The 53133-nt window shown below is 58.3% G+C and carries 70 protein-coding genes and 2 pseudogenes (1 of these 72 only partly in view); 50 read left to right on the top strand and 22 right to left on the bottom strand.

Annotation, left to right across the window (positions count from 1 at the left end):
- Positions 1-117 carry the 3' end of a Grx4 family monothiol glutaredoxin gene (gene grxD, locus ACZRN6_RS12875; protein ID WP_088422925.1) on the top strand. 222 nt of this gene lie to the left of the window's left edge, so the window shows 117 of its 339 coding nt (coding positions 223-339); its start codon lies beyond the left edge, outside the window; it ends in the stop codon at positions 115-117.
- A 78-nt stretch (positions 118-195) separates the two neighbouring features.
- On the opposite strand, the gene bfr is transcribed toward grxD, so the two are convergent.
- Both bfr and ACZRN6_RS12865 read right to left on the bottom strand, forming a co-directional pair.
- Complete coding sequence (gene bfr, locus ACZRN6_RS12870; protein ID WP_322147196.1) at positions 196-666, bottom strand: bacterioferritin; 471 nt, start codon at positions 664-666, stop codon at positions 196-198.
- A gap of 200 nt (positions 667-866) precedes the next feature.
- Complete coding sequence (locus tag ACZRN6_RS12865) at positions 867-1085, bottom strand: bacterioferritin-associated ferredoxin (RefSeq protein ID WP_003208706.1); 219 nt, start codon at positions 1083-1085, stop codon at positions 867-869.
- Positions 1086-1328: 243 nt separating this feature from the next.
- Here ACZRN6_RS12865 and ACZRN6_RS12860 point away from each other — a divergent pair, with 243 nt between their 5' ends.
- On the top strand, positions 1329-1931 hold the full coding sequence (locus tag ACZRN6_RS12860; RefSeq protein WP_322147194.1) for a peroxiredoxin: 603 nt from the start codon (positions 1329-1331) through the stop codon (positions 1929-1931).
- Between the two features lie 253 nt (positions 1932-2184).
- Here the strand turns inward: ACZRN6_RS12860 and rnt are convergent, their stop codons facing one another.
- Together rnt and pyrC are read right to left on the bottom strand one after the other, a co-directional pair.
- Entirely contained in the window at positions 2185-2862 is a 678-nt protein-coding gene (rnt, locus tag ACZRN6_RS12855; RefSeq protein ID WP_076015417.1) for a ribonuclease T, read from the bottom strand.
- Positions 2859-3905 (bottom strand): dihydroorotase, encoded by a 1047-nt coding sequence (gene pyrC / locus ACZRN6_RS12850; protein ID WP_322147193.1) that lies wholly within the window; start codon positions 3903-3905, stop codon positions 2859-2861. The genes rnt and pyrC overlap by 4 nt, the downstream gene beginning before the upstream one ends.
- A 156-nt stretch (positions 3906-4061) precedes the next feature.
- Here pyrC and ACZRN6_RS12845 point away from each other — a divergent pair, with 156 nt between their 5' ends.
- From ACZRN6_RS12845 to ACZRN6_RS12835, 3 genes are all read left to right on the top strand, one after another.
- Positions 4062-4970 carry a flagellar protein MotY gene (locus ACZRN6_RS12845; RefSeq protein WP_322147192.1) on the top strand — a complete coding sequence of 303 codons (909 nt, stop codon included), beginning with the start codon at positions 4062-4064 and terminating at the stop codon, positions 4968-4970.
- Positions 4971-5099: 129 nt separating this feature from the next.
- Positions 5100-6317: an argininosuccinate synthase gene (locus ACZRN6_RS12840; protein WP_088422930.1), complete on the top strand. Its 1218-nt coding sequence runs from the start codon at positions 5100-5102 to the stop codon at positions 6315-6317.
- Between the two features lie 654 nt (positions 6318-6971).
- Entirely contained in the window at positions 6972-7604 is a 633-nt protein-coding gene (locus ACZRN6_RS12835) for a response regulator transcription factor (protein WP_003208698.1), read from the top strand.
- Between the two features lie 65 nt (positions 7605-7669).
- Here ACZRN6_RS12835 and ACZRN6_RS12830 read toward each other — a convergent pair whose 3' ends face one another.
- From ACZRN6_RS12830 to metG, 5 genes and pseudogenes are all read right to left on the bottom strand, one after another.
- Entirely contained in the window at positions 7670-7855 is a 186-nt protein-coding gene (locus tag ACZRN6_RS12830; protein WP_226475650.1) for a PA3496 family putative envelope integrity protein, read from the bottom strand.
- A 107-nt stretch (positions 7856-7962) separates the two neighbouring features.
- Positions 7963-8601 carry an endonuclease III gene (gene nth, locus ACZRN6_RS12825; RefSeq protein ID WP_010170146.1) on the bottom strand — a complete coding sequence of 213 codons (639 nt, stop codon included), beginning with the start codon at positions 8599-8601 and terminating at the stop codon, positions 7963-7965.
- 564 nt (positions 8602-9165) lie between these two features.
- A pseudogene (gene rsxB / locus ACZRN6_RS12820) lies at positions 9166-9558 on the bottom strand (electron transport complex subunit RsxB); the annotation flags it as partial.
- A complete protein-coding gene (locus ACZRN6_RS12815; protein WP_322147191.1) occupies positions 9555-9683 on the bottom strand; it encodes a hypothetical protein in 129 nt (42 codons plus the stop codon). The gene ACZRN6_RS12815 and the pseudogene rsxB, both read right to left, overlap by 4 nt.
- 102 nt (positions 9684-9785) lie before the next feature.
- A complete protein-coding gene (gene metG, locus ACZRN6_RS12810; protein ID WP_464008119.1) occupies positions 9786-11837 on the bottom strand; it encodes a methionine--tRNA ligase in 2052 nt (683 codons plus the stop codon).
- 171 nt (positions 11838-12008) lie between these two features.
- Here metG and apbC point away from each other — a divergent pair, with 171 nt between their 5' ends.
- Positions 12009-13103, top strand: a complete 1095-nt coding sequence (apbC, locus tag ACZRN6_RS12805; protein WP_322147189.1) for an iron-sulfur cluster carrier protein ApbC — start codon at positions 12009-12011, stop codon at positions 13101-13103.
- Positions 13104-13599: 496 nt separating this feature from the next.
- Here apbC and fdxA read toward each other — a convergent pair whose 3' ends face one another.
- Together fdxA and mutS are read right to left on the bottom strand one after the other, a co-directional pair.
- Positions 13600-13923: a ferredoxin FdxA gene (gene fdxA, locus ACZRN6_RS12800; RefSeq protein WP_200433015.1), complete on the bottom strand. Its 324-nt coding sequence runs from the start codon at positions 13921-13923 to the stop codon at positions 13600-13602.
- A 142-nt stretch (positions 13924-14065) separates the two neighbouring features.
- Positions 14066-16645, bottom strand: coding sequence for a DNA mismatch repair protein MutS (mutS, locus tag ACZRN6_RS12795; RefSeq protein WP_464008118.1), 2580 nt, complete (start codon positions 16643-16645; stop codon positions 14066-14068).
- Positions 16646-16873: 228 nt separating this feature from the next.
- On the opposite strand from mutS, the gene ACZRN6_RS12790 reads away from it, so the two are divergent.
- From ACZRN6_RS12790 to ACZRN6_RS12780, 3 genes are read left to right on the top strand one after another with little or no spacing between them, the layout of a single operon-like run.
- The gene (locus ACZRN6_RS12790; protein WP_464008117.1) at positions 16874-17620 is read left to right on the top strand and encodes a hypothetical protein; all 747 of its coding nucleotides are present in this window, start codon (positions 16874-16876) and stop codon (positions 17618-17620) included.
- Positions 17607-18167, top strand: a complete 561-nt coding sequence (locus ACZRN6_RS12785; protein WP_464008116.1) for a hypothetical protein — start codon at positions 17607-17609, stop codon at positions 18165-18167. The genes ACZRN6_RS12790 and ACZRN6_RS12785 overlap by 14 nt, the downstream gene beginning before the upstream one ends.
- Positions 18168-18197: 30 nt before the next feature.
- On the top strand, positions 18198-18869 hold the full coding sequence (locus ACZRN6_RS12780) for a hypothetical protein (RefSeq protein ID WP_464008115.1): 672 nt from the start codon (positions 18198-18200) through the stop codon (positions 18867-18869).
- 10 nt (positions 18870-18879) lie between these two features.
- Here the strand turns inward: ACZRN6_RS12780 and ACZRN6_RS12775 are convergent, their stop codons facing one another.
- The 11 genes and pseudogenes from ACZRN6_RS12775 to ACZRN6_RS12725 form a co-directional block, all read right to left on the bottom strand.
- The gene (locus ACZRN6_RS12775; protein WP_464008114.1) at positions 18880-19863 is read right to left on the bottom strand and encodes a tyrosine-type recombinase/integrase; all 984 of its coding nucleotides are present in this window, start codon (positions 19861-19863) and stop codon (positions 18880-18882) included.
- Positions 19864-19874: 11 nt separating this feature from the next.
- Positions 19875-20069 (bottom strand): DUF4224 domain-containing protein, encoded by a 195-nt coding sequence (locus ACZRN6_RS12770; RefSeq protein ID WP_010564156.1) that lies wholly within the window; start codon positions 20067-20069, stop codon positions 19875-19877.
- Positions 20070-20071: 2 nt separating this feature from the next.
- Positions 20072-20587 (bottom strand): hypothetical protein, encoded by a 516-nt coding sequence (locus tag ACZRN6_RS12765; RefSeq protein WP_464008113.1) that lies wholly within the window; start codon positions 20585-20587, stop codon positions 20072-20074.
- Positions 20580-20747, bottom strand: coding sequence for a hypothetical protein (locus ACZRN6_RS12760; RefSeq protein ID WP_464008112.1), 168 nt, complete (start codon positions 20745-20747; stop codon positions 20580-20582). The genes ACZRN6_RS12765 and ACZRN6_RS12760 overlap by 8 nt, the downstream gene beginning before the upstream one ends.
- Positions 20744-21019, bottom strand: coding sequence for a hypothetical protein (locus ACZRN6_RS12755; RefSeq protein WP_464008111.1), 276 nt, complete (start codon positions 21017-21019; stop codon positions 20744-20746). The genes ACZRN6_RS12760 and ACZRN6_RS12755 overlap by 4 nt, the downstream gene beginning before the upstream one ends.
- Positions 21016-21749: pseudogene (locus ACZRN6_RS12750) on the bottom strand (metallophosphoesterase). The gene ACZRN6_RS12755 and the pseudogene ACZRN6_RS12750 overlap by 4 nt, the downstream one beginning before the upstream one ends.
- Positions 21746-22162, bottom strand: coding sequence for an Arc family DNA-binding protein (locus tag ACZRN6_RS12745; RefSeq protein WP_464008110.1), 417 nt, complete (start codon positions 22160-22162; stop codon positions 21746-21748). The pseudogene ACZRN6_RS12750 and the gene ACZRN6_RS12745 overlap by 4 nt, the downstream one beginning before the upstream one ends.
- 53 nt (positions 22163-22215) lie before the next feature.
- Positions 22216-23043, bottom strand: a complete 828-nt coding sequence (locus tag ACZRN6_RS12740) for an SPFH domain-containing protein (protein ID WP_464008109.1) — start codon at positions 23041-23043, stop codon at positions 22216-22218.
- A complete protein-coding gene (locus tag ACZRN6_RS12735) occupies positions 23040-23288 on the bottom strand; it encodes a hypothetical protein (protein ID WP_464008108.1) in 249 nt (82 codons plus the stop codon). The genes ACZRN6_RS12740 and ACZRN6_RS12735 overlap by 4 nt, the downstream gene beginning before the upstream one ends.
- Before the next feature lie 65 nt (positions 23289-23353).
- Complete coding sequence (locus ACZRN6_RS12730; RefSeq protein WP_464008107.1) at positions 23354-23731, bottom strand: LuxR C-terminal-related transcriptional regulator; 378 nt, start codon at positions 23729-23731, stop codon at positions 23354-23356.
- Between the two features lie 85 nt (positions 23732-23816).
- A complete protein-coding gene (locus tag ACZRN6_RS12725) occupies positions 23817-24572 on the bottom strand; it encodes a LexA family transcriptional regulator (protein WP_464008106.1) in 756 nt (251 codons plus the stop codon).
- A gap of 108 nt (positions 24573-24680) precedes the next feature.
- Between ACZRN6_RS12725 and ACZRN6_RS12720 the strand changes: the two genes are divergently transcribed.
- The 41 genes from ACZRN6_RS12720 to ACZRN6_RS12520 all read left to right on the top strand — a co-directional run.
- On the top strand, positions 24681-24968 hold the full coding sequence (locus ACZRN6_RS12720; protein WP_464008105.1) for a Cro/CI family transcriptional regulator: 288 nt from the start codon (positions 24681-24683) through the stop codon (positions 24966-24968).
- 138 nt (positions 24969-25106) lie between these two features.
- Positions 25107-25442 (top strand): hypothetical protein, encoded by a 336-nt coding sequence (locus tag ACZRN6_RS12715; protein WP_464008104.1) that lies wholly within the window; start codon positions 25107-25109, stop codon positions 25440-25442.
- Entirely contained in the window at positions 25439-25708 is a 270-nt protein-coding gene (locus ACZRN6_RS12710; protein WP_464008103.1) for a hypothetical protein, read from the top strand. Before ACZRN6_RS12715 ends, ACZRN6_RS12710 begins: the two co-directional genes overlap by 4 nt.
- Positions 25705-26181, top strand: coding sequence for a Cro/CI family transcriptional regulator (locus tag ACZRN6_RS12705; RefSeq protein ID WP_464008102.1), 477 nt, complete (start codon positions 25705-25707; stop codon positions 26179-26181). The genes ACZRN6_RS12710 and ACZRN6_RS12705 overlap by 4 nt, the downstream gene beginning before the upstream one ends.
- Positions 26178-26912, top strand: a complete 735-nt coding sequence (locus ACZRN6_RS12700; protein ID WP_464008101.1) for a Rha family transcriptional regulator — start codon at positions 26178-26180, stop codon at positions 26910-26912. Before ACZRN6_RS12705 ends, ACZRN6_RS12700 begins: the two co-directional genes overlap by 4 nt.
- The gene (locus ACZRN6_RS12695; protein ID WP_464008100.1) at positions 26909-27502 is read left to right on the top strand and encodes a hypothetical protein; all 594 of its coding nucleotides are present in this window, start codon (positions 26909-26911) and stop codon (positions 27500-27502) included. The genes ACZRN6_RS12700 and ACZRN6_RS12695 overlap by 4 nt, the downstream gene beginning before the upstream one ends.
- Positions 27499-27924 carry a hypothetical protein gene (locus tag ACZRN6_RS12690; RefSeq protein WP_464008099.1) on the top strand — a complete coding sequence of 142 codons (426 nt, stop codon included), beginning with the start codon at positions 27499-27501 and terminating at the stop codon, positions 27922-27924. Before ACZRN6_RS12695 ends, ACZRN6_RS12690 begins: the two co-directional genes overlap by 4 nt.
- On the top strand, positions 27921-28157 hold the full coding sequence (locus tag ACZRN6_RS12685) for a hypothetical protein (RefSeq protein WP_464008098.1): 237 nt from the start codon (positions 27921-27923) through the stop codon (positions 28155-28157). Before ACZRN6_RS12690 ends, ACZRN6_RS12685 begins: the two co-directional genes overlap by 4 nt.
- Complete coding sequence (locus ACZRN6_RS12680; protein WP_464008097.1) at positions 28154-28885, top strand: helix-turn-helix domain-containing protein; 732 nt, start codon at positions 28154-28156, stop codon at positions 28883-28885. Before ACZRN6_RS12685 ends, ACZRN6_RS12680 begins: the two co-directional genes overlap by 4 nt.
- On the top strand, positions 28882-29667 hold the full coding sequence (locus ACZRN6_RS12675) for an ATP-binding protein (protein ID WP_464008096.1): 786 nt from the start codon (positions 28882-28884) through the stop codon (positions 29665-29667). Before ACZRN6_RS12680 ends, ACZRN6_RS12675 begins: the two co-directional genes overlap by 4 nt.
- Positions 29664-31046 carry a replicative DNA helicase gene (locus ACZRN6_RS12670; protein ID WP_464008095.1) on the top strand — a complete coding sequence of 461 codons (1383 nt, stop codon included), beginning with the start codon at positions 29664-29666 and terminating at the stop codon, positions 31044-31046. The genes ACZRN6_RS12675 and ACZRN6_RS12670 overlap by 4 nt, the downstream gene beginning before the upstream one ends.
- A 137-nt stretch (positions 31047-31183) precedes the next feature.
- Positions 31184-31771 (top strand): hypothetical protein, encoded by a 588-nt coding sequence (locus ACZRN6_RS12665; protein ID WP_464008094.1) that lies wholly within the window; start codon positions 31184-31186, stop codon positions 31769-31771.
- Positions 31772-31951: 180 nt separating this feature from the next.
- Complete coding sequence (locus ACZRN6_RS12660) at positions 31952-32608, top strand: Clp protease/crotonase-like domain-containing protein (RefSeq protein ID WP_464008093.1); 657 nt, start codon at positions 31952-31954, stop codon at positions 32606-32608.
- Positions 32586-32759 carry a hypothetical protein gene (locus tag ACZRN6_RS12655; protein WP_177007977.1) on the top strand — a complete coding sequence of 58 codons (174 nt, stop codon included), beginning with the start codon at positions 32586-32588 and terminating at the stop codon, positions 32757-32759. The genes ACZRN6_RS12660 and ACZRN6_RS12655 overlap by 23 nt, the downstream gene beginning before the upstream one ends.
- Before the next feature lie 397 nt (positions 32760-33156).
- Positions 33157-34044 (top strand): phage tail tip fiber protein, encoded by an 888-nt coding sequence (locus ACZRN6_RS12650; protein ID WP_464008092.1) that lies wholly within the window; start codon positions 33157-33159, stop codon positions 34042-34044.
- Positions 34045-34091: 47 nt separating this feature from the next.
- The gene (locus ACZRN6_RS12645; RefSeq protein WP_464008091.1) at positions 34092-34418 is read left to right on the top strand and encodes a phage holin, lambda family; all 327 of its coding nucleotides are present in this window, start codon (positions 34092-34094) and stop codon (positions 34416-34418) included.
- Positions 34415-34801, top strand: coding sequence for a hypothetical protein (locus tag ACZRN6_RS12640; protein WP_464008090.1), 387 nt, complete (start codon positions 34415-34417; stop codon positions 34799-34801). The genes ACZRN6_RS12645 and ACZRN6_RS12640 overlap by 4 nt, the downstream gene beginning before the upstream one ends.
- Positions 34782-34949, top strand: a complete 168-nt coding sequence (locus ACZRN6_RS12635; protein WP_464008208.1) for a hypothetical protein — start codon at positions 34782-34784, stop codon at positions 34947-34949. The genes ACZRN6_RS12640 and ACZRN6_RS12635 overlap by 20 nt, the downstream gene beginning before the upstream one ends.
- 53 nt (positions 34950-35002) lie before the next feature.
- Complete coding sequence (locus ACZRN6_RS12630) at positions 35003-35176, top strand: hypothetical protein (protein WP_464008089.1); 174 nt, start codon at positions 35003-35005, stop codon at positions 35174-35176.
- Positions 35177-35224: 48 nt separating this feature from the next.
- On the top strand, positions 35225-35401 hold the full coding sequence (locus ACZRN6_RS12625; protein WP_464008088.1) for a hypothetical protein: 177 nt from the start codon (positions 35225-35227) through the stop codon (positions 35399-35401).
- Positions 35401-35733 (top strand): HNH endonuclease, encoded by a 333-nt coding sequence (locus ACZRN6_RS12620; RefSeq protein WP_464008087.1) that lies wholly within the window; start codon positions 35401-35403, stop codon positions 35731-35733. The genes ACZRN6_RS12625 and ACZRN6_RS12620 overlap by 1 nt, the downstream gene beginning before the upstream one ends.
- 152 nt (positions 35734-35885) lie before the next feature.
- Positions 35886-36293: a hypothetical protein gene (locus tag ACZRN6_RS12615; protein ID WP_464008086.1), complete on the top strand. Its 408-nt coding sequence runs from the start codon at positions 35886-35888 to the stop codon at positions 36291-36293.
- Positions 36294-36295: 2 nt separating this feature from the next.
- Entirely contained in the window at positions 36296-37987 is a 1692-nt protein-coding gene (locus ACZRN6_RS12610; protein ID WP_464008085.1) for a terminase large subunit, read from the top strand.
- A gap of 7 nt (positions 37988-37994) precedes the next feature.
- A complete protein-coding gene (locus ACZRN6_RS12605) occupies positions 37995-39206 on the top strand; it encodes a phage portal protein (protein ID WP_464008084.1) in 1212 nt (403 codons plus the stop codon).
- Positions 39193-39834: an HK97 family phage prohead protease gene (locus ACZRN6_RS12600; RefSeq protein WP_464008083.1), complete on the top strand. Its 642-nt coding sequence runs from the start codon at positions 39193-39195 to the stop codon at positions 39832-39834. The genes ACZRN6_RS12605 and ACZRN6_RS12600 overlap by 14 nt, the downstream gene beginning before the upstream one ends.
- Complete coding sequence (locus tag ACZRN6_RS12595) at positions 39831-41036, top strand: phage major capsid protein (protein ID WP_464008082.1); 1206 nt, start codon at positions 39831-39833, stop codon at positions 41034-41036. Before ACZRN6_RS12600 ends, ACZRN6_RS12595 begins: the two co-directional genes overlap by 4 nt.
- A gap of 56 nt (positions 41037-41092) precedes the next feature.
- Positions 41093-41437 (top strand): hypothetical protein, encoded by a 345-nt coding sequence (locus ACZRN6_RS12590; RefSeq protein ID WP_464008081.1) that lies wholly within the window; start codon positions 41093-41095, stop codon positions 41435-41437.
- Entirely contained in the window at positions 41438-41737 is a 300-nt protein-coding gene (locus ACZRN6_RS12585; protein ID WP_464008080.1) for a head-tail connector protein, read from the top strand.
- A complete protein-coding gene (locus ACZRN6_RS12580) occupies positions 41737-42057 on the top strand; it encodes a phage head closure protein (RefSeq protein WP_464008079.1) in 321 nt (106 codons plus the stop codon). The genes ACZRN6_RS12585 and ACZRN6_RS12580 overlap by 1 nt, the downstream gene beginning before the upstream one ends.
- Entirely contained in the window at positions 42054-42524 is a 471-nt protein-coding gene (locus ACZRN6_RS12575) for an HK97-gp10 family putative phage morphogenesis protein (RefSeq protein ID WP_464008078.1), read from the top strand. Before ACZRN6_RS12580 ends, ACZRN6_RS12575 begins: the two co-directional genes overlap by 4 nt.
- A gap of 5 nt (positions 42525-42529) precedes the next feature.
- Positions 42530-42877, top strand: a complete 348-nt coding sequence (gp17, locus tag ACZRN6_RS12570; RefSeq protein WP_464008077.1) for a tail completion protein gp17 — start codon at positions 42530-42532, stop codon at positions 42875-42877.
- An 8-nt stretch (positions 42878-42885) separates the two neighbouring features.
- On the top strand, positions 42886-43353 hold the full coding sequence (locus tag ACZRN6_RS12565) for a phage tail tube protein (protein WP_464008076.1): 468 nt from the start codon (positions 42886-42888) through the stop codon (positions 43351-43353).
- Positions 43353-43814, top strand: a complete 462-nt coding sequence (locus ACZRN6_RS12560; protein ID WP_464008075.1) for a phage tail assembly chaperone — start codon at positions 43353-43355, stop codon at positions 43812-43814. Before ACZRN6_RS12565 ends, ACZRN6_RS12560 begins: the two co-directional genes overlap by 1 nt.
- A 23-nt stretch (positions 43815-43837) precedes the next feature.
- Entirely contained in the window at positions 43838-44149 is a 312-nt protein-coding gene (locus tag ACZRN6_RS12555) for a phage tail assembly protein T (protein ID WP_464008074.1), read from the top strand.
- Positions 44150-44214: 65 nt separating this feature from the next.
- Positions 44215-44724 carry a hypothetical protein gene (locus ACZRN6_RS12550; RefSeq protein ID WP_464008073.1) on the top strand — a complete coding sequence of 170 codons (510 nt, stop codon included), beginning with the start codon at positions 44215-44217 and terminating at the stop codon, positions 44722-44724.
- Between the two features lie 59 nt (positions 44725-44783).
- Positions 44784-48140 (top strand): tape measure protein, encoded by a 3357-nt coding sequence (locus tag ACZRN6_RS12545; RefSeq protein ID WP_464008072.1) that lies wholly within the window; start codon positions 44784-44786, stop codon positions 48138-48140.
- Entirely contained in the window at positions 48140-48478 is a 339-nt protein-coding gene (locus tag ACZRN6_RS12540; protein ID WP_464008071.1) for a phage tail protein, read from the top strand. The genes ACZRN6_RS12545 and ACZRN6_RS12540 overlap by 1 nt, the downstream gene beginning before the upstream one ends.
- A complete protein-coding gene (locus tag ACZRN6_RS12535; protein WP_464008070.1) occupies positions 48475-49161 on the top strand; it encodes a phage minor tail protein L in 687 nt (228 codons plus the stop codon). The genes ACZRN6_RS12540 and ACZRN6_RS12535 overlap by 4 nt, the downstream gene beginning before the upstream one ends.
- A gap of 7 nt (positions 49162-49168) precedes the next feature.
- On the top strand, positions 49169-49921 hold the full coding sequence (locus ACZRN6_RS12530; protein WP_464008069.1) for a C40 family peptidase: 753 nt from the start codon (positions 49169-49171) through the stop codon (positions 49919-49921).
- Positions 49921-50517: a tail assembly protein gene (locus tag ACZRN6_RS12525; protein WP_080520353.1), complete on the top strand. Its 597-nt coding sequence runs from the start codon at positions 49921-49923 to the stop codon at positions 50515-50517. Before ACZRN6_RS12530 ends, ACZRN6_RS12525 begins: the two co-directional genes overlap by 1 nt.
- A 9-nt stretch (positions 50518-50526) precedes the next feature.
- On the top strand, positions 50527-53133 hold a 2607-nt coding region (locus ACZRN6_RS12520; RefSeq protein WP_464008068.1), incomplete at its 3' end, for a TipJ family phage tail tip protein.

Here is a 53133-nt window from a genome sequence, read left to right as displayed (position 1 = left end):
GTTGCCGGTGAGCTGGTCGGCGGTAGCGACATCATCACCGAAATGGCGGCCGATGGTTCGTTGCAGGCACTGATCAAAGACGCAGCAGAAAAAGCCGCTGCGAAGACCGAAGCCTGATTTATTCCAGGTAGCGGCAATAAAAAAGCCCCGCTTCTCGAAAGAGAGCGGGGCTTTTTAGTGGCTGGGAATTAAGGGTTATTCACCCATCTGCGATTGCAGGTAATTCTCGATAGTCACTTTGCCGATCAGGCCGATTTGGGTTTCGAGCCAGTCGATGTGTTCTTCCTGGTCTTCAAGGATATCTTCCAGCAGTTCACGGCTGCCGAAGTCGCCCTTGGTTTCGCAATGCGCGATGGCGGCCTTGAGGTCAGCGTGGCTCTTGCGCTCGAAGTTCAGGTCGCAGTTGATCATTTCCTGGGTGTGCTCGCCGATGTTCAGCTTGCCCAGGTCCTGCACGTTCGGCAGGCCTTCCAGGAACAGGATGCGCTTGATCAGCGCGTCTGCGTCCTTCATGGCCTTGATGGATTCTTTGTATTCACGCTTGCCCAGCTTTTCCAGGCCCCAATCGTCATACATGCGCGCATGCAAGAAGTACTGATTGATCGCGACCAGTTCATTGGCAAGGATTTTGTTGAGTTGCTGGATGACTGTAATGTCGCCTTTCATGATGGGGGTCCTGCCCTGTATTAGCTGTATATAAGGCGGAGTTTGAGCTGCGCATTTACTACTGTCAAACCTAAGTTATTGAATAATAAATGAAAATTAATCGGAATAAGAATGTTTGTGTTCCGCGTCTTCGCGCTAACTGTTTGAATTGCGGGCATAAAAAAACCGGACACTAAGTCCGGTTCTTTAAAACACGCCGATTAAGCGTGTGTAAATTCTGCTGAGTAGGGGATCGCAGCCTGGGCAGTTTGCAGCTGCGTCAGGGTCTCCCGTACCACTTGCTTGGCGAGGCAGGCGCATTTGCCGCATTGGCTGGCAACGCCGGTGGTTTCACGTACTTCCTTGTAGCTGCAGCAACCTTCATAGATTGCTTCGCGGATTTGTCCGTCGGTGACGCCAGTGCAGAGGCAGACATACATAAGGGAGAACCATCGCGGGTAAGGCTTAAGTGCGATGGATCTTAATGTTAACGAGAATGATTGTCAAAGTAGTTTCTCGATGGTTTGGGTCAGAATGATTACCCACTGACGAACGGTTTTTTCCCGAGCCGTGTATGATGGTCGGTCTTCACGAAGCGTGATCCCGTCACAGGGCTGTCGTCTACCCACGGCACACTGGAAGGGATCCTTTTACTTCAAGTCACCACCATCAGGAGATACCCAATGAGCGTACTCGTCGGCAAAAAAGCCCCGGATTTCGACGTACCTGCCGTCCTCGGCAATGGCGAAATCGTAGACAGCTTCAAACTGTCTGAAGCCATCAAAGGCAAATACGGCCTGGTGTTCTTCTACCCGCTGGACTTCACCTTCGTCTGCCCTTCGGAGCTGATCGCTCTGGATCACCGCATGGACGACTTCAAGGCGCGTAACGTTGAAGTGGTAGCCGTTTCCATCGACTCCCATTTCACCCACAACGCCTGGCGCAACACCGCCATCAATGATGGCGGCATCGGCAAAGTCAAATACACCATGGCTGCCGACATGAAGCACGACATCGCCAAGGCCTACGACGTTGAGTCCGAAGGCGGCGTGGCCTTCCGTGGCGCGTTCCTGATCGACGACAAGGGCGTTGTGCGCTCGCAGATCATCAACGACCTGCCGCTGGGCCGTAACATGGAAGAGCTGATCCGCCTGGTCGACGCTCTGCAATTCCACGAAGAGCACGGCGAAGTCTGCCCTGCCAACTGGAAAAAAGGCGACAAAGGCATGAACGCTTCGCCAGAAGGCGTTGCGGCTTACCTGACCGAGAACGCTGGCAAGTTGTAAGCCAGCTTCGCGGTACAAAAAAACCGGCCTGAGAAGGCCGGTTTTTTTATGTGCTGCATTTGGTTTTGTGGCGAGCAAGCTGTTGTGGCGAGCGAGCTTGCTCGCGCTGGGCTGCGAAGCGGCCCCAGAACCTGACACCGCGGTTTAACAGGTTAACCACGGCGGGGTTATCGGGGCCGCTACGCAGCCCAGCGCGAGCAAGCCCCCTCGTCACAGAAGCCCGCTCGCTGCAGAGGTCTTGTTTGGGTCAGCTTCAGTCGCCGAAGTCTTCCCAGCCGCCCATTTGTTTCCAGCGGTTGACGATGCCGCAGAACAGCTCGGCTGTCTTCTCGGTGTCGTAGCGGGCCGAGTGGGCCTCGCGACCGTCAAAGTCGATACCGGCAGCCTGGCACGCCTTGGCCAGCACGGTCTGGCCATAGGCCAAGCCTGCGAGGGTGGCGGTGTCGAAGCTGGAGAACGGATGAAACGGGTTGCGCTTCATGTCCAGGCGCGTCACGGCGGCGTTGAGGAAGCCCAGGTCGAAGCTGCTGTTGTGGCCCACCAGGATCGCGCGTTTGCAGCCATTGGCCTTCAAGGCCTTGCGTACGCCACGGAAGATGTCGGTCAACGCCGCTTCTTCACTGACTGCCATGCGCAGCGGATGGTCCAGCTTGATTCCGGTGAACTCCAGGGCGGCCGCTTCGATGTTGGCGCCTTCGAACGGCTCGACGCGGAAGAAGTGGGTGTGTTCCGGGAACACGAAACCCTGTTCATCCATGCCGATCGTCGTGGCAGCAATTTCCAGCAACGCATCGGTGGCGCAATTGAAACCACCGGTTTCTACGTCGATGACAACCGGCAGGTAGCCACGAAAACGCTCGGCCATCGGGTGACGGGAACCGCCCCCACCGCCGCCGTGTTCCTGGTCGTCGTCGTAATGGTCTTCACTCACGGGTGTTCCTCCAGCAGGCGCCAGCGCAGTGTTTCACCGGCGCGCAGCGGGATAACGGTCAGCTCGCCAAACGGCAGGCTGGTGGGGGCGGTCCAGTCTTCACGGACCAGGGTAATGCGATCAGTATTCGCCGGCAGGCCATAGAAGCGCGGGCCGTTGAGGCTGGCGAACCCTTCAAGCTTGTCCAGGGCGTTGCGTTGTTCGAACGCTTCGGCATACAACTCGATTGCCGCATAGGCGGTGTAGCAGCCGGCACACCCACACGCAGCTTCCTTGGCGTGTTGGGCGTGAGGTGCAGAGTCGGTGCCGAGGAAAAACTTCTCGCTGCCACTGGTGGCGGCATCAAGCAGCGCCACCTGGTGCGTGTTGCGCTTGAGAATCGGCAGGCAATAGAAGTGCGGCCGAATCCCGCCCACCAGCATGTGGTTGCGGTTGTATAAAAGGTGATGCGCGGTGATGGTCGCGCCGACGTTGGCCGAAGCCTCGGTGACGAACTGCACGGCCTCAGCGGTGGTGATGTGTTCGAACACGACCTTGAGGGTCGGGAACAACTCGACCACGCGGCGCATGTGTTCGTCGATGAAGATCTTTTCACGATCGAACACATCCACATCACCCCGGGTGACTTCACCGTGGATCAGCAGCGGCATGCCCACTTCGGCCATGGCTTCGATGGCCGGCAGGATCTTGTCGATACTGGTCACGCCGGAATCGGAGTTGGTGGTCGCGCCGGCCGGGTACAGCTTGGCGGCGTGCACGAAACCACTGGCCTTGGCCTCGCGAATTTCTTCGGGCTTAGTGAGGTCGGTGAGGTACAGCACCATCAACGGTTCGAAGCGGCTGCCGGCCGGTCGTACAGCGAGGATACGCTGGCGATAGGCGTCGGCTTGCGCGGCGTTACGCACCGGAGGTACCAGGTTAGGCATGATGATGGCGCGGCCAAACGTGCGCGCTACATCGGCCACGGTTTGGGGCAACGCAGCACCATCGCGAAGATGAATATGCCAGTCGTCGGGACGCAGCAGGGTCAGGCGGTCGGACATTGGGGATTCCAGGCGGGTCAATCTGGTGGGAATGCTACCGGAAAAGACTCTTGCAGGCACTCGCTATCAAGTTTTGCAGGATGCGACCGATATCCCTGGGTATGCCTTAACGATGTATGACGCCTTGATGTGTTGTAGAAACCAGTGGAGCCGCCCGTGCGCCAGCATTATCTAGCCCTGCTCAGTGTGTTCGCGAGCCTGCCCGCCATGGCCCTCACGTTCCAGACACGTCTGGAGAATATTGAGTGGAAAGTGGAGGGCGATAAATTCGAGTGCCGCCTGACCCAGCCGATCACCGATTTTGGCTCGGGCGAGTTCGTGCGCCGGGCCGGCGAGCAGGCGACGTTTCGTCTGAAAGCCTTTAACGGTTCGTTGGGCGCCGGTTCCGCGACCCTGCTCGCGGCAGCTGCGCCGTGGCAACCGGGGCGCGGTGATATCAACCTGGGCGCGGTGCGTGTCGGCAGTGGTGACGTACTGTTTAACAGCTCCCAGGCCCAGGCCGGGCGCTTGTTCACCGGTTTGCTCGAAGGCCGCAGCCCGACTGTGCGGCACTATGGGCGCGAAGGAGGCTACTCCGAGATTCGCCTGTTGCCGGTGAAATTCAACAAGGCCTACAACGACTATCAGCTGTGTACCACCAAGCTGCTGCCGATGAACTACGAGCAGGTCAAACAGACCGAAGTGGGCTTCCCCGGTGGTGGCATTGAACTGGATGCGGCGGCGAAGAAGAAGCTCTCGGTGATTCTCGAGTTCATGAAAGCCGACCCCACGGTCAACCACGTCGAGCTGAACGGTCACTCCGACAACAGTGGCAATCGCCTGACCAATCGTGATGTCTCGCGGCGTCGCGCGTTGGCGGTGATGGACTACTTCAAGGCCAATGGCATCCAGGAATCGCAGATTACCCTGCGTTTTCATGGCGAAAGCTACCCGCTGGCGCCGAACACCAATGCGGCCAACCGGGCAAAAAATCGCCGGGTGAATATTCAGCTCGAACGGGTGGCAGCCCCCGAGAAACCGGCGCCCCAAGCCAAGGCACCCGGCAACGCGGCCGCCACCTCATAAGGTGCGGCGCTGGGTCGCTCACTCGACATAATCTGTCGCTTTATCTTCATTTGCTGTCGCGCCTCTGTAATTTCACGGTTTTGATCGGTAGAATCGACGCCTTTCCGTACAACCCCGTGGAGTGATGGCATGGCCGACGTAAACAAGGTCGTTCTCGCGTATTCCGGCGGCCTGGACACTTCGGTGATCCTCAAGTGGCTGCAGGATACTTATAACTGTGAAGTGGTGACCTTCACCGCTGACCTGGGTCAGGGCGAAGAGGTCGAACCTGCACGTGCCAAGGCGCAAGCCATGGGCGTGAAAGAGATCTACATTGACGACCTGCGCGAAGAGTTCGTCCGCGATTTCGTTTTCCCGATGTTTCGCGCCAACACCGTCTACGAAGGCGAGTACCTGCTGGGTACTTCCATCGCACGTCCGCTGATCGCCAAGCGCCTGATCGAAATCGCCAACGAAACCGGCGCCGACGCCATCTCCCATGGCGCCACCGGCAAGGGTAACGACCAGGTGCGTTTCGAACTGGGCGCCTATGCCTTGAAGCCAGGCGTAAAAGTGATTGCTCCGTGGCGTGAATGGGACCTGCTGTCCCGTGAAAAACTGATGGATTACGCCGAAAAGCACAACATCCCGATCGAGCGTCACGGCAAGAAGAAGTCCCCGTACTCGATGGACGCCAACTTGCTGCACATCTCCTACGAAGGCGGCGTGCTGGAAGACACCTGGACCGAGCACGAAGAAGACATGTGGAAATGGACCGTCTCCCCAGAGAACGCTCCTGACAAGGCCCAGTACCTGGAACTGACCTACCGCAACGGCGACATCGTCGCGCTGGACGGCGTCGAAATGACCCCGGCCACCGTATTGGCGACCCTGAACCGTATCGGTGGCGAACACGGTATCGGCCGCCTCGACATCGTCGAGAACCGTTACGTGGGCATGAAGTCCCGTGGCTGCTACGAGACCCCGGGCGGCACCATCATGCTGCGCGCTCACCGCGCCATCGAGTCCATCACCCTGGACCGCGAAGTCGCTCACCTTAAGGATGAGCTGATGCCGAAATACGCCAGCCTCATCTACACCGGTTACTGGTGGAGCCCTGAGCGCCTGATGCTGCAACAGATGATCGACGCTTCCCAGGCACACGTGAACGGCGTTGTGCGCCTGAAGCTGTACAAGGGCAACGTGATCGTGACTGGTCGCAAGTCCGACGAGTCGCTGTTCGATGCCAACATCGCCACCTTCGAAGAAGACGGCGGCGCCTACAACCAGGCAGATGCGGCAGGCTTCATCAAGCTGAACGCATTGCGCATGCGCATTGCGGCCAACAAAGGTCGCAAGTTGTTCTGAGTGTTTTAGCTGGTGATAACAATGGCCCCTTTCCAGGGGCCATTTTTTTTGCCCGGAATACGGAGTCTGGTACGCCTTGTTTAAGTTTGTAGCATGCAATCGTCATGCGTTCATTGGCATTAAGTGAATGTTTATAGTTTTACAGGGGCAATGTTTATTGTTAAGGCTCAACCTGGCGTATTAAGGGCTGCATTGTTGAAAATGCTTTTTTTTGCGTACACAGGAACTATGTACTACAGAAAATTCACTCATGAATGTACGACGTGCATGTCAGTTGCTGACATGCCTGTAGGATTTTTGGAGTGAAATCAAATATGCGAGATGGAACTTTTAGAGAGCACGCTTCGTCCCCGATGTATGGGCGTTCTGGCAGGAAGCAAGGGGCATTGGCTGAAACTTGTGTGCGGCACGTTTACCTTGGCCCCGGCCATTCGGGGAATATTCATTCAAAGTATGTTTGTACTCGGAAACTTCTGAAAGCCTCAATAAAGTCGGATGCCTCCGTGTTGGAGTTTTTTTGTAGGTTAAATCCTATATCGTTGTGGGTTGGGTCTCTGCTTGCTGTTGCTTGGGGGGGAGCGCTATGCCAAGCGGGAAACGACTAGGCTATTGTGCTTGCTCTTAATAATTCGAACAGCGAAATTGGACTTGCCCATGAATAAAGTGCTGATCGTGGATGATCATCCCGTCATTCGTCTTGCTGTGCGTATGCTTATGGAGCGTCATAGTTATGAGGTCGTCGCCGAGACCGATAACGGTGTCGATGCCTTGCAACTTGCGCGCGAGCATATGCCGGACATTGTCATACTGGATATTGGAATTCCCAAACTTGATGGCCTGGAAGTTATATGCCGTCTGTCATCTACCAAACAGGCCCATCCCTTCAAGGTGCTGGTGCTCACCTCTCAGGCGCCCGGGCATTTTTCCATGCGTTGCATGCAGGCGGGTGCTGCCGGTTATGTGTGCAAGCAACAGGACCTCACCGAGCTATTGAGTGCCGTCAAGGCAGTGCTGTGCGGGTACAGCTACTTCCCGAACCAGGCGCTGAATTCGGTGCGCTCCACCATGGGTAACGCCAGCGAGGCGGACATGGTCGAGCGCCTGTCCGGCCGGGAGATGATGGTGTTGCAGCAACTGGCCCGCGGCAAGACCAACAAGGAGATCGCCGATGGCATGTTCCTGAGCAACAAAACCGTGAGCACCTACAAGACTCGCTTGCTGCTCAAGCTCAACGCACGCTCCCTGGTGGATTTGATCGAGCTGGCCCAGCGCAACGGGTTGGTGTAGCTCGGCGGCACTGGCATGCAGTAAAAAGCCTCCGTGAGGGAGGCTTCTGTTTATCGTTGGGTCGATTAGAGATCGAAGTCGTAATCGGCCAACTGTTTTTGCAAGCGCCGCTCTTCCAGAAGGTTATCGATGGTGCGGCGTTTGCTCAAATTGGTCTTGGCCACCTCTACCGGTGTTTCTGCTGCATCATCGTCAGATTCAGCGCCAACAACGTCGTCTTCTACATCCAGTTGTTCTTTGCCAGTGCTCATAAGGTTAACTCCAGGCTAAGACTGCCGTTGGCGCTCCTTATAACGATAATCTCGGGCCTGGTAAAAAAGATTTTTTCAATCGACTCATCGATAAAAGCAATGATGGCTCAATCGTCGGAAGTCTTTTCCTTGTATTCGCACAGGTCTTCGATGCGACAACTGCCACAGCGCGGCTTGCGGGCCTGGCAGACATAGCGTCCGTGAAGGATCAACCAATGATGTGAATCCAGCAGGTAGGGCTTGGGCACAAACTTCATCAGCTGTTTTTCTACCTCCACCACATTCTTCCCACGGGCAATCCCGGTGCGGTTGCTGACCCGAAAAATGTGCGTATCCACCGCCATGGTCAATTGGCGAAATGCCGTATTGAGCACCACGTTGGCCGTTTTGCGGCCTACGCCCGGAAGCGCTTCCAGGGCTTCCCGCGTCTGTGGTACTTCACTGCCGTGCAACTCCACCAGCAGCCGGCAGGTCTCGATGACATTCTTCGCCTTGCTGTTGTACAGGCCGATGGTCTTGATGTATTCCGACAACCCTTCAACCCCAAGCGCGTAAATCGCCTCCGGTGTGTTGGCCACTGGATACAGCTTGGCGGTGGCCTTGTTGACGCCGACGTCTGTGGACTGGGCCGAGAGAATCACCGCGATCAGCAACTCGAACGGCGAGGAATAGGCCAGTTCGGTTTTCGGTTCCGGGTTGTCTTCGTGAAGCCGGCGGAAAATTTCCAGGCGTTTTGCGGCGTTCATGGGGCGAGCGGTTCCTTGCGGGCAGTCAGTGGGTTATGAAGAACGGCCCAGGCGGGCAATAACCCGGGCAGGATAAACGCGGCGGCCAGCAGCCGTACACGCTTCATCGCGTGCGGCTGGTGATCAAGGGGTTCAAGTGTGGGCATCGGGCCCCGCCAACGCCGCGAGCGCCTGCTCTGCTGTTTCGAACTGCTGTTGCAGGGTGATCAACTGCGCCTGCTGTTCAAAAGTCGGCGGGTGGCCGAAGGCTTTCAAGGTTTTGTGCAGTTGGGCACGGCTCATGGCCAGGTTGATCTTGGCCTTCTTCAAGGCGGCGTCCATCGCGGCGGCTTTTTGGGCACGAACGCGCTCAATGGCGGCCTGTACCGGGTTAACCGTGGCCGTTGTCACCGGGGCTGCGCGCGGGGTACGCGCCAGGCGTTCGGCACACTTGCGTTCCTCCTCGCGCTGCAGCCGCGTGTTGCGCTGTTCAAAACGTCGCCGGGCCCGGTCACGCTTGAGGCTGCGTGCCTGGCGCTCGTGAACGGTGGAAGCCAACCCGCCGACAATCGCTAATACCGTGGTCAACGGACGCATTTCGATGCAATCAACCGGGCAAGGCGCCACACACAGGTCGCAGCCCGTGCACTCATCGATAATCACCGTGTGCATCAACTTTGCAGCACCGACGATGGCGTCCACCGGGCAGGCCTGGATGCATTTGGTACAGCCGATGCACTCTGCCTCACGGATAAACGCGACCTGCGCGGGCGCCTCACCTCGGGATGCGTCCAGCTCCAGCTCCGGGAGTTTCAATAGCTGGGCCAGGCCGGCGATGGTTTCGTGGCCGCCCGGTGGGCACTTGTTGATCGCCTCGCCTTGGGCAATGCCTTCTGCGTAGGGCTTGCAGCCAGGATGCCCACATTTGCCACATTGGGTTTGTGGCAGCAGGGCGTCGATACGTTGAATCAGGCTCATGGTTTGATCATTGCGTTGGAACCTGGAAAAGCCATGGCCAGCACCGGGGCGACAGCCAGCGGTATCTGCAACACGACGTTGCTGAACAAGGCTGCGCTGACAACGGTGGGAAGTGTATCGGTCATGGTCGTGCCGGGTTAAGCAAACAGAATCCGATTATCCGGCAAGCGAGGAGGGGGTACTAGCTCAAACCGCCCCATGGCAGTGACCATGGGGCAGTTCGCGGTTTACTTGATGCGCTGACCCGGCTTGGCGCCGCTGTCCGGGCTCAGGAGGTAGATCTCTTCACCACCAGGGCCGGCTGCCATCACCATGCCTTCGGAGATGCCGAACTTCATTTTCCGTGGCTTGAGGTTGGCGATCATCATGGTCAGGCGGCCGTCGAGCTTGGACGGATCCGGGTAGGCGCTCTTGATCCCGGAGAACACGTTGCGTTGCTCGTCACCGATGTCCAGGGTCAGGCGCAGCAGCTTGTCGGCGCCTTCCACAGCTTCGGCCTTGATGATCAGCGCAACCCGCAGGTCCACTGCGGCAAAGGCGTCGAAGTCGATTTCTGGCGACAGCGGATCTTTCGCCAGTTCGCCATTGCCCGCCGTAGCCGTTTCGCCGGTGTCGGTCTTGCTGGCTTCGAGGTCTTCTTTGGAAGCGTCGCTCATGGCCTGGACTTTTACCGGGTCGATGCGGGTCATCAACGGCTTGAACTCATTCAACTGATGGTTGGCGAGCAAGGTCGCGTGGTCGTTCCAGGTCAGCGGCGGCACGTTGAGGAACGCCTCGGCGTCGGCCGCCAGCAGCGGCAGCACCGGCTTGAGGAAGATCACCAACTGGCGGAACAGGTTGACGCCCGTAGCGCAGATGGCCTGGACTTGCGCCTGCTTGCCTTCCTGTTTATTCAGCGACCATGGCGCCTTGTCGGCGATCCAGGCGTTGGCACGGTCGGCCAGGCCCATGATCTCGCGCATGGCGCGGGCAAAGTCGCGGGCTTCATAGGCGTCGGCGATGCTTGGTGCAGCGGCCAGGAACGCGTCGGTCAGCTCCGGCGCGGCGTTTTCCGCCACCAGCACACCGGCATTGCCCTTGTGGATAAACCCGGCGCAACGGCTGGCGATGTTGACCACCTTGCCCACCAGGTCCGAGTTGACCTTCTGTACGAAGTCTTCCAGGTTCAGGTCGAGGTCGTCGACGCCACGGCCCAGCTTGGACGCGTAGTAGTAGCGCAGGTATTCCGGCGACAGGTGGTCCAGGTAGGTGCGCGCTTTGATAAAGGTGCCACGGGACTTGGACATCTTCTGGCCATTGACCGTCAGGTAGCCGTGAACCGCGATGCCGGTCGGCTTGCGGTAGCCCGAGCCTTCGAGCATCGCCGGCCAGAACAGCGCGTGGAAGTTGACGATGTCCTTGCCGATGAAGTGATACAGCTCGGCGGTGGAGTCCTTGGCCCAGAACGCGTCGAAATCAAGCGTAGGCGTACGGTCGCACAGGTTCTTGAAGCTGGCCATGTAGCCGATCGGCGCGTCCAGCCACACATAGAAGTACTTGCCTGGCTCGCCCGGGATCTCAAAACCGAAGTACGGCGCATCGCGGGAGATGTCCCATTGCTGCAGGCCGGCGTCCAGCCATTCGGCGATCTTGTTGGCCACGGCGTCCTGCAGGGTGCCGCTGCGGGTCCAGGTTTGCAGCATTTGCTGGAAATCCGGAAGCTTGAAGAAGAAGTGCTGGGAATCCTTGAGCACCGGAGTGGCGCCGGAGATGGCCGACTTCGGATCCTTCAAATCGGTAGGCGCATAAGTGGCGCCGCATTTTTCGCAGTTGTCGCCGTACTGGTCCTCAGTGCCGCATTTCGGGCAGGTGCCCTTGATGAAGCGGTCGGCCAGGAACATTTTCTTTTCCGGGTCGAAGTACTGGGTGATCGAACGCGTATCGATGTGCCCGGCTTCTTTGAGGCGCAGGTAGATCTGGCTCGACAGCTCGCGGTTTTCTTCGGAGTGGGTCGAGTGGAAGTTGTCGAAGTCCACCAGGAACTCGGCAAAGTCGGCGCTGTGTTCAGCCTGGACATTGGCGATCAGTTGTTCCGGGGTGATCCCTTCCTTCTCGGCGCGCAACATGATGGCCGAACCGTGGGCGTCGTCCGCGCAGACATAAATGCATTGATTGCCGCGATGCTTCTGGAAGCGCACCCACATATCGGTCTGGATGTACTCAAGCATATGGCCAAGGTGGATGGAACCATTGGCATAGGGCAGGGCGCTGGTGACGAGGATCTTGCGTGGCTCGGACATGGGGCTCGGCTACTTGATGAAACGGAGGTCGGCCACTATAAAGCGCCGGGAAATTTATTTCACCCCGTGCAGCTGTTTCAGGATTTTCCAGGTGGCCGAAAGCGTGCCGCTGGGGCGCCGGAACGGTTAGGATAGCCGCCTGTTTTAGTCAGTCTTTTTCGGGAGTAGCCCATGAGCGCCGTCAATCGCGCAGCGGTGGAAGCCGTTCTTCGCCAGTACACCGACCCCTACCTGAACCAGGACCCGGTCAGCGCCGGGTGCGTTCGCGCCATCGATGTGCAGGGTGACAAGGTTTCGGTCCAGCTTGAGCTGGGCTACGCCGCCGGCCTGTTCAAGAGCGGCTGGGCGCAGATGCTGCAAATGGCCATTGAAGGCCTGGACGGCGTCAGCTCGGCCAAGGTCGAGATCCAGTGCGTGATCGCCCCGCACAAGGCCCAGGCGCAGATCCCGGGCCTGGCCAACGTGAAGAACGTGGTGGCCGTGGCCTCCGGCAAGGGCGGCGTGGGCAAATCCACCACCGCCGCCAACCTGGCCCTGGCCCTGGCCCGCGAGGGCGCGCGGGTGGGTATTCTCGACGCCGACATCTATGGCCCGAGCCAAGGCGTAATGTTCGGCATCGCCGAAGGCACCCGGCCGAAGATCAAGGACCAGAAATGGTTCGTGCCGATCCAGTCCCATGGCGTGGAGGTGATGTCCATGGCCTTCCTGACCGACGACAACACGCCGATGGTCTGGCGCGGCCCGATGGTTTCCGGTGCGTTGCTGCAACTGGTCACCCAGACTGCCTGGGGTGACCTGGACTACCTGGTGATCGACATGCCACCTGGCACCGGGGACATCCAGTTGACCCTGGCGCAGAAAGTCCCGGTGGCCGGCTCGGTGATCGTCACCACGCCCCAGGACCTGGCGCTGCTGGATGCCCGCAAGGGCGTGGAGATGTTCCGCAAGGTCAACATCCCGGTGCTGGGCGTCGTGGAAAACATGGCAGTGCACATCTGCTCCAACTGTGGCCACGCCGAGCACCTGTTCGGTGAAGGCGGTGGCGAGAAGCTGGCGACCCAATACGGGGTTGAACTGCTGGCGTCGCTGCCGCTGTCGATGGGGATTCGTGAGCAGGCCGACGGCGGCAAGCCGACGGTGGTTGCCGAGCCCGATGGCCAGATTGCCATGGTCTACCAGGAGTTGGCCCGCCACGTAGGCGCGCGAATCGTCCTGCAGGAAGCCGAGGCCCAGGCGATGCCGACGATCACTGTCAGCGACGACTGATCCACCGGATGGGAAAAAAGCCTCGACAGTGTCGGGGCTTTTTCGTGTCTGGCGAACACCCGAGGGTCGCTTGTTACCCTTTTCCGTAATTGCTGGTGTAAGCATTCACTTACTTTTTCGTAAGCGTTTGGGTTTTTTCGTCGGTGCGGACGTCCTGAACTGACTGTCTATATTTCTATGTAATTGAAATATAACAACTATTTATTCTGTCTTGAGTGCGAAAGCCTGTAGTCCCACGATTTGGATCCCGTTGAACTTCGCCGGGAACTCTCTAAGATCAGCCCTGTGTCCACGGATTGACACAGTCATCAAGGATTGATGATTCAGGGAACCTCGCAGGATGCGATTCATCAGGACGATGAAAAGGAACACAGGGACTAGGGAAAAAATGTGGGCGGGTCATACCGCCCCTTTTTTTTGCCTATAGAAAAGTGAACCCCGCCCCGCAGAAACGCAAAAAGGCCCGCAAGGGGCCTTTTGGAGGGCATCGACGCTGTCAGCGCTCGAGGTCGGCAATCTTGCCTTTTTTGCCATCCCACTCCGCCGCGTCCGGCATCGGATCTTTACGTTCAGTGATATTCGGCCAGACTTCCGCCAGCTCAACGTTCAACTGAATAAATTCCTGCATCTCTGCCGGGACTTCGTCCTCGGAGAAAATTGCGACGGCCGGGCATTCTGGCTCACACAGGGCGCAGTCAATGCACTCGTCCGGGTGGATGACCAAAAAATTCGGGCCTTCGTAGAAGCAGTCCACCGGACACACTTCTACGCAGTCGGTGTACTTGCACTTGATGCAGTTGTCGGTGACGACGAAGGTCATTTCTAATTTTCTCCTCAGGCGGCGGCAGCGAAACCCTTTGTGGCAGGGCTCGCGAGGTTCGGGAGCGATAGTCTGCAGGCCAGGCTAAAAGCCCGCAGCATCCCAAACCGCGCGAGAGTCTACCAGCTTGCAAGCGTCTGCGTTATATCCGAGTCTTCAGTGCATATAACATTTCGAGCGCTTTTCGTGGCGTCAAGTCGTCCAGGTCAAGCTTGGCCAACTCATCCAGCACCGGATGCGGCAGGCTGGCGAACATGTCGCTCTGGTGTGGCGCGCTGGGTTTGTTGCTGGCTTTGGCCGGGCTGGCCACTGGAATCTCGTGGGGCAGGGCGGTTTCTTCCAGGCGGCTCAGGTGCTCACGGGCACGGGTGATCACCTCTGCCGGTACACCGGCCAGTTGTGCCACGGCCAGCCCGTAACTCTGGCTCGCCGGGCCGGGCAGCACATGGTGCAGGAACACGATGCGCTCGTTGTGCTCCGTGGCATTGAGGTGAACGTTGGCCACCAGCGGCTCGTTTTCTGGCAACACAGTCAGTTCGAAGTAGTGCGTCGCGAACAGCGTGTATGCGCGCAGGTGCGCCAATCGCTCGGCTGCAGCCCAGGCCAGCGACAGCCCGTCGAAGGTGCTGGTGCCGCGGCCCACTTCGTCCATCAGCACCAGGCTGCGTTCGGTGGCGTTGTGCAGGATATTGGCGGTTTCGCTCATTTCCACCATAAAGGTCGAGCGACCACCAGCCAGGTCATCGCTGGAGCCGATGCGGGTGAAGATGCGGTCTACCAGGGACAACTCGCAACTGGCCGCCGGCACGAAGCTGCCGATATGCGCCAGCAGCACAATCAATGCGGTCTGGCGCATGTAGGTGGATTTACCGCCCATGTTCGGACCGGTGATCACCAGCATGCGGGTGTCGTCGTCCAGCGACAGGTCGTTGGCGACGAACGGTGTGGTCAACACTTGCTCCACCACCGGATGGCGGCCTTGCACGATGCGCATGCACGGCTCGCTGACAAACCGCGGGCAGTTCAAGTCGAGGTTCAGGGCGCGCTCGGCCAGGTTGTTCAATACATCCAGTTCGGCCAGGGCGGCGGCGGTGTCCTGCAAGGGCGCCAGCTTGTCGATCAGGCTTTCGAGCAAGGCCTCGTAGAGCATCTTCTCCCGAGCCAGGGCGCGGCTCTTGGCCGACAGCGCCTTGTCTTCGAAGGCTTTCAGTTCCGGGGTGATAAAACGCTCGGCGCCCTTGAGGGTCTGGCGGCGCTGGTAATCGATTGGCGCCTGCTCGGCCTGCTTGCTTGGCAACTCGATAAAGTAGCCGTGCACGCGGTTGTAGCCGACCTTCAGGTTGGCGAGGCCGGTGCGGGCTTTTTCGCGGGCCTCCAGGTCGATCAGGAACTGCCCGGCGTTCTCGCTCAGGGATTGCAGTTCGTCCAGCTCAGTGTCGTAACCGGTCTTCAACACACCGCCGTCACGAATGATCGCGGGCGGGTTGTCGATGATGGCTTTTTCCAACAGCGCCGCCAGTTCCGGGTAGGTGCTGGTGGTGACGGCCAACTGCTGCAGGTGCGGTGCTTCCAGTTCGGTCATCGCCGCTTGCAGTTGCGGCAGGGCGCCGAGGGCATCGCGCAGGCGGGCCAGGTCGCGGGGCCGTGCGTTACGTAGGCCGATCCGCGCCAGGATCCGCTCGATGTCGCCGATTTCCTTGAGCTGCGGTTGCAGCTTTTCAAAACGGTAGCGATCCAGCAGGCAGGTAATAGAGGTTTGACGGGCTTGCAGTACCTTCAGGTCCCGCAGCGGGCGGTTCAACCAGCGGGTCAGCAAGCGGCTGCCCATGGCGGTCTGGCAACGGTCGACCACCGATTGCAGGGTGTTGTCGCGACCGCCGGCCAGGTTGGTGTCCAGCTCCAGGTTGCGACGGCTGGCGCCATCGAGCACCACGGTGTCGTCCAGGCGTTCATGACGCAGGCTGCGCAAATGCGGCAGGGCGGTGCGCTGGGTTTCCTTGGCGTAGCTGAGCAGGCAGCCGGCGGCGCCGATGGCCAGGGTCAGGGTTTCGCAACCGAAGCCCTTGAGATCTTGCACGGAGAATTGCTGGCACAGACTTTTCAGCGCCGAGTCACGCTCGAAATCCCACGGTGCACGGCGCTTGGTCCCACGGCGACGTTCCGCCGGCAGGTCCTTTGGCCAGTCGTCCGGGATCATCAGCTCCACCGGGTTGACGCGCTCCAGCTCCGCCAGCAGATTTTCCCAGCCCTTGATCTCCAGCACCGTGAAGTTACCGCTGGTGATATCCAGCACCGCGAGGCCGAACAGGCGCTCGTCCCCCAGGACCGCGGCGATCAGGTTGTCGCGTCGTTCATCCAGCAGCGCCTCGTCACTCACCGTGCCCGGGGTGATGATGCGCACCACCTGACGTTCAACCGGGCCCTTGCTGGTGGCCGGGTCGCCGATCTGCTCACAGATCACCACCGACTCGCCGAGCTTCACCAGCTTGACCAGGTAACCTTCCAGCGAGTGGTAAGGAATCCCACACATCGGAATCGCCTGCCCGGCCGACTGCCCGCGCGCGGTCAGGGTGATGTCCAGCAACTTGGCGGCCTTCTTCGCATCTTCATAGAAGATCTCGTAGAAGTCGCCCATGCGATAGAACATCAACTGATCAGGGTGCTGGTTTTTCAGGCGCCAGTATTGCTGCATCATCGGGGTGTGACTGGAAAGGTCGGACATTCAAGGCCTTACAACAATGTGTCTAATAGACGATTGCTGATTGTCTAATATTCGGCACGAATGTGCCACCCACTACCCACCCTCACAGGAGTGAGATGAAGATGAAAAAAATAGGCTTGCACGGTGACATGCGTGTCAATCGATGCTTATATTCGATTTATTTCGTCAAGCTCTTGGCCGCGTTACGGCCGGCGGCTTGATTGTACGGTCGCTTTGTTGGAGTTCAGTATGAGTTTGCCCGAAATCAAGGATTGGCACGTCGAGACGCTGAGGCTTACGGTTTTTAGCCTTGAGCCTATCAGTGCCGTAGGGCGAGGATGGTGGAAGGCTGTAACGAAACTTGACCCTGAAACTGCCATTAATCGGCCAAGCGCTGGTGAGTATTCCGAGTCAGGAGAATTTTTAGGCGGGCAGTTTGAACTCAGAGCTACGTTTAACAGAGTTGATTGGAGTTTATCATTTCCTTTCTCTGACTTACCAGGTTCACCTAAGTCTGAGGATTTGCAAGGTTTAACGGCTAAGTGGCTTTTGATATTAAGTGCTTGGCTTGATGGAATTGATTTTAAAATTGCGAGAATTGCAGCGGGCGCTGTGTTCGTTAGGAAGGTTGAAAGTGTATCTTCTGGCAATAACTTGATCAGTGATTTTTTACATTTCGTTAATATAAAAGATGGTTGTGAAATTGCTGATTTGATGGTTCAGGTCAATAGTCCTACCTATTTCGACTCAATGAAAAGTCTCATTCATAATCGAATTGCCAAGGTCGGTGTTTTAGAAAGGCAGCTGATCACAATAGGGCCGGCGGGCTTTCCAACCGCTATTTCAGATATTGTATTTCGCTGTGAGCTTGATATGAGTTCGTCGTTAAATAATCCTGAGCCACTTCCTACGAATTCTTTAAGAAGGATTTTTAAGGAAATGGTTGATGCTTATTTACTAATTCTCAAGGAGGGGATGGTCGATGATAAGGTTTAGTGATTACTCTGAAATTTATATGACCTCCGGAGAGGCGAGCACACGTGATTGGCTTTCTGCTCCGCCTAGTGACTACTTAACTAAGCTTGAGGTTTTGTTTTCATCTGCTAGTGGGAGCGATTATACAACTAATGCTAGCGTTTTAGTTGGCTCGCTTCCAGAGTTTGGAAAGTCTAGTGTCCGCGTTGGCAATAATAATACTATGCTGTCTCGTTGGAACAATCGCGAAGATACTTTGGCCGATTATTCCTCTGCAAGAGACCTTATTTACCATTGGGAAAAACACGGCAAGGGCCGTTTAGCATCGGTATATGCGGTGTATTTTGTTGAGAGTAATTTTTCCAAGATGAATCTAGAAGCGATAAACTCTCTTCTTTCTTCTGCCTCCCCTCATAGGCTTACCACTTGGTCTATGGTGGCTTTGCTTCGTGCTTCCTACTCTGCGAAGCATTTGCTTCCGGCGTGGATAGTGTTTTTCAATGCGGTCAAGGATGAACTTAAAGATAATGATAGAGCGCCTAAGCTATTAGCGGGCCTGGATCAATAGTTAAGTTCAGTTAGTTTGCTAGGGATTCGCATGAAGATAGTGCTTAATAGGTATGATATAGATCTACCTGATGACGTAAATTTAGCGTTGGTTATTACTGGTCCGCTTGATGAGGGAGGCCAGAGGCATACTGGTTTTGTTGTAAAGGATTTTCTTGGTGATTATTGGATTTTTCATCTCTGCTCAAATAATGCATATGTGAAAAGCCCTTTGATAGCTAGGTATAATTATCTGATTGTTCCTTCTCTACAGCCTGAGACTGAGAATGCGATAATTACCTTTCTTGCCGGCCTCTATGATGTTACCGGTGGCCAAATCCCATACTCTATCGCGTGGGATGATAAGCAATATTTTGATCTGGACGGAAAGTTGATCGCAAATGAGCCTGGTGATGGTTTTACTTGCGCTACATTTGTTCTGGAGTCCTTCAAACGATACGGGATGGATATGGTGGCGCGTGATACGTGGCCTCTGTCCCCTGGAGGTGCGGAGTGGCAAAGTGGGATTATTAACAATCCACTTGTGAATCTTAGCCCGGAACAGTTTTTAGCTCAGGTAGAAAAGGTCGGTAAATATCCACGGTTTCACCCCGAGCAAGCACTCGGCGCTGCGTACCACTATACAAACTTTCGACTCCCTCACTCTATCGTATATCCAGCGGGGCAAGAGGTTGTTGCTGAAATGGTCAGATTAAGTGCTTGAATCTTGAGATTCAATATCTCGGAAAAGACGGGGGTATACCTACATTTGTCTTGCGTAGTCGCAAATAGCGCTGCGTCATCTTGAAGTCAGTATGCCCTCCAAGTTTTTGTGCGTTATTGCCCTGGTCGTCAGTGTCGGAAAGCGACTTGGCGCGCAGGTCATGTAGGCTCGCATCCTCGACGCCAGCCTTCTTGCAGCTGATGGCAAAGGCATCCTTCACCGAGCTGTAATGCACCGGCTTCCCGCCGCGCGGTGAGCAGAAAAGGGTGAGGCCACGGATCTTCCTCGGCAGCGCCTTGACCCGGGCGATCAATGCCTCCAAGTCTGGCGTCATCTGCACCAACAACCTGGCATTGGTCTTTTCCTGCTTGAAGGCGATGCCCTCGGCGCTGATGTCGGCCAGGCGGATTGCCAGGACGTCACCGATGCGCTGGCCGGTCAGGTAGCACATCTCATAGATCACGCGCATGTTGGCGCTCGACTTGTCGCAGATCGCCTGAAACTCGCCGTGGGTGATGTACCGGTCGCGTTTGTGTTCCAGGTGTCGGCGAACGCCGATGCACGGATTCGAGTCGACGATCTGCTGCTCCAGGGCGTAAGTGAACACAGCACGCAGCACCGAGATCACCCGGTTCGACATATTCGGCGTGTCAGCCATGTGAAGCTTGAGTGCGACGACGTGCCGCTGAAGCACCTCGCGGGGCTCGAAGTCGGCGAAGTTTTCCTTCAGCCGCTCGCAAGCTGCCTCGTACTGCTTGAGGGTGTTCGGCTTGAGGGGCGGCTTTGTCCTGGTGCGCATCTGTTCGAGCGCATCGTCGATCAGCTTGGGCATGCCGCCCTGGCTGCCCTTGTCCAGCAGCTTGGCGTATTCCGCCAGGGATGCCTGAAAGTCGATGCCCAGGCGCTTCCACTTGCCCTTGCGGACCAGGTAATAAGCGCCATGCTTCTGGTACATGCACGCCGGCAGGTGCCGGTCCTTTTTGCGCGGACGCATCGATCTTCACCTCAACCCAGCCGAAGCTCCGGCCCCTTCCTTGATTGAATACCACCCAACCGCCCGATGACAACCTGGCGCAGCACCTTCGGGTGACCATCACCACCTACCGCGAACCCGTATCGTTCGGCGGTCAGCCACTTTATCTGTGCCCCTGGCTTCTTATAGCCGGTCAGGTCGGCAACTTCCTCTGCTGTCAGAAACATACCTACCTCCTTTCGTGTCGCGACACGTTTTCGTCATCCTTGGATGGTGTCGCGACCTGGCAATCCTCGGTCATTGCCGCACGCACTGCCTGCCGAAGGTCGGTCTCGCCTTCGAAGCCGAGAGCCCATAGCACTTCTTCACCGTCGGCCCTGACGCCCTTCACATCGACTTCGAACTCATCCCCGCACTGACTCGCCAGCCAGCGGAACATTTCTGCATCGGATCTCACGCTTCGAAACGCGTCATCCGGTACCAGGGTGTGACCCTGCAGCTCGCCGCCTAGGTACGCCAGCAACGTCTGCGCCTCGTCGTGGTACATGTGACGCTCGGCCTGATTCTCGTCTTGGTCGTGCTCGCCATCAACAAAACGCTTGAGCAGGAAGGCCAGCGAGTTACGTTCGGCCAACAGCGCGCGGACTGCAGGCGCCGTTTCAGGTGCCGGGCAGCCTCCGTGTGACGAACACATGCCCGGCGTCAGGCAGCGCGTCATTGATTTACGGCAGATCATGTCAGTCATGACTCGCGCCCCGTTGAAAGTGGTCAGCCAGCACCCGGCGCGCGTCGATACCGCACGATGCCGACATGGCGTAGATCTGCCCGAACGTGGTTTCCCGGCGCTGCAGGGCGTTGAACAGCTCGATCAGTCGCTGGCCTTTGCTTCCGTTGCGGCGGTTCATAATTGGAACCCCTTTTTCTGCGGGAGCGGGGTGGTGCCCAATTGCTCTTTTTCAGCCGTTGAACTGGCCTGAGAGGCCCGGCCCGCTTCACTTGATGGGGTGGTGCTGGCGCGGGTGCGAAGTTGGCTATCCGGCAAGCAACTGATTCCGCCCTGGGCCGTAATGAAGCACGTGACGGCGCGGGTAGAGTCGTGCTGCACGCTGATGATTTGCTCGCCGGCCGAGGCCTGGCCAACGATCAGCAGCAGGATCATGGTGATGATGGTTTTCATGGGCGTTCCTCCCAGTCCCAGTTCAATTTAGGGTTGACCGGCGGGTAGCACTGAAGCGTGTGCAGGTCGATCAGCGTGAAGTGGCCACCCATCCAGGCGCCGGTGTCGATGTGATAAACGTTGCCGAGGATGGCCGGCTGGCGCACGGGTGTATGCCCGACAATGACCGCACGCACACCGCTGACGCCTTCGCGGTTCTCTTCGGTGATTCGGCTGCGGGACCACTGGCAAACCGCATCTACGTTCAGCAGGCCGGGCATCTGGCCTGTCAGTGCGTCACGGAGCATCGACCAGACAGGGAATGAAAGTCAGCGTGCACGATCCCGACCAGGCCTTCCGGCGTCTCGACCTCAAGCGCTATGGGCAGGTCCGCCAGCAAGGCCGCATAACAACCGCGCTCGACGGATGGCAGGCCCAACATCCAGGCGCCGCCGTTGGCTAAGTGGAGATTGCCGGCACGCCCGTCTGGGTCGAAGTGGTAGGCGTCATAGACCATGGCTTCATGGTTGCCCTGTACGGCGAAAAACCACGGCTTGGCCAACCAGGTATCTACGTCGGCAGACTCCGGCCCGCGGTCCACCAGATCGCCCACGCTGAACAGCCGGTCAGCGGCAGGATTGAACCCGACCGCAGCCAGCGCCGCCTGGAGTTTGGTGAAGTGCCCGTGCACGTCGCCAACCGCGAAGTCGCGCCCGGCGGTATTGGTCTCGAATCGCTTGAACTTGCTCATGCTGCAGCCCCAGGCATACCGCCAAAATCCATCTTGGCGCGGTCAATCTCTCGGTCGAGGTCGCTCCTTGTCAGAAGATTTCCAAAATGATCGCGCACCAGAATTTGGTAGTTGATCGTAAATCCGGTATCGCGTAACCACTCATATCGGCGGGCGTTCGCTGCCATCTTCACGCGTTCATCGATATGCAGCGAACGCGCGGAGACCGGTGTTACGACGGTGTTGGCCAGCACGTCGAGCAGGATCTGCTGGCGGTTCTGACCATCCAGGTACTGGCGCACGGCCTGGATGAACACGCTGTTCATGCTTCGGTCGCTGGCGTTCGCCGCTGCTTCGATATCGGAGCGCAGGCCGTCGGGCAGGCGCACCACAAATTTGTCGGCGGTGCGGGAATCGTAATCTTTGGCGCTCATGGGATTCTCCTGGCTGATGGCGCACATCTGCGCCATCGCCCGCTGGTGTCGGGCTACTTACCGATGCCGATGAATGGGGTTGCGGCGCCACTGGTCATGTACACGGGAAGTTTCCCGTCCCACTTCTCAATGGCGTTGAGCTCGACAACGCCCGGGTTCTTGCGCAGCGCCTCGCCACGGATGTTCAGTGACTCGGCTTCGCCCTGGGCCTTGAGGATGGCCGCGTCCTTGTCGCCTTGTGCGGCGGCGCGCACTTTGGCTGCTTCGGCTTCGGTCTGGCGCAACTCGTTCTCGCGCTGCTGGGCCTTCTGCGTGGCGGTGATGCTGTTGTTCAGAGCCTCGACGACCTGCGGTGGCAGCACGATCTCGCCATTGAGGTAAAGCGACTCAACCACGATCCCCTTGCCGTCAAAGTGCTGCTGGACCTGGGCTTCGATCGCCTTCAAGAATGCCTCTTTGCCCGGGCCGTATACCTCGGATGCCTTGACCTTCGAGCCGGCGTTGTTGAACGCGTTGCGCACCACCTGCGGCACGTTCACCTGGATGATCTCGTCCATCGACTTGCGGTAGGTCTGGAAGAGCAGAGGGGCCGCGCCTTGCTTGGCGCGCAGCGTGATCCCGATCGGGGCGCTGATCGTCATGCCGTCGCGGTCCTGGAACTTGACCTGCTGCAGGTTGAAGTTTTGGGCGAACGTCGGGAACAGGAACAGCTCTTCATTGGGTGTCAGCCACTTGTAGCCGACGGTGGCCTCGGTGGGCGCCACCCCCTTATCGCTACCCATGAGGTTCACGATCACGCCGGTGTAGCCGGCGGGCACCTTCGAGCAGCCCGCCGTGATGGCGAGTAGGCACAGCATTGCAATGGCGGCAATCCGCTTCATTGGTCTTTCTCCGTGGTATCGGCCGATTGGCCTGGTTTTGGTGTGGTGATGAGCAGGAACAGGCAGGCACTGGCGATCAGCCAGACTGCGGTACCGAAGAAGCCAGCCACGACATCGATGTCGGACGAGCTGCTGATCAGGTCGCGAGCCGCAAACAGCAGCCATGCGCCGGACGCGGTGATGTAGAGCAGGACCGAAATCATCACTTTGAACAGCTGAAACGGGGTGATCGGTTTACGAGACATTTCACTTTCTCCAGGCCGAACGAATCCCGGCCGCGTTGTTGGCTTTCGCAAAAAATCAGGTTGGGTTAAACGGTGTAGGCGGCCTCTATACGGCGGACGGCCACGCGGGCTTCAACACGGCGCTCGCCTGGACGGCGGATGCGATACATGGAGTTGTCGCTGAATGCGGATTGGCCGGCAAGGACGGTACAAAGAGCCAGGATCATTGGGCTGATCAAGCCGCGGCGGAACGCCTCAGCGATCAGCGCTGGTCGCTTATAGACGCCAAGCTTGTGCATGCAGGATTCAATGCGCCCTTTGATTGAGCGTGGCGAGAGCCCGTCATGCTTGGCGATTTCTTTGTCAGTCTGGCCAGCAGCAACGGCCAGCAGGCAAGACAGTTCGCGTTCGGCGAGGCCGAGCCCGAGGTTTCCTTTCCATGTACCGTTGCTGATGAATTGCATGATGTGCCACCCGTGACCAAAGTTGGTTTCTGGTGGCTATAGTGCTGGCGGGATTTATTTGTGTCAATCCTTGCGGGATTATTTTTTACAGGCCTGGTATTTTTGCGTCGATTACTCGGCCAATGATCTCCCAGTCTCCGTCAATTTCCAGGGGCTTGAACGTTGGATTCAAGGGCATTAGGTACCCGCACCCTGCGTCGTTCAGATATTGCTTGAAGGTTGTCTCTCCGTCGCGATGGCGAGCCACATAGAACTTTCCGCTTATCAAGTCGAAGCCCTCCGGCTGAACCAGTATTTTTGTCCCTTCTGGAAAGCTCGGGACGGTCTGCGAGGTCATCGATGGGCCTCGCACGTCCAGCCAGTAACCGTAATCGCCGGCGTTTTCGGTTGATGCGAGATACTCGTCGGCACTACCTGGCACAAAAGAATCTGGAGACTCTGCCCTGCTCCCTGCCGCTATCCAACTGATCAACGGGTACCTCCTTGGCGCCCGCCACGGTTGGACTGCAAGCTCGAGGTTGGCGTGCTCAGATCTCTCTCCCTTGTGCTTTTCGTAAAGACCCTCGCCCGAAACTGCGGAGGTCATCATTGCGATGAGCTTCGCGATTCTCGGGCTGAAGCTTTCGACCGGCACCTGCAGTAACTGCGAGACCTGCACGGCAAAAGGAGTGTTCAGCGCATTACGGCCATTCAGGTAATGGCTGAAAGACCCTTGATTCATTCCAAGGGCGGCCGCTGCTTTTTCTTGTGTCAAGCCGAGCTCCTTGCGCTTCGCCATAAAAATGGCTTTGAGCGCCGCGCACTCCTGCTGGGCAACATCACTGAGATCTTTCTTTTTCATCTGAGCACCCTATGGCCGGCGGCATTGAAATTCAAATGCCGCAAGCATTGACTTTAAAAAATCCCGCCAGCACTATTTAAAAAGAACCGAAACAGTGGAGTCACTCCGGTGCAACGAATTCCTCTTGCTGAATACGCAGCAAAGCGACATGCCGGGACAGCCGAGAAGCTCGGAATGAGCCAAGGCTCTTTGAGCAAGGCTATCCGTGAAGGGCGGTCCATCTTCGTGATCGTGTCCGACGACGGCAACCTGTCCGCCCTCGAAGAGAAACCATTTCCTGGACAGAGGCGGCATAGCTCGCCCAACCAATACCCAAAGAATAGTCCCTCAGGGTCTAGGTCGTCAGGTTCAGAAGTACCTGTGAGTTCATCCAGTACCCAGCGGGAAACACAATGAATCCCCGCGACCCATCTCAGTTTTTGCTGTCCGGCTGATTTTCCTTCGGGCAACAAAAAGCCCGCTTCGCAGGCGGGCTTTAAGTCGCTACCAGTTCGCATCTGGTGGCTTTGGTATTTCTTCGTTCTGGAGAACGATATGACGCACCCGAAAAATAGCAACAATCAACCAGTAGCGCAAGACTCGCTCACGACTGAGCAGGATTTTTGCGAGACCCCGATCGACAACAAGGGCGAATACATGCTTCGGGTTGTTCCCGGGATCGGTTCCCGGGACGCCATTCAGCAAGCCCGCACTCTCGCCTCTGGCCTTGGCCAGATCTGTCAGCACATGCACGACAGCCTGAACTATGGCGAGATGACTTACACCGACGGCATGGCGACTTTGAAGTTTGTAGCCGACACCGTGAGCACGCTTCTTTGGTCTGTCCAGCGCGGACTTCCATCGGAAATTGCCGAGAGGGAGCAGGCATGAAAACCCAAACCCTCACACTCGAGCATGAGTTCATGGTCAGCGGCAATCACGCTGTCCTCTCGGCTGCTGGTGGTGTACCCCTCCATGAGTCGCTCGACGCAGCCACTAGTTTGCTTGAGGCGGTATCCGCCGGCCTCCGGGAATTGATGTGCGTTCCAGCCGTATCCAATCAGGCAACTCTGGCTTACTACGCCGCCCAGAACGCCCTCGCGCTCGTTTACGCCTCACATGCCGCCGTCGACCCGGCGTCCGGAGGTGCGGCATGAATGAGCCCAAACAAATCGCGGATGACGCGATCTTCCAAATTGCCTGCGCTATGGAACACATCAACTGGCTCCGTGGCGTGATCGGCGTCCTTCGGGATCGCCTGGATAAGCACCCGGTGGATAGCTCATACGCCGCAGTTGCCGATCTGGGGGTCTTCAATGCAGACGACTGGCATAACCAGCTCGACTGTGAGCGCGAGAGCCTGGAAAAGCGCACTGAGCTCGCGTTCTCTGAAGCGAATCCCGCGCCACGATCTGGCGCATTCGATAACGTGGCGCGGATTACTCTGGCCGAATTCGCCAAGGGTCGTCAGCGCATTGCGGCTCGTGAGCTCGGAGTTACACAGGTCGCAATCTCCAAAGCCCTTGGTGCCTGTCGGGAGATATTCGTCACCCGTCTCGCCGACGGCACTATCAGCGGCACCGAGGTGCGTCCGTTCCCAAGCGTCACAGTAGAAGGGAGTGCCCAATGACCATCGCCAAATTCCAAGGCGGCGATGCTGTCACCATGTCCTCGCAAGAGATCGCTGATCTGGTCGGTTCGCGCCACGACAAGGTCAAGCAATCCATTGACCGACTGGTAGAGCGGCGTGTTATTTCCCAGCCCCCAGTGGGGGACGGACCCAAAGCCGGCAATGGCGTGGTCGTTCAGGAGTACCTGGTCAACAAGCGCGACAGCTTCGTCGTCGTCGCGCAACTCTGCCCGGAATTCACCGCTGCGCTGGTTGATCGTTGGCAAGCCCTGGAGGAGCAAGCCGCCCGCCCGATGACCCAGGCCGAGATCACCGCCGCCAACGCAAACCACTTGGTGGCGGTCGAGCGACAGCAGCGGGAGCAGCGGGTGGCGCTGGAGCGGATCGAGCGCCGCGTCGAGGACCTGAGCCAAACGACCGTGTGGGATCACTGCCCACAGAACTGCCAGTCACTGACCCGCATCAAGGAAACCATGCTGGCGCGCCACGGGCTGTCCGGCGCAGTTGTCGACTACGTGCTGAAGGTCTGGCCAAGCCAGCCAAACCCCGCAGGCATGGTCCGCAACGGCCACGAGGAAGCGCTGGGCTCCCAATACCTGGTCTGGTCCAAGAGCCACGTCACGGCCGCATTCCACCGCTTCGTATCCGAATCCACGATGGTCACCGCCACCCAGGCGACCCACCCATATTTCGAGGGCCGGTTCCGCCTGGTCCAGAAGGTCCAGTCATGAGCAAGGTATTGAATTTCCCGCCGCAGGTACTGCCCGTGGAGCATATCGACGAGGCCCTCTTTGAAAAAAACAATGACGCCGCGCTGCTGTTGAAATGCTTCGAGGTCGTCAAGGACGCGCTTGAGGTGATCAACGAGCCTGAGTATTCCATCGAGAAAGAGGATGACACGCACATTGATCTTATTCGCGCGTTCTATGCCTTGAAGGTGCTGTTCCGGCGGAGGACGGGTCACGATGCAGACCAGGTTGCCAAAGACCACTATGAGGCAATGACTCGCCATCTGCTGGGGGGAGAACCGCGCCCCGAAAACAAGATTCCCGTCGTCGTGTACCCGGCCGAATGCCTGCCGGACGAGGCTTTTGATGGGCTGACCGACCATCAATTGGCTTGCGCGGCGTTCAACTACAGCGACCGCGTTCGACGCTTGATCATGGACCACTCACCGCACGCTTTGGCACTGGACGAGGCTCGTACCTTCTCCATTGACTCCACCACCGCGCTACGCCTGCTGGTTTTGCGCATGTCAGGTGGCTCAGTGGAAGCTATGGCCGCCGGGATGAGTCGTAAGCCAGGGGAGACACTGCAATGACCAGTCAACCCAACGATCTGTTCGGCGCCGCCAAATCAATGCCCGAACCTGAGCTGCCGCCGAACTGGCTGAACGTAGTCGCTCGCAAGAAGCTTGGCGAGCCACCGGAATGGCGCTGGTGCAAGTTCGAGATGATCGGCGACACCCACGACTGTGTGGTCGAGGGCGGCATTCCTCGACTGTTGCAGAGTGGTGAGCGCAAAGGGCAACCAACCTGGCGTGACTGCCCGATCAAGAAGTGCGTGGTCACTCAAGCGGAGCACGATCAAGCCAAGGCGGACTACGAGGCCGAGACCGGCAAGTGTCACGACTGCGCGGGCTCCGGTCTGTGGCTTTCCGGTTGGGGCTGCGATACCGGCAACCGCTTCAAACCCTGCCCGCGCTGCAATGCCACCGGAAAGGCCATGGAGGTGCAGCTGTGACCACTCCACTGGAATCAACCACTGCAATCGCAGCAGTACAGACCGGCACCGGCGAAGTAGTAGCTGGCCCCTGGCCCAACTATTCCAATTGCCGTCGCCTGCCTGACCGCGACCGCTGGGAGGTCTACGCCATGGCCAAGGCCTCACGCGGCGCGCTGGAGGATCGCGGCGTGGTCATGACCGAGAGCTATGACGCGTTCATTGCCCGGGTAACACGGGAGCTGGACATATGAGTATGGAATTGATGGTCAAGGCCATGAAAACCAAGGTGGGCAACCCGCTGCGCAAGCTGGTGCTGGTCAAGCTGGCCGACAACGCCAGTGATCAGGGCGAATGCTGGCCGTCCTACCAGCACATTGCAGACCAGTGCGAGATCAGCCGCACGACGGTGAAGGTGCATGTTCGTGAGCTGGAAAAGGCTGGGTTCCTTCGTCGTGAGTTCCGCCGAAAGGGCGAGCTGAATCAGTCCAACCTGTTCCACCTGGATCTTGGTGGTGGGGCGGGAGGTGCCCTAGGGGGTGGGGCGTCAGAAAACCCACCTGGGGCGTCAGAAAACCCAGGGGGTGGGGCGTCAGCTGCCCCCAGAACCAGTCACTCTTCTGAACCAGTCAAGGAACCTACACCTTTGAGTGAAAGTTTTGATCAGTTCTGGAAGCTGTACCCACGCAAGGTAGGAAAGGCACCTGCTGTGAAAGCCTGGAAAAAGCTGAAGGTAACCCCGGAACTGTTCGGCTTGATCGCCACCGCGCTTGGCAGACAGTCCGTCAGCATCGACTGGCTCAAGAGTGGCGGGCAATACATCCCGCATCCGTCGACATGGCTAACCAACAAGCGCTGGCAGGATGAGGTCGCGGCCATCGGAAACCAGTCTCGCCACACCAACCTCGACCAGATCAACCACGAAGACGGCCTTGAGCGGCAAGCCGATGGCACTTACCGAATTGCGAGCGTGAACCCATGACCACAAAACCCAAGTACACCCTGGAAACCCGGGCGGGCGATTGCCGTGAGCATGGCCGCTTCCCTGACAGCCTGGTGCAGCAGTTCGGTGACGAACCGGTTTGTTTCGGCTGCCCACGCTGCCACTTCGATGCTCGCCACTCGCAAGACCTCGATCAACGTTCGAAGGCAACTGGCATCCAGCGCGACAGGCTGTTGAACGAGCGCCTACTCGACGCTGGTATCCCGGAGCGGTTCACGGCCTGCACGCTGTCCAACTGGACCGCTGACGAGCCTGCACAGGTTCAGGCACTGGCTGCGTGCTGCGGTTTCGTTGAGGTATTCGACGAGAACTTCTCTGTTGGCCGGTCCGCGATGCTGCTGGGTACGGTGGGCACCGGCAAAACACACCTGGGCACCGCGATGCTACAAGCGGTGATTCGCGAACACGCTCACGACGGGCTCCGAGGGTTGTACGCCACCGCCGGCTCGATCATCCGCGACGTGAAGGCCACCTTCGGCAATCGCGGGCGCACCGAGGCTGACATCTACGCCGACCTGATCCGCCCCGACCTACTGGTCATCGATGAGGTTGGCGTCCAGCACGGGACTGACTTCGAGCGGCAGGTGCTGTTCGAGGTGATCAATGGCCGGTACGAGAAGGTCAAGCCCACCGTCGTGGTGAGCAACTTGGGTGTGACTGAGCTGCGGCAGTGTCTTGGAGATCGTGCCGTTGATCGGCTGCGAGACAAAAGCGGCATCGTGGTGGTGTTCCGCTGGGCATCCGCGCGGGGTGCCGCATGAGCCGCGAACTATTCAGCATCGAGGCTGAGCACGGCGTCTTGGGGGCGATCATGCTGGACCCATCCCTATTCGACGAAGTGACCAGCAAGATCAGTGTTTCCGACTTCCACGACCTGGAGAATGCGGCGCTGTACAAGGCGATCATTGAGTGCCAGGCCACTGGCGACCCTATTGACCCGGTTACTGTTGGTCTTTGGCGTCCGACCTTGCCGAGCGGTGATAGCACACTGGCGTTTGCGGTAGAGATCGCCAAGAACGTGCCCAGTACCGCCAACTGGAAGACATACGCCCGACACGTTCGGGAGAGGGCAATCCTCCGGCGCGTGGTTGAGGCTGGCGACGTGATTCGCGAACAAGCCACCGAAGACCTGCCGCTGGCGGACATCATCGCTCTGGCGCAGCAAGCAACCGCCGACCTTCGTGATCTGGATGATGACGGTCAGCGGGATTACTACCGGGCAAGCGAAATCCTGCCCGGCGTCGTCGACACCATCGACTCGAAGTTCAACAAGACGATGCCCGCCGGGCTTTCCACGGGCTTGAAGGATCTCGACGAGCTGGTGCGAGGCTTGCGCCCGGGCAACATGATCGTCGTGGGCGGGCTAACGGGTTCAGGCAAGACCATCCTCGGCTTGCAAATCGCCCAGCACGTCACCTGCAAGCTCGGGGGCGCCGGTTTAGCGTTCTCCATGGAAATGACCAAGGAGGAGCTGATCACGCGCGGCCTGGCATCGATTGGCAGCGTCAATCTGAGCAAGTTGGACAGTGGTGAGTTGGAGGATGACGACTGGCCCAAGCTAACCAGCGCGGTAAACGTCCTCAACCAAGCAAATCTGTTCGTCAACGACCAGGCCGGCATGACGATGCCCCGCATCCGCTCAATTGCCCGGCAGTGCCAGCGTCGAGAAGGGATCAACGTGTTGCTGGTGGACTACGTCCAACTGATCACCGCCGAGGGCGGCGCCAACCGCTCCCTCGAAGTCGGGAAGATATCCACAGCCCTGAAGAACCTGGCCAAGGAACTGAAAATTCCGGTGATCGTGCTGGCCCAGCTCAACCGCGGCTCAACCAATCGCCCCGACAAGCGCCCGCGCCCAAGCGATATCCGCGACTCCGGCCAGATCGAGCAGGACGCCGACGTGGTGATCCTGGTGCATCGCGACTTGGAGAGCGAAGAGGGCCAGAACGGCGTAACCGAGCTGATCGTGGGCAAGGTCCGTCACGCAAAGGTCGGGTCATGCATGGTCCAGCAGCAGGGCAAGTACGTCCGGTTCGTCGACTTCGAAGGCAAGCCGCCGAGCAGCGAGGATGTCGAGATGGGGCGATCGAGCTACGCCAGCAAGTACGGCAAAGGGAGAAAGAACGATGAAAAGTTCTGATCTGTTAGACAGGGCCGCCCAAAGCGCTGGCGCCGAGCAGACGGTCGTTAGATTCCAAGATTCGCATAACCGCCTACAAGCCCCGGCTTGCACGGGCTGCGCACCAACTCAACAATTCATGACTGTGGAGGTTTGAAATGACGGTATATCGTGACGTCATGCCCGCCATCGTGCGAATCCTGGCTGCCGACAACATCGACAACTCGACCAAGCAGAGCTGGCAAAAGCTGATCGATTCCGGCGCCAGGACGGGCGGCTTCAGGGCTCTCCTGTCGGCGCGCGACCAGTTCGATTACGACTGCTGCCTGTATGCCTTGCTCCACCGGGAACTGACACCGCCAGAATGGGATGTTCTGGTGGGCAAGTTCTCGACCCACAAGGGCAACCGGATCGGGGCGATCAGCCGAAGCGTGTATCGGATCAACACACCTGCACCAGCGCTGTTTCGCTACAAGGCCGCCACGGTTTGGTTTATTCCCAAGATGAAGGGTCTCAAGGTTGGCGTCGATCCGAAGGGGCGCAAGGTCAAGCGGTCAACTCAGGTCGAGGTATTGCCGGACGAGTTCTACGACATCAACACCTGGGACACAGAGGCCCGGCCAGAGTCGACGCGTAGCCGGTGGCGGCTCGGGATTCACAAGTGCCTGGAGGCGATGCAAGAGGCGGCGGTGGTGCGCGTCACCGAGATACTTGAGCGCGAAAACCTCATTGATGATGTCGCTTGACAGCGGTGAGCAAATGGGCGAAATTGCCATCCATCATCTGATCCCTGCGCGTTAAAGGGATCTAACGAAACCCGGCCCTGTGAGCCGGGTTTTTTGCGATTGTAAAGATGGCTTGTTGCCATTGCGGTAACATCTGTTCTTGAGTAACATCGCCCGCCCAAGATTAAGGCGAAACTCAGTATGGATGGCGGAGTGGTTACGGCGGTCAAGGCTGCTAATGAAGTAATGCCTGAGCGCACGGTAATCGAACTCAAAAGCGTCGTGAGTGTCGAAACTGTTAGCCCTCTGATTGAGGCGCTTAACAAAGCTGGTGAAGAGGCATTGATAGAGATTCACATTCGCCACAATGGTGGCGGTGAGGTCGACTCGCTAATCGCTTTGCTTAGGGCTATTGTGAGTACGAAGGCTCAAGTTGAGATCACTATCGGCCGATACGTAATGAGCGCAGCTGCGACATTATGGCTTTGGTTCTGGTTGTGGCCGGTACCGCACGTTAAGGCGCTTATGCCGTTGAAGCCTGCTGTCCTGATGTACCATCGACCGCGCCAGAGCTGTGGCAGCAACGGTGATTACTATTGCTTTGCTGAAAGCCTCAAGGATGGCGATCCTGTAAAGCAGTCGTTGCAGGACAAGATCAAGATTTTTGACGAGCTATTCGATGCTCTGCTACAAAGGCTGGGATGGTCTAGTCTCAGCGATGCGTCGCTACTGCTTGAAGATGTCTCCTATCAGCATCACTTACAGCATTTGAAAGAGGCATATTACGGGAATAAAGATTGTGTCTTTCCCGTTTTCCCCGACCAAGGAGCTACACATGAAGACGTTCGCGCTGAGTAACAAGGCGTTCAACAGCAACCACGATGTCAAGCCGAATCTTGATCTTTCGCTGGAGCAATTGCGCCGCTTTAAGGAGGCTGATGACAGCCTGCAAGCTGCGTGCGTGCGTCTTGGAATTGAAACTCCTAAGCTGGTAGCTCGCTCTCGCTGATCCGTCACACCTTCGAAAAGGCCCGACCATTGTGTCGGGCTTTTTTGTGACCAAAATTCACCAAGCCCGGCCTAACCCGTCGGGCTTTTTTGTTTCTGGAAGGCGGCGCTCAGTGGTGGGCAAACCGGTTTGAACCCGGTGCTGCTGGAAACGATAAGGGTTCGACTCCTTCGCCTTCCGCCAATTTTATGTGGGAAGCCATAGCCAGGGTGGGCCTTCGGGCGGGCCTGGACGCGGTATCGCCGGTAGTCACGCGTTACGGAAGAACACCGGCAGCATGAGCAGCCCAAACCTGTGTGCTATCTGGGCTGGCTCAAGCGGACTGATGGAAAGACATCACACCTATTTCTGAGGCTCGCCAATCCGGCGGGCCTTTTTTGTATCTGGAGCACAGCAAATGTCCGGTTCGTTGCAATCCCATGACTACGTGCCGGGCATGTCCGGCTTGAAGATCGACCTGAAGACGGGTGAGTTCGAGCTGAACAGCGCCAGGCTCCAGGTAGGAATGCTGCCAAGTGATCCGCAGCCGGTCACCATCACCGCCGGCGAATGGTCCGAATACGACATGCCGGCCAACGCCATCGAACGCCACGCCTTCATCGGTGCCGAACTGGGGAAAATTCCGGAAGAGTGCCGCGATAGCGCCGAGCTCACGACCGAGGACCTCTCGTTTGATCGTGATGGGTCGGACTACCGCACCACGCTGACCTACGTTCGCCAGGAAACTCAGGAAGAGGCCAAGGCCCGGCATGAGAAGGCAAAGGTGGCTGGTTCTCGCATCAACCTGGCGGGCGGCGTGCTGAGTATCTCGCACGATGGCGTGCTTTGCGCTCGTATCGGTAACCTAGAAAATGACGATCAGCCACGGCCATTCGTGGTGGTCGATGGCGAGACTTACATCCGCCAGGCGTTCGTTGATGACGCTTCAACCAATGCGGCCAGGATCGCCGCAAGTTGGTCGATCAAGATGCAGTTAAACGCCCGCGGACAGTATGTGGTCGCGGGGATTGGCATGGGGCTCCCTTCGCAGTTCCTTGTGTCGGCAGATCGGTTCGCGGTCAATGGTCGTGATGCATCGGAGATCCTGCGTGATGTCGCATGCAAGATCGGTGAGACCTGTCTTGGTCAAGAACTGAAAGAGCAGATTGAACGGATTGAGCTCGTCGGGCTGGCCCAAGTCAACAAGCGCCTTGATGAGTTCAAGGAAAAGCAGGGCGCCGAGAATCGCGCAGTTTCTGATCGTATCCATAGCCTGGCTGTCAGTCTGCACGCGCTGCGTTGCTAAACGCACCTAACCTAATTCCTTCACTCCCAACCTGGGAGGATATCGAGATGAACCCGATGCCTGAGAAAAACCCCGACTTCTGGGCCCAGGTCTGGCTGGTCCTCTCGAACCCACTGTGGCAGGGCGCAATCATGGCCTTCACGATCACGCTGTTGCGCGTGCTGTACGACGCTAAAGAGCCGAACTACTGGCGCACATTGTTCGAGGCGCTGCTGTGCGGTGCCTTGAGTCTGTCAGCCAGCAGCATCATCGAGTGGATGGCCTGGCCGCCCAGTCTGTCTGTTGCCGCTGGTGGTGCCATTGGCTTCATCGGCGTGACGGCGATCCGTGACTTGATCATCAGGTTCCTGGGCAGAAAGGCGGACTCAGCATGAAGGCGATCGCAGCAGCAATCATCATCGCGCTGGTCGGTCTGCTCCTGTTTGGCATCCAGCAACTGCGAGTCGAGGATCTGCGCGACGAGAAGCGTATCGAGACAACGGCCAAGGAAGCGGCAGTAGAGGCCAACAGAGTGAGCCAGGCCACCATCACCACGCTGCGCGCCGAGGCCCAGCGCAACGCCGCGTACACCGCCGATCTGGCCAAGCGCATCAAGGCCAGCGAGAAGAAAGCCGAGAAGGCGAGGAAAGACTTTGAAGAACTCAAACGCAACAGCAAGCCTGTTCGTGATTGGGCTGATCAGCCTCTGCCTGACGGCCTGCGCGGCAAAGCCGGCGGTGGTAACAAAGACCCAGGCCGTGCGAATCGAAGCCCCTGAGCTGATCCCCTGTGAGCGAGTCGACCAGGACGACGCCGACCTGCGCTTCAACGGCGATGTGTGGGAACTGAAGGACAAGGCCATCAAGCTGCTGGACACCTGCGCTGACCAAGTGGACGCCCAGATCGTACGCAGCCAGAGCAAGTAGTCCGCGCCACGTTTTCGAATGCGCCAAATCGTGGCGCGCATCAGGAGATACCCATGAGCACAGTCAGTGCTGAGTACTACCAGATCAAGGGCATGGTCAGTGATATGCCGGCAGACGAGCAGGCCGAAGTAGCACGGGTCGAAGCCCTGGTGGTGGAGCTGGCCAAGTCGTCAGAGGCTGCAGCGCTCGGCGTGATCCTGGCTTCGATCAAGCTTTCGCTGGAGTAAGTCATGCACCCGACCAGATGTGCACCATGCGCTGGCTGTGGCGCCTCGATGATCACTGACCAGGCCGTGCCAATGTGCGGCATGTGCGAACAACTGAAGCCGTCAGCACCACCACCTATGCGCGCACCGAGCACATCGCTCATCCCAAGCTTCGGCTCGTTGATGATCGTGCTGGTGTTCATCGCTGGTATGGCGGTAGGCGCCAAGATGGTAGGAGGCTGGTGATGTCGAGAATGAAGACCCTGGCCAACAGAGTCACGACTCAGGGCAACAGACTAGCAACAGCAGCACCAGGCTCGTGGCGCACCGGCAAGACTACATCAAGCCAGCGTGGCTACAACTACGAATGGCAGAAGGCTCGAGTGGTCCACCTCAACGAGAACCCGCTCTGTGTGTACTGCCAGCGCGAGGGAAGGGTGATGGCAGCCAACACAGTCGACCACGTGATAGCTCACCGGGGTGATATGACGGTCTTCTGGGATCGTGAGAACTGGATGAGCTTGTGCGCACCGTGCCACTCATCCAAGAAGCAGCGCGAGGAGGCGCAGGGCGTCTGAGGCGATCTGTAGCACGTCACATCCCCGTTGCGGCACGCCAACTCCCCACGTCGGACCGGGGGGCGGTCAAAATATGGGGAGACATTTTGCTCTAGACCACTCCCCCTCTCACGCGCAGATTTTTTCCCCCTTTTGAAATAGGAAATCAGCAAATGGCAGGCGTTAAAGGCAAGAGCGGGGGCGCTCGCCCCAACTCTGGCGGCGCTCGGCCGGGCGCTGGGCGGAAAAGGAATGGCGAGCCGGAATCAGCAAATTCCTCTGCGGTGTCGGTGGAGTTCGAGGCGCAGCCCCACGGCGGTGCACTGAAGCGCGAGAAGGCAGTTCCGGTTCCGGCTCCCGATATGGACATGCTTGCCTTGCTGACCAAGATTGCCCTCGGCCAGCTTGATGCGAGCCCAATACAAGTCAGGGCAGCCATCGCCGCAGTTCAATACACCCACGTTAAAAAGGCGGATGGCGGTAAGAAGGATGAGCAGCAAAAGGCAGCCGAGCAGGCTGCTGGAAAGTTCTCCAGGCAGGCCCCGCCCAAATTAGTCGCAACGAACGGTAAGCAGGTTTAATTATGGAATGGTCGACAGCATGCCCCGACTGGGAGCGGCGGCTGATCGCCCGCGAATCGATTATCCCGCCGCCGATCTTTGTGGAAGAGGCCGAGCGCGCCTTACAGATCTTCAAAGAGCTGCGCGTCCCAGATCTCCCAGGTAAGCCACGGATGGCGGATTGCTGTGACGAGTGGGTTTTCAACTTCGTTCGCTGCATTTTCGGAGCCTACGATGCTGAAACCGGCAAGCAACTGATCCGAGAGTTCGGCCTGCTGATCAGCAAAAAGAACACAAAAAGTACCATCGCCGCCGGCATCATGCTAACCGCACTGATCCTCTGTTGGCGGGAGGAAGAAGAGCATCTAATTCTGGCCCCAACCCGAGAGGTTGCCGACAACGCATTCAAGCCGGCTGCGGCCATGGTCAGGGCTGACGCAGAGCTGTCAGCGATGTTCCACATCCAAGATCACATCAGGACCATCACGGATCGCACCACGCGCAACTCCTTGAAGGTCGTTGCGGCCGATACGGACACCGTCTCAGGCAAGAAGTCGGGCAAGGTTCTGGTCGATGAGCTTTGGGTCTTCGGCAAGCGCTCCAATGCCGAGTCCATGTTTATGGAAGCGCTGGGCGGTCAGATCTCTCGCGAAGAGGGATGGGTCATCTTTCTGACAACCCAAAGCGACGATCCTCCTGCCGGTGTTCTCAAGGAGAAGTTGAGCTACTGGCGGAACGTGCGGGACGGAAAGATCCTCGATCGCAAAACCTTGGGCATCTTGTACGAATTTCCGTTGCAGATGATTGAGGACAAGGCGTACCTAAGGTCAGAAAACTTTTACATCACCAACCCCAACATAGGCCGTTCGGTAAGCGCTGAGTGGCTGGGTGACGAGCTAAAGAAGAAACAGGGCGCCTCCGATGGCACCCTTCAACAGTTTCTGGCTAAACATCTCAACATCGAGATAGGGCTAAACCTGCGCTCGGATCGATGGGCCGGCGCTGAGTTCTGGGAGGCTCAGGCGGCACCGGAAGGTCTGACCTTCGAGCAACTGATTGACCGTTCTGAAGTTGTCGACGTTGGAATCGATGGTGGTGGCCTGGATGACTTGCTCGGTTTCGCCGCTGCAGGTCGCGACAAGCTAACCCGGCAATGGTTGGTATGGACGCATGCCTGGGCTCACCCGTCAGTTCTGGAGCGCCGCAAAAGCGAAGCGCCTCGCTTTCGAGACTTCGCCAGCAATGGTGATTTGACTTTGGTCGAGACCATCGGTGACGACGTCCAGGACGTTGCTGAACTGGTGGCCAGAGTCGAAGCCGCTGGGTTGCTCGACAAGGTCGGAGTCGATCCGTCCGGTATCGGCGCCATTCTTGACGCCCTGGCCGAGGCTGGAATTCCGGCAGAGAAGATCATCGGTATCAGCCAAGGCTGGAAGCTGAACGGCGCAATCAAGACCACTGAACGAAAGCTTGCCGAGGGCGGATTGGTCCATGGCGGCCAGCCAATGATGGCCTGGTGCTGTGGCAATGCTCGGGTGGTACCGGCAGGCAACGCCATCTTGATCACCAAGCAGGCTTCGGGCCTGGCGAAGATCGACCCATTGATGGCGGCCTTCAACGCCATCTCGCTTCTTTCGCTCAACCCCCAGGCCCAGAGCGGGCTCGACAATTACCTGGCTGATGGGTTCTTCGGACTCATCGGCTCGAACTCATAGGCTGAATATGGCATCTCGTTGGTACAACCCGCTGTCATGGCGCATGTTCGGCTACACCGATCCGGCGACTGGCGAATATACCGAGGTCGAGATGCTGGCCGGCGGTAAGCGAACCAAGTCCGGCGTCACCATCACGCCGAAGACCGCAATAACGATCCCAATCGTTTGGGCATGCGTCAAGATCCTGAGCGAATCGGCAGCAGGGCTGCCGCTCAAGATCTTCGAAGACAATGCTTCCGGCCGGGTGCTGGCTGACACCAAGTCACGGCAAGCCAGGGTTTTGAGAAAGCCAAACCCGTACATGACCAAACTCAACTTTCTAAAGTGTGCCGTGGTGAACATGGCGCTGCGGGGGAATGCCTACAGCATCATTGAGCGTGCAGATAACGGTGACTGGATCGGCTTCATCCCGGTAAGCGCAGACAACGTAGAAATCGACACCTCGGATGATTTGATCTACTGGGTCACCGTCGGCGGTAAGCGCTTCCCGGTGTCGCCGGAGAACATGCTGCATTTCAAGCTGTTCAGCATGGACGGTATCAACGGTCTGTCGCCTGTCGAGTACCAGGCGGAAACCATGGGCCTCGCCAAGACCGCGCAAAACTGGTCGGCAATGTTCATGCGCAAAGGCGGCTTTACCGGTGGCTACGTCATCTATGACCAGTTCCTCACCAAAGTTCAGCAAGCGCAGATCATGGAGAAGTTTCCCGATGTGCGTAAAGGCGACGTCAACGACATTGGCTCGATGGGGATTTTGCAGGGCGGCCCGAAGATCGTGCCGGCCGGGTTGAGCCAGAAGGATAGCCAGTTCATTGAGTCCCAGCAGTTTCAGGAGGAGGCGATTGCCGGTTGTTACGGCGTACCCCTGTACCTGGCCAACCGCGCTGGCAAGACCTCGATCATGGGTTCTAACCTGGAGCAACAAACCAGCGGCTACGTCACCTTCGGTCTCAAACCCTACCTCGACGCCATCGAGGACGAAATCAACGACAAGCTGTTCCGCGATAAACCCCAGTTTGTGGAGTTCATAGTCGAGGGGCTTCTGCGCGCTGATAGCGCCGGGCGTGCCGCGTACTACCAAGCAGCTCTCGGCGGCTCAGGCGGGTCGGGGTGGCTGACGATTAACGAGGTCCGCGAGAAGGAAAACGAATCCCGGATGACTGGCGAAGAATACGACCGGGTCACCCGGTGGGAGATGCAGACCAATGTCAAAGCTTGAAGTCCCGTTTGAACTGAAGGCGGTGGACGACGCCGGTAACTTCGAAGGCTACGCCGCTGTGTTCAACAACGTCGACCTCGGCGACGACGTCATCCTGCCTGGCGCGTTCACCAGGGTAAAGACCACCCGTGGCGGCAAGTTGAAACTCGCCCTTTATCACGACCTGACCCGCCTTGTCGGCGCTGCTGATTACACCCAAGACGATCACGGGCTGCTGCTGAAGGGACGCGTGAACTTGGCGGTGAGCTACGCCCGAGACGCGTATGAACTGATGAAGGCCGAGATCCTCGACAGCATGTCGATCGGATTCAACACCATCAAGGCCGACTTCGAAGAGCGAGCCGGCCGCCGCGTCCGGATCATCAAAGAGGCCGAACTCTGGGAAGCGTCCTTCGTGCCGTTTGGCATGAATCCAGCGGCTCAGGTGCTCACAGTTAAATCTGACATTCGACTTTTCGAGAACGCCCTACGCGAACGCATGGGGCTTTCCCAGAAAGAGGCGGCAGCAGTCGCCTCACTCGGCTATCCCGCGCTACGCCGTGACGGCGGCAGCGAGGCCACGGCGATCGTGGAAGAGCTGAAAACACTCTCCAGCACTTTTGACCAATTTTTTAAGGTGTCGCCATGACCGATCCAATCCAAGAAGTAAAAGCCACGCTTGAAACCCAACTGAAAGAGGGCTTCGGCGGCTTGCAGAAAAAATACGACGCTGTTGCCGATGAGCTGCAAAAAGGCAATACCGTCACCTCCGCGATGAAGGCTCAGATTGAAACCCAGAAGGGCGAGATTGAGCGCGTGATCGAGCAGGTCCAGAAGCTTGAAGAGAAGGGCATCAAGCTGCGCAGCCAGCCCGGCGAAGCCAAGAGCTTCATCGACCTGGTAAAAAGCGACGAAGCCTACAAATCGTTGCAGGCGAAGAGCGTTTCCCTGGCCGACATCGAAGTGACCAAGTCCGACATGGCCACCATGAAGGAAATGAAGGTCACCAGCGCCGGCATCGTTGCGCCAAATTACGACCCGGTCATCCAGCCAGGCATCCGCCAGGAACTGCGCATCCGTGATCTGTTGACCACGGTGCCGGTGTCCGGCCAGAACTACACCTACTTCAAAGAAAACCTGCACACCCGCGGCGCGGCCCCGGTTGCTGAAGGTGGCTTGAAGCCAACCAGCAATGTGACGTTCACCACCCAAACTGACCGTGTCAAAAAGATCGCGGTCTGGATGCCAGTGACCGACGAGGCGCTGGACGACGTTCCTCAACTGATGGCCTACCTACAGGAGCTGCTGCGTTACGACCTCAAGCTCGAGGAAGAGCGCCAGATTCTGAAGGGCGATGGCACCGGCGAGAACCTGAACGGCCTGATGACCCAGGCCACTGTTTACGACGCGGCACTGACGAAGGCTGGTGATACCGCCATCGATCTGGTGCGTCGTGCGATCTACCAGGTTCGCAAGCAGTCGATGCTGTCCGCTGACGGGATTGTGATGACCGAGCTCGATTGGATGAACATCGAGCTGCAGAAGGATGGTGAGAACCGCTACCTGTTCGCGAACCTGCAAGGCCTGGTAACACCGGTTCTCTGGGGGCGCCCGGTCGTAACCTCCGACAGTGTCGATGAAGGTGATGTCGATACCGGCGGCGAATTCCTGGTGGCGAACTTCGCGCGCTCTTCCGTGCTGTTCGATCGCATGTCGTTCCTGTTCAAGATGGGCCTGATCAATGATCAGTTCATCAAGAACGAACGCGCGCTTCTGGTTGAAGAGCGCCTCGGCCTGGGTGTGCGCCGCCGCGAAGGTTTGGTCAAAGGCCGGTTCACCGTCGCGGCCTAACACCCGCACCGCTCTGAGGCCGGCCCTGTGCCGGCCTTATCGTTTCAGGAGGCAATATGAAAATCAAAGTAATTTGGGGTTTTGTCGGGAATGCGTTGCTGTTGGGCTCCGCGACCACTGCGGTAAAGGCTGGGCAGGTGTTCGACGATGTCGAAGACGAATATGCCCATGCGTTGATCGGCAAAGGGCTTGCCGTCGAGCTCGACGCCAAAGACAAACCTCGAGTGGCAAAGCCCGAGGAAAATAAAACCGCTGCGCCAAAGGAGGATAAGGCCGCTGCTGACAAGGCTGCAGCCGACAAAGCCGCTGCGGAGAAAGCAGCAGCCGACAAGGAAGCTGCCGACAAGGCGTTGGCTGATAAGGCCGCTGCTGACAAGGCTGCAGCCAAAGAGACCAAGTAAATGATCGACTTGGCGCGCGTGAAGCTACACCTCAAAGTTGATGACGATGAAGAGGATTTGCTCATCGCCGGCTACTTCGAGGCTGCCAAGTCCCATGTCGCCATGCACTGTGACCGGGAACTGGTCGAGGCGGCGCCGGTTGAGCCTGATCAGATGGGAATCACCCCTGATGTCGAGCAGGCAATTCTGCTGCTTGTGGGCCACTGGTTTGCCAACCGTGAAGGCGTGGCGCTGGGCACCATATCAACTGTAGTGCCGCTGGCTGTTGAGCGGCTGCTCATGTACAGGAAGCGCTACTGATGAGAGCTGGCCCAATGCGTCACCGCTGCATGCGCCGTGGATACATCGAAGGCAAGGATGCACTCGGTCAGCCCTCGAAGGTCTGGGGCGACCTTGGCAAGCTCTGGGCGGAGATCAACATTCCGTCTGGTCGCATGTACGAGGCCGCGTCACAGATGCAGGCCACGGTCACTGCCGAGATCAACACTCGCTACCGCAAGGACGTGGTAGCGGGCCAGCACCTGGTGCATGACGGCACCACTTACGAAATCATCGCGCCGCTGGCCACCAACCAGCGGGACATGCTGAAACTCATGTGCAAAACGGTGAAGCCGAAATGAGCAATGGATCACTGACGGTGTTGGGGCTAGGTGCGCTTGAGGCCGATTTTGAGAAGCTGGCCAAGTCTGTCGGCAACAAGATCGTCCGGGATGCAGTCATGGCCGGCGCACGGGTTGCCAGGGACAAAGCGCGGGAGGCGGCACCAGTCCGCACCGGCAAGCTGAAGCGAAACATCACGGCAACACGCCTAAAGCAATCCGATACGCCCGGAGGAGCAACTGCCGGGATTCGGGTCAAGAAGCCCTCCGGCAAACAATCGAAGGCGCTCAAGCGCTCAGGGAAGAAGGGGCGCACCAGCAAAACCGAATGGGATGCCCCGTTCTACTGGAAGTTTTTGGAGTTGGGCACATCCAAGATGCAGGCCCATCCATTCATCCGGCCCGCCTGGGACGGCAGCCTGCCTCAGATCGAGAAGGCTGTCGCAGACAAGCTGGCCGAAGGCATCGATAACGCCATCACCCGGTAAACCCAATGATCGAGAAGTCCCTCATCGACAGGCTCACGCCTCTGGTCGACGGGCGAGTGTACTTCGGCGTTGCGCCGGAGGACGCCGCCCAGCCGCGTCTGGTCATTCAAACGGTAAGCGGTGGCACCGGTTTCACGCTTGCGGGGTGGGACGGCTCCAGCGACCTGACAGTCCAGATCGACGCCTGGGGGGAAAGCTTTCTCCAGGCGCTGACATTGGCAGGCGAGGCCTTCACCGCGATGACCACGGACGGCGACGACTTCACCACCGGCAGCGCTGACCGATTGCCGGACGCATTTGAAAGCGACACCAAACTTTTCAGCGTGAGCTGGGAATACACCCTGCAACCATAGGAGGCCACATGGCCGTTCAAACTCCAACGAAAGCGAAGTTCGTCAAAACGCAGGGCACGGCTCTCAGCGTTTCCAAATCCACCACCCTCGATCCGAAGGACGATGCGCTGACCTGGGCGGACCTGTCCGTCACCATCAAGCAGCCCCAGTTCCAGGGCGGTCAGTCCGACGAGATCGAAACCACCGTGCTCGCCAGTGTGGCCAAAGAGTTCACCATCGGCCTGGCGGACAACGGTACCTTCAGTATGTCCGGCAACTGGAAAGCCGACGACGAAGCTCAGACCGTGCTGCGTACAGCGCGTGACGACGCAGAGCCCCGTGCTTTCAAGGTTGTGTTCAAGGACGGTACCTCGTCGGCATTCCTCGGCCTGGTCACCCAGTTCACCTGGGACGCCGCACCGAACGGCACCGTGAACGGCACGTTCAACGTGCGCATCACCGGCGCCGTGTCCTTTGACGTTCCGGTGATTCCCTAATGGCTCGGGTAAAAGCCGCCGAGGGCGGGCTGCGCGCGTTCGCACTTGATCCGCTACGCAACTTTAAGCGCGAAGAGGTGGTGGTGCCGGAATGGGACGGCGCAAAGGTCACGGTTCGGGCACTGAGCGCTGGCGACTGGGTGGAGTACCGCAAGCGGGCGACCGATTTGATCCTGGCGGCGCGCCAAGCGGCCGGCCTGAATGAATCCTCGGCAGAGGGTGAGAATGTCGCCAAAGAAGAATCTGTCGAGGTTTCGTCCGCTCCGCTGTATGCGTTTGTGCTGACCCGGACATTGTTCGATGAGTCGGGCGCCCGGGTATTCGGTGATGCTGATGTTGATGAAGTGGCCGAGGCGTTTAGCCCTGTGCACGACCTGCTGGTGTCGAAGGCTTTCGAGCTGAGCGGTATTGCAGCAGATGCTGATGCCCCAGATCCGGTGGAAGCAGCGGGAAACGACTGACGGCGGAGCCGGCGCTGACATTCATGTTGGCGCTTGCGCTTCGCCTGGGCATGACATTGCAGGATCTGCGCGAACGGATGAGCGCCGAAGAGTTGCTGCTATGGATGGCCTACGACCAGGGCTCGCCAATCAGTGACTCGCGAGGAGACATTCTCGCAGCTATTACTGCCGCCGCCGCCTTCCAGGCGCAGGGAGCGAAGGTGTCGGCGCTGGACTTGATACCGAAGTGGAAGCCCGAGGCAGCCACGCCGCTGGATGAGGAGCAGGAAGCGGAGCAGGGCGAGGAACTGTTCAGGACCCTCTTGATGGCAAGCGCTACCGAAGAGGCCGGGTAGCATCATGGAAGATGCGGCCTTTCAGGTGCTAAAGTGGCGTTTTTACGCTGATGAGGATCTAGCAGATGGGCAGGGATAAGTGGGACGGATGGATTTTTTTCTGCTGGATTGTTCTTTTTGTGTCGATTGCGTTGTCGGCTTTATTTGTTTTTAACTTTGGCACATTCAAGTTGGACACTGGTTATGGGCTATACAAAACTCAGTTCAATTGGCCGCTGATCTTCGGCGGGCTTTTAAGTCTGGCCTTTACGGTCGTGCTGGGCGTCGTGATCGCGATGCTCAGAGATGTCTACAAAATGAACGCGGCCCAGTATTTGCCTAATCCAGCAGATGGTCCAGGCGCCCTTGTAAAGGAAGTGGCAGAGGACTCTGCCATTGCTCCCTACATTGGCCCGGGCTATTACATTATGTCTGTAAATGGCATGACCGCTGGCGGCCCGCTGAGCATTAAGCAGGGTCTTCTCGCCGTTAGAAACGATTCAGACGATCATAAAATTATCGTCAGATCGCCGAGCGGCGATGTAAGAGAAGTTTTTATTAACGCTTCAGTCGAAGATTTGAAGCTGACTTTCTAAAACCTGTTTGCACATTAGAGCCCGGCCAAGCGCCGGGTTTTTTATGTCCGGAGAAAAGCATGGCGGGACAAACTCTGCGCTCGTTGGTTGTAAGCGTGTCCGCCGAGACCAGCGCGTATCAGCGAGAAATGGCTCGCGCCGGGCGTATGGGTCAGAGCTACTTACGCACCATCACCAACGGCAATCGCGAAGCTGTGAGTTCGTGGCGGTCGCAAGAAGCCGCCATCGCGGCGCAGGAGCGTGCCCTGGGGTCTCTGACCAGCGCAGTTGGCGGGTATGCGAAAGCAATGGCGGGCGCCTTAGCCGTCGGCAGTCTGATTCACATGGCGGATGAGTGGGGGCAAATTTCCTCACGCCTGAAAATCGCCACCGGATCTCAGAACGAGTTTACCGAGGCACAGACCCGCCTCATGGATATCGGCAAGGTCACGTACAAGTCGTTTGCGGAGAACGCCGAACTGTTCATCCGCATCACTGGCGTGCTCAAGGATTACGGCGGCACTGCCAATGATGCACTGAATGTAACCGAGGCTCTGTCACTCGGTCTGGCTGTGAGCGGAACGAAGGGTCAAGCCACCGCCGCGGTAATTGATCAGGTCAGCAAGTCCCTTGAGGGAGGAAAGCTTCAAGGCGATGGCTTCAACGCTGTCGTTACGCAGGCGCCGAGGTTGCTTCAGGCGCTGCAAGACTCGCTCGGTAAAAACCGAGACGAACTACGAAAAATGTCGACCGATGGGAAGCTGACCATCGACGTGGTGGCCAAGGCCTGGATCAGCCAGGTTGGCAAAATGCGCAAGGAAACAGAGGGTATGACGACCTCTGTGGCCGACGCAGGTATTCGCATGAAGGACGCGTTGCTGGAGTACGTTGGTACTGTAGACGACGGCGTGCAGGTAACTACAAAACTAGCCGCTGCCATCAACTTTGCAGCGGACAATCTATCCACACTCGCGTCTATTGCAGCGGCGGGTGGTATCGCCCTTATCGCGAAGCGCGGGGCCGAGGCCACGCGCACGCTTGTAGTTTCGACGCGAGAAGCTATTTCAGCATCTGTAGGGCGTGCAGCGGCGCAAGTGGATGCGGCAGCAGCTTCGCTCCGGGTTGCCCAGGCGGATGTAATTGCTGCGAGCCGACAGGTTGCATTCGCCACCACAACGGCGGAAGCAACCGTCGCACAGAGAGCGCTTACAGCTGCCAAGATCTCGGACCTTGAGGCAAGTAGGGCGCTCGCGATCGCGCAGCGCTCCCAGGCCGCGGCCGGTTCTTTGATAGGTCGTTCGGCTTCCGGCGTTATGGGGTTGCTCGGAGGACCGGTCGGTCTGGCGGCTCTTGCTGCCGGTACCGCAGCAAGCTTCTGGCTGTTCCGAGATGGTGCAGCTGCGGCGAATAGCGCCGCAGTTGATCTCAAGAGGCCGATATCCGACCTCAGAAAAGAGTGGGAGGGCCTGGGTAACGCCCAGCGCCGGCCCATCCTCGATAAGTTGATCCAGGAGCAGGCCGAGGCAAAGAAGAAAGCAGCGGAGTTGGTTAAGGAAATGCAGGCGGTTGCCCAAGGCCCGTCCGGCGATTACACGGGTGGGCAGCGGTTCACTGCCAACCAATACCAGCGCACGACTGCTTCTGGCAACTTCCGTCGAGGAATTGCTGGCGGCGTTGATATTGATCAATCGACCCAGAACCTTGTCAAAAATACTGGAGCCAACAAAGAGGTCCAGGGAACGCTTGAGGGGTTGGCCGCGCAATACCAGGCCAACATTCAAAAAGTCGGCATTCTGGGTGATCAGATCGGGGCCCTGAATGGGGTGATGGTCGATGCGAAGGGTGCCGCTGAGGGTGTCAGCGCCGGCTTGCAGAGCATTAAGCCCCCAAGCGCGGAACTTGTTACTGCATGGGAAAAGCGTATCGCCTCCCTTACGGAGAAGGGTGCCAAGCTTAAAGATGCCTCATCCCTCGGCGAAGTGAATCGCCAAGGCGCTCTCGACAACCTCGACCAGACTCCCGAAGGGAAAACAATCCTGGCAAAGGCGCGGGCGGCAGCGACGCAGGCTGACGCTGAGGAGAAGGCCAAGAAATCGCGTGAAGAATCTTCCAGGGTGGCGAAGCAGGCGTCGGATAAAGCGAAGCAGGACGCCAAGCAGCTCGAGGACAGCTACACCCGGACGCTGAAAACGCTGAATGAGCAGGCTGAAGTTCATGGACGCAAAACCGAACTTGCCAAGATTGAGTTTGAGACCACCAAAGGTACGCTGAGCAAGCTCGACGCCGCAAAGAAGGTGGATCTTGAACGTGCGGCAATTGCCCTTGATCACCTGAACAGTCAAAAGGCCTACAAGGATTTGATGGGTGATGTTCAAAAGCAGGAAAACAGCCTGCTTGTGACCACAAAAAAACGATACGAAGAGCTGAATCGCATCAACAAGCAGGGAGGCTTGAAAGCCGATCAGTACCGGGACGGTGCCGACGCCATATCAAAGGCGTCAATCGAAAAGGCGCCAAAGTTCTCGGGACTGGATGCATCTGTAGGCGGCGCTTCCGGCGAAATGATCAAGGCTGCCGAGGCAGAAGCAACGCTCAAGAAGTGGCATGACAAGCAACTTGCAATGCAGGCTGACCTGCATGCTCAGAAGCTTACAAGCGAGCAGCAATACCTTGATCGCGTTGCTGAAATCAACAAAACAAATCAGTCCAGGCTTGCCGACATTCAGGGCGCCTACAAGGTGGCCGTGATCGGCACCTTCAGCGAGTTGTCGGGCCAGGCTGCAGACATGGTCGGCAAGATCGCTGGCGAGCAGTCGGGCGCTTACAAGGCATTGTTCGTCGCTCAAAAAGCGTTCGCGGTCGCGTCGATCATCATGAACGCCCAGATCGCTGCAGCGAAGGCGCCGGCTGAACTGACCATTCTGGGTGGTATCCCTGTCGGTGCGGCGCTGCTTGCGGCCGGCTATGCCAACGCGGGCATGGTTGCCGGCATGGCCTTGGCCGGTTTCTCTGAGGGCGGCTACACCGGCCCCGGCGGTAAGTTCGAACCGAAGGGTGTTGTACACGGTGGCGAGGTCGTTATTCGCAAGGAGGTGGTCGACCAGCCTGGCATGAAGGATTACCTGATCGGCCTCAACCGGAGCGGCAAGCCTGGCTATGCAAGCGGCGGGTTCGTTGGTAGCCCGGGCATCTCGCCTGCATTCACCGCTCCGGCGGTTACTGCGGGCGCTGGCGGGGGCGCGGTACCAGAGATTCACCTGCACATCAATGGCGATGGCTCAGGCGGTACCGTGAACTCGTCGGAAGGCTACGAGCAGATGGGGCTGGCGCTGTTGGCCACCGCTCGCTCGGAGATGCCCAAGATCGCCAGGCAGGTGATCGTGCAAGAGAAAGGGCAGAACGGCCTGCTCGATCCAAACAATCGGAGGAACAGCTGATGGCAGAGGTATTTACCTGGTCGCCACGGGTTGGCTCGTCTGGCGATGACCAGACAGACACGCTGGAGTCGAAGTTTGGCAACGGCTACAGCCAGCGGCTGTCGGTCGGAATCAACAATGTGTCCGGCGCCTATGCTGTGTCGTTCACTGGTAACGAGGCCTACATCACGGCGATCAGGGATTTCTTCAAGCGGCATAAAGGCGCAAATCACTTTCTGTGGACGCCGCCGTTGGAAGCCCAGGGTGCCTTTATCACCACCGGTGGCTGGCAACTGCAAACCCACGGCAAGAAGAAATACACCCTCAGCACCACCTTCCAGCAGGTATTCAACCCATGATCACATTGGACGACCAGAAGCTTGAGCCCGGCGATCTGATCCAGCTGATCGAGCTCGACGGTGAGGCGCGAGGGATGGGCATTCTGCGTTACCACGCTCACCAGCAATCCGCGCCGATCATCTGGAAGGGCGATGTGTATTCGCCCAGGCCATACGAAACCGGTGGATTCGGTCGCAGCGTTGAGGGCAACAACTCCACGCCCATGCTGAAGGTCAGCAACATCGACGGTACGGTCACCGCACTGTGCCGCCGCTTCCAGGGTATGAGCGGGGTCAAGCTGACCGTGCGCCAGACCTACGCCAAGTATCTGGACGCCGCGAACTTCCCCGAGGGAAATCCCACGGCCAGCAGCATGGAGCGGCTGGACATCTCCTACATCAACCAGGTGACCAGCCTGGGGCGTGAGGAGGTGGTTTTCTCTCTGGCACCCCCAACGGCGGTTAAGGGGCAGATGCTGCCCGGCGGCCTGATCATGAACCGCTGTGAGTGGTGTCTGTGGGGCGAGTACCGCGGGCCTGACTGCAACTACACCGGCATCAAGATGTTTGACCTCGATGGCAACCCTGTCGATGACCCTGCGCTTGATCGCTGCGGCGGTCGGCCGAGCGACTGCGAGATTCGCCACGGTCGCGGTAATCCGCTGCCATTCGGCGGGGCCCCAGGTGCGGCGCTTATTGGATAGGTAACCCATGAACAAGACGATGCTGAAACAGATCCAGGCCCACGCCGCCGCTGAGTTCCCTAAGGAAAGCTGTGGTGTCGTGATCCGCGAAGCCGGCTGCCTGAAGTACGTGCCATGCCGCAACGACGCCAAGACCCCAAGCGAGCACTTCATCATCAATCCGGAAGACAAGTGCGATGCCGAGGATCGGGGCGAGGTGACGATGATCATTCACTCCCACCCTGACGTGCCGCCATTGCCGAGCATGACCGATCGCGTCAGCTGCGAGCTGCACGAAAAACCATGGGGGATTATGAGCTGGCCGTCCGGCGAGTACTTCGAGTTCAAGCCGTGCGGCTATCAGGCACCGCTCATCGGTCGTGAGTTCGGCCACGGTCTACTGGACTGCTACGCGCTGTGCCGCGACTACTACGAGCGCGAGTATGGGATTGAGCTGCCGAACTACCCGCGCCGGGATGGCTGGTGGAATGACGGTGAAAGCCTCTACGAGAAGTACTACGAGGAGGCCGGCTTCTACCCGGTGTCGATGCCGCGTAAGGGCGACATGATCGTCATGCAAATCAATGCTGGCGCACCGAACCACGCCGGCATCTACCTGGGCGACGGGCTGTTGGCTAGCGTGCCAGATCTTCACCCGGCACCTGGCACGTTCCTGCATCACCGCTACAACAAGAAATCCACCCGCGACGTGTACGGCGGTATGTGGGCCGATTACACCGTGCTGATTCTTCGGCACCAACGAGTGCCGGAGGTTAACTGATGGCCATGATCACAGCAGTTCGCCCACAGCCCCTGGTGGTGCTGGTGATGCTTTACGGAGTGCTGGGCGCCCGCTTTGGGCGTGTGCACCACCTAGCGGTTGCTTCGCCATCCGAGGCTGTGCACGCCCTTTGCGTAAAGATTCCTGGATTCAGGCGATTCCTCCGGATGTCCGAGGAGCGCGGCCTGACCTATGCGGTGTTCCGCGGGAAGACGAATCTCAGCGAAAGCGAGATTGAGATGCGCCAGGACACCGTCGAGCCCATCCGCATTGCGCCAATCGTCATCGGTAGCAAGGGCGGCGGTCTATTTGCGACTATCGCCGGCCTTGCTCTGGTGGTGATCGGCGCCATCACTCAGCAGTACTACCTGGTGGCTGCAGGTGCCGGCCTGATGATTGGTGGTATCGCCATGAGTATGTCTCCGTCGCCGGTAGGCGTGCTGGACAAGGAGGGCGACGGCAACAGGCCGTCCTATGCGTTCGGCGGGGCGGTTACCACCATGGCGCAGGGCCGTTGCAAACCATTGCTTTACGGCGAGCGCGATATCGGCGGCGCCCTCATCTCGGCTGGCGTCTTCTCGGAAGATCAGCAGTAAGGAAAACCCATGTCCAAAACCGCAACAGCGCCTGCTGCAAAGCATCGGCGCCGGACTGCTGCTGCCCGCGTTTTAGGTTCCAAGGGTGGGGAGTCTAAGCCCTACACTCCATACAAAGCCCCCGATAGCGCGCTTTCAGTCGCCACAGTAAAGCTGCTCTACGCGTTGAGTGAGGGGCCAATTGTTGGCCCGGTTGATGGCCTGCGGTCGATCAAGCTGAACGGCACGCCGCTGATCTCCCCGGACGGCAGTGAAAACTTCCCTGGCACCATCTGGGATTTCCGATCTGGCACCGTTGACCAGGAGCATATTGCAGGCTTTCCGGCCATCGAAAATGAGGCGTCCCAAGGCCTGCCGGTTGAGTTGAAGTCTGACAACGCCTGGACGCACGCAATCACCGACCAGCAGTTGTCTGCTGTGCGAATCCGCTTGTCGTGGCCGCAAATCTGGCAGGTCAAAACCAACGGTGACCAGATCGGTTACCGCATCGACTATGCCATTGATCTATCGGTCAATGGTGGTAGTTACCAGACCGTCCTTTCCGCCACGCTGGATGATAAAGGCACCACTGAATACGAGCGCACCCACCGGATTGATCTGCCCGAGGGTTTCACCAGCGCGCTTGTGCGCGTGCGTCGTCTGACCCTGAACCGCAACGACTCAAACTTCGCAGATCTCATGCGGATCAAAGGCCTGACGGAGGTCATCGATAAAAAACTGCGGTACCCGAACCTTGCCTTGGGCGGCCTGCAGTTTGACGCCAAACAGTTTCAGGACACTCCAAAGTTCGCCGGCTTGATGCGCGGCCGGATCGTACAGGTTCCGACCAACTACGATGCAGTCACGCGCACCTACACGGGCGACTGGAACGGCACCTTTAAGCTGGCCTACACCAACAACCCGGTATGGGTCTGGCGCGACCTGCTGTTGCACCGACGCTACGGCCTGGGCCGACGCATTACTGCCGACATGGTAGATCACTGGACCCTGTACGAAATCGGCCGCTACTGCGACGTGATGGTGCCGGACGGCAAGGGCGGCCTGCAGCCGCGCATGACCACCAACGTCTACATTCAGGATTCGATTGAGGGCTATGCACTGCTCTCAGACCTGGCCAGCGTGTTCCGTGGCAGCAGCTGCTGGAACGGTTCGCAGGTCACTATGGTGGCAGACATACCGGGCAACGAAGACGGTTACGTCTTCACGCGCTCGAACATCATCGGCGAGTTCGAATATGTCGCGGCTGCGTATCCCGACCGTCATACCCGCGCCAAGGTAGCCTGGGACAATCCGGAGAATGAATTCAAGACCCAGCCGGCGCCGGTCACCAACGAAGAGCTGATAGGTGCACTCGGCCACCGGATGCTGGATATCTCGCGATTCGGCTGCACGGTCGAAGGTGAGGCTATTCGCCACGGTATTTGGGCGCTGAAATCAGAGCAGTACGAGGAGTGGTCGGTCAGCTTCACCACCGGGATGGAGGGCCGTAACGTTGAGCCCGGCCAGATCATCTGCGTGGCCGACGAACTATTCTCTGGCCGCGCAAACGGAGGGCGTATCAGTGCGGCCACTAAGCGGGTTATCACCCTCGATATCGACGCCGAGGTGCATGAAGAAGACCGGTTGATTCTGAACCTGCCGAGCGGCAAGTCTGAAGGCCGTATCGTTAAATCAGTATCTGGTCGCCTGGTCACCGTTATGGCTGACTATTCAGAGCTGCCAGAGTCGGAGTGTAGTTGGTCCGTGGAAAGCGCCGGCCTCGCGGTGATGCGCTTTCGCGTGCAGACCATCGAGCCGCAAGGTCTGCATCAGTTCAAGATTGCCGCCACCCAGCACGAGCCGCTGAAGTACCAGGCCATTGATACCGGCGCACGGATTGACCCACAGCCGACAAGCGTTATTCCACCAGGCGTTATGTCGCCGCCGGCGAATATCTCCCTGGAGTCGCGGAGTGTGGTTTCGCAGGGAATTGCGGTTACCAGTATGCGTATCACCTGGGATTCTGTGCCCGGCGCGATTGCTTACAACGTGGAATGGCGTAAGGACAGCGGCAATTGGATACGGCTACCGCGCACAGGGAATCTCGGCGCGGACGTTGAGGGCATCTACAGCGGGCGCTACGTCGCGCGCGTGAGTTCCGTCAACGCAATGGACGTGACCTCGATCTGGGGAACGAGCCAGGAGGTGGCGTTAACCGGGAAAGTCGGCCTGCCGCCGGCGGTGTCGTTCCTGACCACCACCAGTGAACTGTTCGGCATCGGCTTGAAGTGGGGTTTCCCTGCTGGCGCCGAAGACACCCAGCGAACGGAGCTCTGGTATAACCCGACGAACAACCTCGGCGCCGCGACGAAGCTAGCGGATTTGGCATACCCGCAGGCTGACTACCGGATGCAATCGCTCCTGGCGGGCGCGCAGTTTTTCTTCTGGGCGCGCCTGGTGGACCGTACTGGCAACATCGGTCCGTTCTATCCGGTGGTGAATGGGGTCATGGGGCGGGCGAGTTCGCAGGCCGGGCCGATCCTCGACCTGATCGCCGGGCAGATCGGCAAAACCCAACTGGCTCAGGAGCTGGTCAAGGAGATCGAACTGATTTCCGGCGACGGCCCGGGGTCGGTA

The organism is Pseudomonas sp. A125, assembly GCF_055409485.1.
Note: the sequence above shows the minus strand (reverse complement) of the source record. Positions and strands in the feature narration are given on the sequence as shown.

What these genes read in the sequence shown, in the direction of transcription:
- ACZRN6_RS12710 (WP_464008103.1), top strand. Translation starts at nt 25,439, where the DNA reads ATGAAAACCCAAACCCTCACACTCGAGCATGAGTTCATGGTCAGCGGC.
- ACZRN6_RS12740 (WP_464008109.1), bottom strand. Translation starts at nt 23,043, where the DNA reads ATGAAGCGGATTGCCGCCATTGCAATGCTGTGCCTACTCGCCATCACG.
- metG (WP_464008119.1), bottom strand. Translation starts at nt 11,837, where the DNA reads ATGTCCGAGCCACGCAAGATCCTCGTCACCAGCGCCCTGCCCTATGCC.
- ACZRN6_RS12835 (WP_003208698.1), top strand. Translation starts at nt 6,972, where the DNA reads ATGAATAAAGTGCTGATCGTGGATGATCATCCCGTCATTCGTCTTGCT.
- ACZRN6_RS12730 (WP_464008107.1), bottom strand. Translation starts at nt 23,731, where the DNA reads ATGCAATTCATCAGCAACGGTACATGGAAAGGAAACCTCGGGCTCGGC.
- ACZRN6_RS12700 (WP_464008101.1), top strand. Translation starts at nt 26,178, where the DNA reads ATGACCATCGCCAAATTCCAAGGCGGCGATGCTGTCACCATGTCCTCG.
- ACZRN6_RS12525 (WP_080520353.1), top strand. Translation starts at nt 49,921, where the DNA reads ATGGCCATGATCACAGCAGTTCGCCCACAGCCCCTGGTGGTGCTGGTG.
- ACZRN6_RS12535 (WP_464008070.1), top strand. Translation starts at nt 48,475, where the DNA reads ATGATCACATTGGACGACCAGAAGCTTGAGCCCGGCGATCTGATCCAG.
- ACZRN6_RS12640 (WP_464008090.1), top strand. Translation starts at nt 34,415, where the DNA reads ATGAAGGCGATCGCAGCAGCAATCATCATCGCGCTGGTCGGTCTGCTC.
- ACZRN6_RS12715 (WP_464008104.1), top strand. Translation starts at nt 25,107, where the DNA reads ATGACGCACCCGAAAAATAGCAACAATCAACCAGTAGCGCAAGACTCG.
- ACZRN6_RS12785 (WP_464008116.1), top strand. Translation starts at nt 17,607, where the DNA reads ATGATAAGGTTTAGTGATTACTCTGAAATTTATATGACCTCCGGAGAG.
- ACZRN6_RS12550 (WP_464008073.1), top strand. Translation starts at nt 44,215, where the DNA reads ATGGGCAGGGATAAGTGGGACGGATGGATTTTTTTCTGCTGGATTGTT.
- ACZRN6_RS12540 (WP_464008071.1), top strand. Translation starts at nt 48,140, where the DNA reads ATGGCAGAGGTATTTACCTGGTCGCCACGGGTTGGCTCGTCTGGCGAT.
- ACZRN6_RS12690 (WP_464008099.1), top strand. Translation starts at nt 27,499, where the DNA reads ATGACCAGTCAACCCAACGATCTGTTCGGCGCCGCCAAATCAATGCCC.
- ACZRN6_RS12575 (WP_464008078.1), top strand. Translation starts at nt 42,054, where the DNA reads ATGAGCAATGGATCACTGACGGTGTTGGGGCTAGGTGCGCTTGAGGCC.
- ACZRN6_RS12790 (WP_464008117.1), top strand. Translation starts at nt 16,874, where the DNA reads ATGAGTTTGCCCGAAATCAAGGATTGGCACGTCGAGACGCTGAGGCTT.
- ACZRN6_RS12745 (WP_464008110.1), bottom strand. Translation starts at nt 22,162, where the DNA reads ATGAGCGCCAAAGATTACGATTCCCGCACCGCCGACAAATTTGTGGTG.
- ACZRN6_RS12590 (WP_464008081.1), top strand. Translation starts at nt 41,093, where the DNA reads ATGAAAATCAAAGTAATTTGGGGTTTTGTCGGGAATGCGTTGCTGTTG.
- ACZRN6_RS12705 (WP_464008102.1), top strand. Translation starts at nt 25,705, where the DNA reads ATGAATGAGCCCAAACAAATCGCGGATGACGCGATCTTCCAAATTGCC.
- nth (WP_010170146.1), bottom strand. Translation starts at nt 8,601, where the DNA reads ATGAACGCCGCAAAACGCCTGGAAATTTTCCGCCGGCTTCACGAAGAC.
- ACZRN6_RS12815 (WP_322147191.1), bottom strand. Translation starts at nt 9,683, where the DNA reads ATGACCGATACACTTCCCACCGTTGTCAGCGCAGCCTTGTTCAGCAAC.
- ACZRN6_RS12755 (WP_464008111.1), bottom strand. Translation starts at nt 21,019, where the DNA reads ATGAAAACCATCATCACCATGATCCTGCTGCTGATCGTTGGCCAGGCC.
- ACZRN6_RS12610 (WP_464008085.1), top strand. Translation starts at nt 36,296, where the DNA reads ATGGAATGGTCGACAGCATGCCCCGACTGGGAGCGGCGGCTGATCGCC.
- ACZRN6_RS12680 (WP_464008097.1), top strand. Translation starts at nt 28,154, where the DNA reads ATGAGTATGGAATTGATGGTCAAGGCCATGAAAACCAAGGTGGGCAAC.
- ACZRN6_RS12650 (WP_464008092.1), top strand. Translation starts at nt 33,157, where the DNA reads ATGTCCGGTTCGTTGCAATCCCATGACTACGTGCCGGGCATGTCCGGC.
- ACZRN6_RS12840 (WP_088422930.1), top strand. Translation starts at nt 5,100, where the DNA reads ATGGCCGACGTAAACAAGGTCGTTCTCGCGTATTCCGGCGGCCTGGAC.
- ACZRN6_RS12565 (WP_464008076.1), top strand. Translation starts at nt 42,886, where the DNA reads ATGGCCGTTCAAACTCCAACGAAAGCGAAGTTCGTCAAAACGCAGGGC.
- ACZRN6_RS12660 (WP_464008093.1), top strand. Translation starts at nt 31,952, where the DNA reads ATGGATGGCGGAGTGGTTACGGCGGTCAAGGCTGCTAATGAAGTAATG.
- ACZRN6_RS12560 (WP_464008075.1), top strand. Translation starts at nt 43,353, where the DNA reads ATGGCTCGGGTAAAAGCCGCCGAGGGCGGGCTGCGCGCGTTCGCACTT.
- ACZRN6_RS12865 (WP_003208706.1), bottom strand. Translation starts at nt 1,085, where the DNA reads ATGTATGTCTGCCTCTGCACTGGCGTCACCGACGGACAAATCCGCGAA.
- ACZRN6_RS12555 (WP_464008074.1), top strand. Translation starts at nt 43,838, where the DNA reads ATGTTGGCGCTTGCGCTTCGCCTGGGCATGACATTGCAGGATCTGCGC.
- fdxA (WP_200433015.1), bottom strand. Translation starts at nt 13,923, where the DNA reads ATGACCTTCGTCGTCACCGACAACTGCATCAAGTGCAAGTACACCGAC.
- pyrC (WP_322147193.1), bottom strand. Translation starts at nt 3,905, where the DNA reads ATGTCCGACCGCCTGACCCTGCTGCGTCCCGACGACTGGCATATTCAT.
- ACZRN6_RS12725 (WP_464008106.1), bottom strand. Translation starts at nt 24,572, where the DNA reads ATGAAAAAGAAAGATCTCAGTGATGTTGCCCAGCAGGAGTGCGCGGCG.
- ACZRN6_RS12600 (WP_464008083.1), top strand. Translation starts at nt 39,193, where the DNA reads ATGTCAAAGCTTGAAGTCCCGTTTGAACTGAAGGCGGTGGACGACGCC.
- ACZRN6_RS12735 (WP_464008108.1), bottom strand. Translation starts at nt 23,288, where the DNA reads ATGTCTCGTAAACCGATCACCCCGTTTCAGCTGTTCAAAGTGATGATT.
- ACZRN6_RS12695 (WP_464008100.1), top strand. Translation starts at nt 26,909, where the DNA reads ATGAGCAAGGTATTGAATTTCCCGCCGCAGGTACTGCCCGTGGAGCAT.
- ACZRN6_RS12545 (WP_464008072.1), top strand. Translation starts at nt 44,784, where the DNA reads ATGGCGGGACAAACTCTGCGCTCGTTGGTTGTAAGCGTGTCCGCCGAG.
- mutS (WP_464008118.1), bottom strand. Translation starts at nt 16,645, where the DNA reads ATGTCCGACCTTTCCAGTCACACCCCGATGATGCAGCAATACTGGCGC.
- ACZRN6_RS12670 (WP_464008095.1), top strand. Translation starts at nt 29,664, where the DNA reads ATGAGCCGCGAACTATTCAGCATCGAGGCTGAGCACGGCGTCTTGGGG.
- ACZRN6_RS12620 (WP_464008087.1), top strand. Translation starts at nt 35,401, where the DNA reads ATGTCGAGAATGAAGACCCTGGCCAACAGAGTCACGACTCAGGGCAAC.
- ACZRN6_RS12675 (WP_464008096.1), top strand. Translation starts at nt 28,882, where the DNA reads ATGACCACAAAACCCAAGTACACCCTGGAAACCCGGGCGGGCGATTGC.
- ACZRN6_RS12775 (WP_464008114.1), bottom strand. Translation starts at nt 19,863, where the DNA reads ATGCGTCCGCGCAAAAAGGACCGGCACCTGCCGGCGTGCATGTACCAG.
- ACZRN6_RS12760 (WP_464008112.1), bottom strand. Translation starts at nt 20,747, where the DNA reads ATGAACCGCCGCAACGGAAGCAAAGGCCAGCGACTGATCGAGCTGTTC.
- gp17 (WP_464008077.1), top strand. Translation starts at nt 42,530, where the DNA reads ATGATCGAGAAGTCCCTCATCGACAGGCTCACGCCTCTGGTCGACGGG.
- ACZRN6_RS12860 (WP_322147194.1), top strand. Translation starts at nt 1,329, where the DNA reads ATGAGCGTACTCGTCGGCAAAAAAGCCCCGGATTTCGACGTACCTGCC.
- ACZRN6_RS12580 (WP_464008079.1), top strand. Translation starts at nt 41,737, where the DNA reads ATGAGAGCTGGCCCAATGCGTCACCGCTGCATGCGCCGTGGATACATC.
- ACZRN6_RS12630 (WP_464008089.1), top strand. Translation starts at nt 35,003, where the DNA reads ATGAGCACAGTCAGTGCTGAGTACTACCAGATCAAGGGCATGGTCAGT.
- ACZRN6_RS12605 (WP_464008084.1), top strand. Translation starts at nt 37,995, where the DNA reads ATGGCATCTCGTTGGTACAACCCGCTGTCATGGCGCATGTTCGGCTAC.
- apbC (WP_322147189.1), top strand. Translation starts at nt 12,009, where the DNA reads ATGAGCGCCGTCAATCGCGCAGCGGTGGAAGCCGTTCTTCGCCAGTAC.
- ACZRN6_RS12625 (WP_464008088.1), top strand. Translation starts at nt 35,225, where the DNA reads ATGATCACTGACCAGGCCGTGCCAATGTGCGGCATGTGCGAACAACTG.
- ACZRN6_RS12770 (WP_010564156.1), bottom strand. Translation starts at nt 20,069, where the DNA reads ATGTTTCTGACAGCAGAGGAAGTTGCCGACCTGACCGGCTATAAGAAG.
- ACZRN6_RS12530 (WP_464008069.1), top strand. Translation starts at nt 49,169, where the DNA reads ATGAACAAGACGATGCTGAAACAGATCCAGGCCCACGCCGCCGCTGAG.
- ACZRN6_RS12765 (WP_464008113.1), bottom strand. Translation starts at nt 20,587, where the DNA reads ATGACTGACATGATCTGCCGTAAATCAATGACGCGCTGCCTGACGCCG.
- ACZRN6_RS12780 (WP_464008115.1), top strand. Translation starts at nt 18,198, where the DNA reads ATGAAGATAGTGCTTAATAGGTATGATATAGATCTACCTGATGACGTA.
- ACZRN6_RS12665 (WP_464008094.1), top strand. Translation starts at nt 31,184, where the DNA reads ATGACGGTATATCGTGACGTCATGCCCGCCATCGTGCGAATCCTGGCT.
- ACZRN6_RS12830 (WP_226475650.1), bottom strand. Translation starts at nt 7,855, where the DNA reads ATGAGCACTGGCAAAGAACAACTGGATGTAGAAGACGACGTTGTTGGC.
- ACZRN6_RS12615 (WP_464008086.1), top strand. Translation starts at nt 35,886, where the DNA reads ATGGCAGGCGTTAAAGGCAAGAGCGGGGGCGCTCGCCCCAACTCTGGC.
- ACZRN6_RS12595 (WP_464008082.1), top strand. Translation starts at nt 39,831, where the DNA reads ATGACCGATCCAATCCAAGAAGTAAAAGCCACGCTTGAAACCCAACTG.
- ACZRN6_RS12585 (WP_464008080.1), top strand. Translation starts at nt 41,438, where the DNA reads ATGATCGACTTGGCGCGCGTGAAGCTACACCTCAAAGTTGATGACGAT.
- ACZRN6_RS12655 (WP_177007977.1), top strand. Translation starts at nt 32,586, where the DNA reads ATGAAGACGTTCGCGCTGAGTAACAAGGCGTTCAACAGCAACCACGAT.
- ACZRN6_RS12645 (WP_464008091.1), top strand. Translation starts at nt 34,092, where the DNA reads ATGAACCCGATGCCTGAGAAAAACCCCGACTTCTGGGCCCAGGTCTGG.
- bfr (WP_322147196.1), bottom strand. Translation starts at nt 666, where the DNA reads ATGAAAGGCGACATTACAGTCATCCAGCAACTCAACAAAATCCTTGCC.